The sequence below is a fragment of the Streptosporangium sp. NPDC049644 genome, assembly GCF_040675205.1.
Classification (GTDB): domain Bacteria; phylum Actinomycetota; class Actinomycetes; order Streptosporangiales; family Streptosporangiaceae; genus Streptosporangium; species Streptosporangium fukuiense.
The window spans coordinates 1-57671 of record NZ_JBFAOJ010000061.1; the positions used below are offsets into that span (position 1 = coordinate 1).

At 70.7% G+C, this 57671-nt stretch carries 47 protein-coding genes; 24 read left to right on the top strand and 23 right to left on the bottom strand.

Features of this window, described 5'->3' with window-relative positions; translation table 11 throughout:
- Nucleotides 1–162 precede the first annotated feature (162 nt).
- On the top strand, nt 163–816 hold the full coding sequence (locus AB0J58_RS28760; protein WP_343976509.1) for a TetR/AcrR family transcriptional regulator: 654 nt from the start codon (nt 163–165) through the stop codon (nt 814–816).
- 35 nt (nt 817–851) lie between these two features.
- Here the strand turns inward: AB0J58_RS28760 and AB0J58_RS28765 are convergent, their stop codons facing one another.
- The 11 genes from AB0J58_RS28765 to AB0J58_RS28815 all read right to left on the bottom strand — a co-directional run bounded on the left by AB0J58_RS28765 (nt 852) and on the right by AB0J58_RS28815 (nt 14475).
- Nucleotides 852–1121, bottom strand: a complete 270-nt coding sequence (locus tag AB0J58_RS28765) for a hypothetical protein (protein ID WP_343976512.1) — start codon at nt 1119–1121, stop codon at nt 852–854.
- A 67-nt stretch (nt 1122–1188) separates the two neighbouring features.
- On the bottom strand, nt 1189–2040 hold the full coding sequence (locus tag AB0J58_RS28770) for a helix-turn-helix transcriptional regulator (protein WP_364221281.1): 852 nt from the start codon (nt 2038–2040) through the stop codon (nt 1189–1191).
- A gap of 112 nt (nt 2041–2152) precedes the next feature.
- Entirely contained in the window at nt 2153–2377 is a 225-nt protein-coding gene (locus AB0J58_RS28775; protein WP_364221284.1) for a hypothetical protein, read from the bottom strand.
- A gap of 118 nt (nt 2378–2495) precedes the next feature.
- The gene (locus AB0J58_RS28780) at nt 2496–3521 is read right to left on the bottom strand and encodes a phosphotransferase family protein (RefSeq protein WP_364221287.1); all 1026 of its coding nucleotides are present in this window, start codon (nt 3519–3521) and stop codon (nt 2496–2498) included.
- 103 nt (nt 3522–3624) lie between these two features.
- Nucleotides 3625–5370 carry an acyclic terpene utilization AtuA family protein gene (locus AB0J58_RS28785; protein WP_364221290.1) on the bottom strand — a complete coding sequence of 582 codons (1746 nt, stop codon included), beginning with the start codon at nt 5368–5370 and terminating at the stop codon, nt 3625–3627.
- Between the two features lie 34 nt (nt 5371–5404).
- Nucleotides 5405–6217: an enoyl-CoA hydratase-related protein gene (locus AB0J58_RS28790; protein ID WP_364221293.1), complete on the bottom strand. Its 813-nt coding sequence runs from the start codon at nt 6215–6217 to the stop codon at nt 5405–5407.
- A gap of 58 nt (nt 6218–6275) precedes the next feature.
- Complete coding sequence (locus tag AB0J58_RS28795; RefSeq protein WP_364221296.1) at nt 6276–8297, bottom strand: biotin carboxylase N-terminal domain-containing protein; 2022 nt, start codon at nt 8295–8297, stop codon at nt 6276–6278.
- A gap of 8 nt (nt 8298–8305) precedes the next feature.
- Nucleotides 8306–9838, bottom strand: coding sequence for a carboxyl transferase domain-containing protein (locus AB0J58_RS28800; RefSeq protein ID WP_364221382.1), 1533 nt, complete (start codon nt 9836–9838; stop codon nt 8306–8308).
- A gap of 47 nt (nt 9839–9885) precedes the next feature.
- Nucleotides 9886–10545, bottom strand: a complete 660-nt coding sequence (locus AB0J58_RS28805) for a TetR/AcrR family transcriptional regulator (protein WP_364221299.1) — start codon at nt 10543–10545, stop codon at nt 9886–9888.
- Nucleotides 10546–11031: 486 nt separating this feature from the next.
- Nucleotides 11032–12927 carry a protein kinase gene (locus AB0J58_RS28810; RefSeq protein WP_364221302.1) on the bottom strand — a complete coding sequence of 632 codons (1896 nt, stop codon included), beginning with the start codon at nt 12925–12927 and terminating at the stop codon, nt 11032–11034.
- Between the two features lie 186 nt (nt 12928–13113).
- A complete protein-coding gene (locus AB0J58_RS28815) occupies nt 13114–14475 on the bottom strand; it encodes an FAD-linked oxidase C-terminal domain-containing protein (protein ID WP_364221305.1) in 1362 nt (453 codons plus the stop codon).
- A 291-nt stretch (nt 14476–14766) separates the two neighbouring features.
- Here AB0J58_RS28815 and AB0J58_RS28820 point away from each other — a divergent pair, with 291 nt between their 5' ends.
- Both AB0J58_RS28820 and AB0J58_RS28825 read left to right on the top strand, forming a co-directional pair.
- Nucleotides 14767–17547, top strand: a complete 2781-nt coding sequence (locus tag AB0J58_RS28820; protein ID WP_364221308.1) for an immune inhibitor A domain-containing protein — start codon at nt 14767–14769, stop codon at nt 17545–17547.
- Between the two features lie 86 nt (nt 17548–17633).
- Entirely contained in the window at nt 17634–18572 is a 939-nt protein-coding gene (locus tag AB0J58_RS28825; protein WP_343976547.1) for a diacylglycerol kinase family protein, read from the top strand.
- A 147-nt stretch (nt 18573–18719) separates the two neighbouring features.
- Here the strand turns inward: AB0J58_RS28825 and AB0J58_RS28830 are convergent, their stop codons facing one another.
- On the bottom strand, nt 18720–20309 hold the full coding sequence (locus tag AB0J58_RS28830) for an NERD domain-containing protein kinase family protein (RefSeq protein ID WP_364221311.1): 1590 nt from the start codon (nt 20307–20309) through the stop codon (nt 18720–18722).
- 366 nt (nt 20310–20675) lie between these two features.
- On the opposite strand from AB0J58_RS28830, the gene AB0J58_RS28835 reads away from it, so the two are divergent.
- The 13 genes from AB0J58_RS28835 to AB0J58_RS28895 all read left to right on the top strand — a co-directional run bounded on the left by AB0J58_RS28835 (nt 20676) and on the right by AB0J58_RS28895 (nt 32313).
- A complete protein-coding gene (locus tag AB0J58_RS28835) occupies nt 20676–21074 on the top strand; it encodes a phage holin family protein (protein WP_364147941.1) in 399 nt (132 codons plus the stop codon).
- Nucleotides 21071–21730, top strand: coding sequence for a DUF3618 domain-containing protein (locus AB0J58_RS28840; RefSeq protein WP_364221314.1), 660 nt, complete (start codon nt 21071–21073; stop codon nt 21728–21730). Before AB0J58_RS28835 ends, AB0J58_RS28840 begins: the two co-directional genes overlap by 4 nt.
- 403 nt (nt 21731–22133) lie before the next feature.
- A complete protein-coding gene (locus AB0J58_RS28845; RefSeq protein ID WP_364221317.1) occupies nt 22134–22703 on the top strand; it encodes a hypothetical protein in 570 nt (189 codons plus the stop codon).
- A 30-nt stretch (nt 22704–22733) separates the two neighbouring features.
- Nucleotides 22734–22961 carry a VOC family protein gene (locus AB0J58_RS28850; protein WP_364221320.1) on the top strand — a complete coding sequence of 76 codons (228 nt, stop codon included), beginning with the start codon at nt 22734–22736 and terminating at the stop codon, nt 22959–22961.
- Between the two features lie 208 nt (nt 22962–23169).
- Nucleotides 23170–24330: an acyl-CoA dehydrogenase family protein gene (locus AB0J58_RS28855; RefSeq protein ID WP_364221323.1), complete on the top strand. Its 1161-nt coding sequence runs from the start codon at nt 23170–23172 to the stop codon at nt 24328–24330.
- Nucleotides 24330–25157, top strand: coding sequence for a CoA ester lyase (locus tag AB0J58_RS28860; RefSeq protein WP_343976569.1), 828 nt, complete (start codon nt 24330–24332; stop codon nt 25155–25157). The genes AB0J58_RS28855 and AB0J58_RS28860 overlap by 1 nt, the downstream gene beginning before the upstream one ends.
- 4 nt (nt 25158–25161) lie before the next feature.
- Nucleotides 25162–25599, top strand: a complete 438-nt coding sequence (locus AB0J58_RS28865) for an HIT family protein (RefSeq protein ID WP_364221326.1) — start codon at nt 25162–25164, stop codon at nt 25597–25599.
- Between the two features lie 300 nt (nt 25600–25899).
- Nucleotides 25900–27099, top strand: a complete 1200-nt coding sequence (locus tag AB0J58_RS28870) for a histidine kinase (RefSeq protein ID WP_364221329.1) — start codon at nt 25900–25902, stop codon at nt 27097–27099.
- Between the two features lie 224 nt (nt 27100–27323).
- Nucleotides 27324–28085 carry a LytTR family DNA-binding domain-containing protein gene (locus AB0J58_RS28875; protein WP_343976578.1) on the top strand — a complete coding sequence of 254 codons (762 nt, stop codon included), beginning with the start codon at nt 27324–27326 and terminating at the stop codon, nt 28083–28085.
- The gene (locus tag AB0J58_RS28880; protein WP_364221332.1) at nt 28082–28567 is read left to right on the top strand and encodes a hypothetical protein; all 486 of its coding nucleotides are present in this window, start codon (nt 28082–28084) and stop codon (nt 28565–28567) included. The genes AB0J58_RS28875 and AB0J58_RS28880 overlap by 4 nt, the downstream gene beginning before the upstream one ends.
- 49 nt (nt 28568–28616) lie before the next feature.
- Nucleotides 28617–30116, top strand: a complete 1500-nt coding sequence (locus AB0J58_RS28885) for a cation acetate symporter (RefSeq protein WP_343976584.1) — start codon at nt 28617–28619, stop codon at nt 30114–30116.
- 197 nt (nt 30117–30313) lie between these two features.
- Nucleotides 30314–30643 carry a DUF485 domain-containing protein gene (locus AB0J58_RS28890; protein ID WP_030908181.1) on the top strand — a complete coding sequence of 110 codons (330 nt, stop codon included), beginning with the start codon at nt 30314–30316 and terminating at the stop codon, nt 30641–30643.
- On the top strand, nt 30640–32313 hold the full coding sequence (locus tag AB0J58_RS28895; RefSeq protein ID WP_364221335.1) for a cation acetate symporter: 1674 nt from the start codon (nt 30640–30642) through the stop codon (nt 32311–32313). The genes AB0J58_RS28890 and AB0J58_RS28895 overlap by 4 nt, the downstream gene beginning before the upstream one ends.
- Before the next feature lie 70 nt (nt 32314–32383).
- Here the strand turns inward: AB0J58_RS28895 and AB0J58_RS28900 are convergent, their stop codons facing one another.
- Entirely contained in the window at nt 32384–33307 is a 924-nt protein-coding gene (locus AB0J58_RS28900) for an aldo/keto reductase (protein WP_364221338.1), read from the bottom strand.
- Nucleotides 33308–33409: 102 nt separating this feature from the next.
- On the opposite strand from AB0J58_RS28900, the gene AB0J58_RS28905 reads away from it, so the two are divergent.
- Nucleotides 33410–34495 (top strand): alpha/beta hydrolase family protein, encoded by a 1086-nt coding sequence (locus AB0J58_RS28905; protein ID WP_364221341.1) that lies wholly within the window; start codon nt 33410–33412, stop codon nt 34493–34495.
- A gap of 148 nt (nt 34496–34643) precedes the next feature.
- Entirely contained in the window at nt 34644–36017 is a 1374-nt protein-coding gene (locus tag AB0J58_RS28910) for an aldehyde dehydrogenase family protein (protein ID WP_364221344.1), read from the top strand.
- 28 nt (nt 36018–36045) lie between these two features.
- Here the strand turns inward: AB0J58_RS28910 and AB0J58_RS28915 are convergent, their stop codons facing one another.
- The 8 genes from AB0J58_RS28915 to AB0J58_RS28950 all read right to left on the bottom strand — a co-directional run bounded on the left by AB0J58_RS28915 (nt 36046) and on the right by AB0J58_RS28950 (nt 45981).
- Nucleotides 36046–37545, bottom strand: a complete 1500-nt coding sequence (locus AB0J58_RS28915; protein WP_364221347.1) for a wax ester/triacylglycerol synthase family O-acyltransferase — start codon at nt 37543–37545, stop codon at nt 36046–36048.
- 268 nt (nt 37546–37813) lie between these two features.
- Nucleotides 37814–39082, bottom strand: a complete 1269-nt coding sequence (locus AB0J58_RS28920) for a sulfite oxidase (RefSeq protein WP_364221350.1) — start codon at nt 39080–39082, stop codon at nt 37814–37816.
- A 90-nt stretch (nt 39083–39172) separates the two neighbouring features.
- Entirely contained in the window at nt 39173–40858 is a 1686-nt protein-coding gene (polX, locus tag AB0J58_RS28925; RefSeq protein WP_364221353.1) for a DNA polymerase/3'-5' exonuclease PolX, read from the bottom strand.
- Between the two features lie 67 nt (nt 40859–40925).
- A complete protein-coding gene (locus AB0J58_RS28930) occupies nt 40926–41594 on the bottom strand; it encodes a cupin domain-containing protein (RefSeq protein ID WP_364221356.1) in 669 nt (222 codons plus the stop codon).
- An 18-nt stretch (nt 41595–41612) separates the two neighbouring features.
- On the bottom strand, nt 41613–42452 hold the full coding sequence (locus AB0J58_RS28935) for a PmoA family protein (protein WP_343976614.1): 840 nt from the start codon (nt 42450–42452) through the stop codon (nt 41613–41615).
- Nucleotides 42443–43474: a Gfo/Idh/MocA family oxidoreductase gene (locus AB0J58_RS28940; protein ID WP_364221359.1), complete on the bottom strand. Its 1032-nt coding sequence runs from the start codon at nt 43472–43474 to the stop codon at nt 42443–42445. The genes AB0J58_RS28935 and AB0J58_RS28940 overlap by 10 nt, the downstream gene beginning before the upstream one ends.
- Nucleotides 43475–43517: 43 nt before the next feature.
- The gene (locus tag AB0J58_RS28945; protein ID WP_364221362.1) at nt 43518–44885 is read right to left on the bottom strand and encodes a glycoside hydrolase; all 1368 of its coding nucleotides are present in this window, start codon (nt 44883–44885) and stop codon (nt 43518–43520) included.
- Nucleotides 44886–44967: 82 nt separating this feature from the next.
- On the bottom strand, nt 44968–45981 hold the full coding sequence (locus AB0J58_RS28950) for a LacI family DNA-binding transcriptional regulator (protein WP_343976623.1): 1014 nt from the start codon (nt 45979–45981) through the stop codon (nt 44968–44970).
- Between the two features lie 179 nt (nt 45982–46160).
- Here AB0J58_RS28950 and AB0J58_RS28955 point away from each other — a divergent pair, with 179 nt between their 5' ends.
- From AB0J58_RS28955 to AB0J58_RS28980, 6 genes are all read left to right on the top strand, one after another.
- On the top strand, nt 46161–47456 hold the full coding sequence (locus tag AB0J58_RS28955) for an extracellular solute-binding protein (protein WP_364221365.1): 1296 nt from the start codon (nt 46161–46163) through the stop codon (nt 47454–47456).
- A gap of 82 nt (nt 47457–47538) precedes the next feature.
- Complete coding sequence (locus tag AB0J58_RS28960) at nt 47539–48513, top strand: sugar ABC transporter permease (RefSeq protein ID WP_364221385.1); 975 nt, start codon at nt 47539–47541, stop codon at nt 48511–48513.
- On the top strand, nt 48510–49334 hold the full coding sequence (locus tag AB0J58_RS28965) for a carbohydrate ABC transporter permease (RefSeq protein ID WP_343976631.1): 825 nt from the start codon (nt 48510–48512) through the stop codon (nt 49332–49334). Before AB0J58_RS28960 ends, AB0J58_RS28965 begins: the two co-directional genes overlap by 4 nt.
- A 49-nt stretch (nt 49335–49383) precedes the next feature.
- Nucleotides 49384–50775: a cellulase family glycosylhydrolase gene (locus AB0J58_RS28970; protein ID WP_364221368.1), complete on the top strand. Its 1392-nt coding sequence runs from the start codon at nt 49384–49386 to the stop codon at nt 50773–50775.
- A gap of 60 nt (nt 50776–50835) precedes the next feature.
- The gene (locus AB0J58_RS28975) at nt 50836–53790 is read left to right on the top strand and encodes an endo-1,4-beta-xylanase (protein ID WP_364221371.1); all 2955 of its coding nucleotides are present in this window, start codon (nt 50836–50838) and stop codon (nt 53788–53790) included.
- 143 nt (nt 53791–53933) lie between these two features.
- Entirely contained in the window at nt 53934–55592 is a 1659-nt protein-coding gene (locus tag AB0J58_RS28980) for a glycoside hydrolase family 43 protein (protein WP_364221374.1), read from the top strand.
- Between the two features lie 85 nt (nt 55593–55677).
- On the opposite strand, the gene AB0J58_RS28985 is transcribed toward AB0J58_RS28980, so the two are convergent.
- Both AB0J58_RS28985 and AB0J58_RS28990 read right to left on the bottom strand, forming a co-directional pair.
- On the bottom strand, nt 55678–56277 hold the full coding sequence (locus tag AB0J58_RS28985; protein WP_364221377.1) for a DUF4142 domain-containing protein: 600 nt from the start codon (nt 56275–56277) through the stop codon (nt 55678–55680).
- A 303-nt stretch (nt 56278–56580) separates the two neighbouring features.
- A complete protein-coding gene (locus AB0J58_RS28990; RefSeq protein ID WP_364221388.1) occupies nt 56581–57555 on the bottom strand; it encodes an aldo/keto reductase in 975 nt (324 codons plus the stop codon).
- Between the last annotated feature and the right edge of the window lie 116 nt (nt 57556–57671).

A 57671-nucleotide genomic window follows, 5' to 3' on the forward strand; every position in this document is an offset into this window, starting at 1 on the left:
AGCTTCTCCGTTTAGGCGACCCGGAGACGTCCACGCGAAGAGGCCCGCCACCAGGCGTTTGGTAGCGGGCCTCTTCACGGTGCCGGATGCCTGAACATCATTGACTGATCGACCAATCAGTAGTATGGAGGCGGTGTGCCCGCGCTGCTGTAGTCTTGCGCCGTGCACAGCGGAGGAGGAGCGCGCAGCAGCCGCGCCGACCAGGCCGACCAGCGCCGAGCGGAGCTCCTTGAGGCCGCCAGGCGGGTCGTGCTCGAGCGCGGGCTGGCCAGCACCCGTGTCGCCGACATCGCCAAGGCGACGAACGTGAGCGGTGGCCTGATCCACTACCACTTCGCCACCAAGGACGATCTCATCACCGAGATGCTCCGCAGCACCAGCGACTCGGAGATCCAGCGGCTGAAGGAGATCGTCGCGGGCCCCGGCACCGCCGTCCAGCTCCTCGACCGTGTCCTGCGCTTCTACATCCCGGCCTCCCGCTCCGACCAGAGCTGGATCCTCTGGGTCGACGCCTGGGCCGTGGGAGTGCGCGAGGAGCACGTCCGCACCATCCTGCTGGAGCTCGAGGGCGCCTGGATCGAGATCCTCAGCCAGGTGATCTCCGCCGGCGTGGCCTCGGGCGAGTTCACCTGCGACGACCCCCTGGGCTCGGCCGAGCGGATCGACGGCATGCTCGACGGCCTCGTGGTCCGGTACACCCTGCACACCGGCAACATGTCGCGGAGCCGGATGCTCCATCACGCCAGGGTCGCCGCCGCCAGGGAGGTCGGCCTGCGCCTCTCGGACTTTCCCGACGAGCCGGCCGAGGCTCCGTAGCGGCGGGCGGACGGGGAGATCCCGGGGCCGCCGGGTCAGACCTGGGGGGTGGGCAGGGCCGCGAGGAGGAAGGCCAGTCGCGCCGCGGCACCGTCGATGTTCTCGCTGGTGCCGAGCCGGTAACCCCACGAGGTGATGAAACGGCCGTCCTGGGAGCAGGTCACGGTCTCGGCCAGGGTGCTGCTGAAACGGTTGCGGACGTACACGTACGCGGGATCACCGAACGAGATCCGCTGTACGGAGAGGTCGGCGTGCAGCCGTATCGCAGCAACGAACCTCTCCAGACAAGACAGCGTGTCCAGCATCGTGCGTCACCTCCGTCTCGACAGAGAATTGCACGATCTTGGGATGCTAATCAAGCAATTGCGGTGTTTAGTCCCTTGACTGCCCGGAGAAATCGTTGAGTACTCGGACGATCACCGATCTGGCGTCCTCCCCGAAGGCCGCGACCTCGCAGAGTTCCTCGAAGGTCCGCGCGTAGAAGGCGACGTCGTCCGGGTCGCGGAGAAGCAGGTCCCTCGTCCTGGTCGGCACCGTGACATGGGCGTCGTCGTACATCCAGAAACCGTTGAGCGGCGCCGAGGGCAGGGGGGCCTCGAAGGGGATCACGCCGAACTCCACGTTCGGCAGCGCGGTCACCGCCAGTAACCGGTCGAGCTGCCCGCGCATCACGTCCAGCGGGGCCAGCCGGTAGCGCAGCACCGCCTCGGGCAGGACGAACCTGAACCGCCTGCTCTGGTCGTAGAGGATGTCCTGACGCCGCATGCGGACCCGGATGGCCGCGTCGATCTCGTCGGGGGACCGGTAGAGGCGCTTGATCCGGGTGAAGATGCTCCGGGCGTACTCGGTGGTCTGCAGCAGGCCGATGACCACGCCGGGCTCGAACACCCGCAGCAGCGTGGTCCGTGCCTCCATGTCGAGGACGTCCTCCTGCAGGGCGGCCAGTCCGCCGCGGTGCCGCTGCCGCCAGGAGTCCTGGCGATCCGGGAGCCCCAGCACCTGCTCCACCAGCTCCTCGACCACCTCGGGGGAGGCGTCTGTGGCCCGCGCCCACTGGACGATGTCGTCCTCGGTGACGGTCTGGCGGGCGTTCTCGATCCGGGAGACCTTGGAGGCCTGCCACCTCAGCCGCTCGGCCAGTTCCTTGCCCGACAGGTGGGCGGTCTCCCGCAGGTGCCGTAACCGCGCGCCGAGTTCGGTTCTGGCCTGTTGGAACCCGCCCACACGATCTCCCTGGCCGCTCTCGCCCGCCTGCTCCTCCCGCGGGTTCACGTCACCCCCCGCGTGGTGCGCACGACGCTAGACCCGAGCATGTGGATCAAGCCAGAGAGCACTCCTAATCGTGACCAATATTTACAGAAAGTACTCGGCGCGCGATGTCCACGAGCAACTCGCGGGGCACCTCGACGACGGTCTCCCCCTCCAGGACGTGGCGCAGGTCGGCCAGCGCCTCCGCGTCGGTCACCCGAAGGCCCTGCACCACGACGGTCCCGCGATCGGTCTCGTAGAGGGAGGGGCAGGCGCCCGCTTCGGAGGTGGAACCAAGGAACCGGAGGCGCATGACTGAATCCTTCCCCGAGCAACACTCTTGGAGCAATTGCGAGCAATCCTAGAGTTTGGAAGGTTGCATGAAGGTTTCAAGCACTAGATAACGCACATTCCACTTATTTCGTCTTATGTCACATGAACGTGCGGGCGCGGGCGAACAGGTTCAGCGTGGTCGCGTGGAGCAGGTCCCCGAGTTCCCTGGGCGCCTTGCCCGCGCACGCGCGAGCGTGCGTACCCTCCAGCACGATGCCGAGCTTGAAGCAGGCCAGCACCGCGTACCAGTCGACGGCGGACAGGTCGCGGTCGGACAGGGCCGCGTAGCACTCGACGAGCTCGGCGGCCGGGGCCAGCCCGGTGACGCCGCCGGAGATCACGCCCACGCCGTCGGAGGTCGGCCAGGTCGCCAGCAGCCACCCCAGGTCCAGCAGCGGGTCGCCCACCGTGCACATCTCCCAGTCGACGATCGCGGCCACCCTGGGCCCGTCGCAGGCGAACATGAGGTTGGCCAGGTGGTAGTCGCCGTGCATGATCCCCGGAGTGAACTCCTTCGGCCGGTTGCGCTCCAGCCAGTCGGCCGTCTCCGCCAGTCCGGGGATGTCGGGTCCCGGATATCCGTCCAGGGCCCCGTAGCCGTCCAGTTCGCCCATCCAGCGCGGTACCTGCCGCTCCAGAAACCCCTCGGGGCGGCCGAACCCGTCGAGCACGCCGTGGTCCACCCGCCCGAGGTCGGCCAGTGCCGAGGCCGCCTCCAGGCCCATCCGATGCCGGATCGCGGGATCGCTCGCGTGCGGCTCGGGCAGCCCGACCGTGGGGTTGAAACCCTGGACCGGTTCCATCAGGTAGAAGACCGCGCCCATGACGCTCTCGTCGGTACAGGCCGCGACGAGGCGCGGCGCCGCCACCGGCGTGTCGCGCAGCACGGCCAGCACCCTCGCCTCCCGGCGGAGCACCTCGTTGCTCCTGGCGCGCGGGTGCAGCGGCGGCCTGCGCAGCACGTACCGAGATCCACCCCGCTCGAAGCGGACCATGACGTTCTGCGTTCCGCCCGCCACCGGCGCGACCCGCTCGAACGGCCCGCGGGGCAGCCCCTGCGCGTCCATCCACGCACCGAGCACGCCGAAGTCGATCACGTTGACGTCGATGTGCGTGGCCACCATGCACCCTCCTTGACCGAATTATATTCTAGTCAGGGTGAATCTATGATCCCCGCCCGCGACGGTCAATACCGTCCGCACCGCGACGGCCGTTACTATCGGGGGATCACAGCAGGCGCCGCGGGATGTCGGTGAGTACGGCGCGGAGTTCCTCGCCGAGGGCCTTGGCCTGGGCGTCGAGGCGAGGGCTGGCGGCCACGCCCCGGCCGAGGAGGCCGTGGACGACGAAGTTGAGGGCGAGCAGGTTGGGCAGCTCGAAGCGCTCGACGTTCAGTTCCGCGGTGCAGGGCAGGAGCTCGGCCAGGCGCTCGACCGTCAGGTGGTCCTCCAGCCAGCCGAACTGCTCGGGGGTGCGGACCCAGACCCCCAGGTTGGCGTTGCCGCCCTTGTCGCCGGACCGGGCACCCACGATCGAGCCCAGCGCGGCCCGCACCGTCCCGCCGTCGCCGTCCGCGCCCCACGAGCCGCCCGGGCCGCCCGGCGCGGCCTCCTCCGGCGCTCCGGGGCGCGTGACCGGGGGAGAGGGCGCCTGCCCGGACCGCTCCCGGCCGCCGTCCCCCGACGCGTCCGGTGCGGTGGGGAGCTCGTGGCCGTCGAGCCAGACGCGGGCCCGCACCGCCTTCGCCGGGACGAGGGTGGGCCAGTAGACCCCGTACGGCGAGGCGTCACCGGGAGGGGTCAGCCCGTAGAAGCCGGGGTAGCTCGCCAGGCCGGTCTCGACCACGGCCGAGGAGAAGGCGCGTCCGGCCCTGCGCCGGTCGGCGTCCATCACGGTGACGCGCAGCAGGGCGGTGCCCGCCAGCGGGGTGAGCTCGACGTGGACCTCGTCGAACGACTCCCTCGGCACCCGGGCCCAGATGGCCTCCTGGGCGAGCCTGGCCTTGGCCTCGACGTCCAGGCCGGTCAGCACGAGTGTCATGGTGTTGCGGTAGCCCGCCAGGTAGTTGACGGCGACCTTGAGCGTGCTGGGCGGGGCCTCGCCGCGCACCCCCCAGACGCGGACCCGGTCGGGGCCCTGCTGCTCCAGCCGGATCGTGTCGAAGCGCGCGACCACGTCGGGGCCGAGATAGCGGGGGGAGGCGATCTCGTACAGCAGCTGCGCGGTGACCGTGCCGACCGAGACCAGCCCCCCGGTCCCGGGGTGCTTGGTGACCACGCTGGAGCCGTCCGCCTCCAGCTCCACCAGCGGAAACCCGCAGTGCGCCAGGTCGGGCACCTCGTCGAAGAACGCGTAGTTACCGCCGGTCGCCTGGCAGCCGCACTCGATGACGTGCCCGGCGACCACGGAGCCGGCCAGCGCGTCGAGATCGCCGGGCCCCCATCCGTACCGCCAGATTCCCGGCCCCGTGACCAGGGCCGCGTCCGTGACGCGGCCGGTCACCACCACGTCCGCCCCGGCGGACAGGGCGGCGGCGATCGGGCGGCCCCCCAGGTAGGCGTTGGCGGTCAAAGCGGGCGCGGGCAGCGGCTCGCCGGTGTCGGCGTTCGGCGCTCCGCCCAGGTCGTGGCCGGTGAGGTCGTCACCGGTGACGTGGGCGACCCGCGCCGGCAGCCCGAGGCGCGCCGCCAGCTCGGTCACCGCCCCGGCGCACCCGGCGGGATCCAGCCCGCCCGCGTTGGAGACGATCCTGATGCCACGCTCCAGGCAGGTCCCGAGGACCTCCTCCAGCTGCTTGAGGAAGGTCGGCGCGTAGCCGGGGCGGCCCCTGAGCCGGTTCCCGGCCAGGATCAGCATGGTCAGCTCGGCGAGCCAGTCGCCGGTGAGCACGTCGATCGGGCCGCCCTCCACCATCTCCCTGGCGGCCGACAGCCGGTCGCCGTAGAAGCCGGAGCAGTTGGCGATACGCAACATCGGATCTCCTCGGGCGGGTGTCCGGCAGGCGGTGTCAGCCCACCTCGGGGGCGGGGATCCAGGACGCGGGCCGCTTCTCCATGAAGGCGGCGATCCCCTCCTGCCCCTCGGCGGAGGTGAAGCGCCGGGCGGACAGCTCGGCCATCTGGCGCATGCCCTCCTCGACACTCAGCTCGGGCACGGTCCGCACGAGCTGCTTGGTGAGAGCGAGCGACTCGGGGCCGCCGCGCAGCAGCATGCCGGTGTAGTGGGCGACGGTCGCGTCCAGCTCCTCCTCGGGCACGGCGCGGGTGAGCAGCCCGATCTCCCTGGCGCGGGCGGCGTCGAACGTCTCCCCGGTGAGCAGGTACTCGGCGGCGGCGCGCGGGTCGAGCCGCCGCAGCACGGTCACCGAGATCATCGCGGGCACCACGCCGAGCCGCACCTCGCTGAAGGCGAACGACGCCGAGTCGGGGGCGATCGCGAAGTCGCAGGCCGCCACCAGACCGAGCCCCCCGGCCCTCGCGGTGCCGTTCAGCCTGCACACGACCGGCTTCGGGCTCTCCCAGATCAGGCTCATGATCTCCGGAAACGACGCGGTCACCGGCGCCTCGTGCGCGCCGCGGGGGGTCACCCGCTGCTCCTTCAAGTCGGCGCCCGAGCAGAACACCGGCCCGGTCCCGGTGAGCACGATCACCCGGACGCTCTCCTCGGCCAGCGCCCAGTCGAGCCGGTCCTCCAGGTCGCCCAGCAACCGCACCGACAGGGCGTTGCGGTTGCGGGGGGAGTCGAGGGTGATCGTCGCCACCCCCCCGGACACCTCCCCGTGCACCAGGCGCTCCACCGGCCAACCCCCATCGGTTCTCATCTGAATCCTTCCAGCCGCAAGACCCCGTACTCCGGCTCCGGAGAGCCCGGGGAGGGGATCAAGTCTGCCCCTCGATCACGACCAGCACGAACCCGGCCTCGACCTGGCGGCCCGGCGTCACGTTCACCGCCGCCACCGTGCCCGGCGCGGGGGCGGTGATCCGGTGCTCCATCTTCATGGCTTCGAGCACCACGACCACCTGTCCTTGCCCGACGCTCTCGCCGGGTTTGACGTCGATCCGCAGCACGGTGCCGGGCATGGGGGCCAGCAGGGAGCCGGGCGGCACCTGCTCCACCGGTGCGGGCAGGCGCTCCAGCGGGGTGAGCCGCACGGAACCGAGCGGGGAGTCCACGTGCGTCACGCCGTCGTAGCGGGCCACCGCGAACCTGTGCCGCACGCCCGAGGTCTCCAGTACGACCAGCGAGGGCGTCGCGCCGACCAGGACGGTATCGGGGAACCCCTCGGCGCGCAGGCCGTCCCTGGTGATCCGATAGGAGATCTCCGCCTCCGCGAACGCGGTGCGCTGCGGCTGTGACACCACGTTGCGCCATCCGCTCGGCAGTCCCGCCTGCACCGTCGCCGCCGCGCGGTTGGCCGACGCCCGCGCGAGCGCGGCGGCGAGGGCGGACAGGCGCACGGCCCCCGGCTCGGCTCCGGGGGCCCGCCGTCCGGACGCCGGCCCGGTGAGGCCGTGCTCGGTCAGGAAACCCGTATGGGTCTCCCCGGCGAGGAACGCCGGATGGCGCAGGACCTCGACCAGCAGGTCCCGGTTGGTGACGGGGCCGTGGATCCGCGCGCCCGCCAGCGCGAAGGCCAGCCTCCGCACGGCGTCGGAGCGACTCGCGCCGTAGGAGATGACCTTGGCGAGCATCGGGTCATAGTGCACCCCGACCGCCGAGCCGTCCTCGACGCCGGAGTCCAGCCGCAGCCCGTGCCGCCCGCCGGGCGCGGGCGCGAAGCGGGAGTCCACGCCGGGGATCTCCAGGCGGTGCAGGGTGCCGCTCTGCGGGAGCCAGTCGCGGGCCGGGTCCTCGGCGTACAGGCGAGCCTCGACGGCGTGCCCGGACGGCTCGGGCGGCGCCGCGGGCAGCCGGGCGCCCTCGGCGATCCGCAGCTGCAACTCGACGAGGTCGACACCGTAGACGCACTCGGTCACCGGGTGCTCCACCTGCAGGCGGGTGTTCATCTCCAGGAAGGCGACCGTGTCGCCCCTGACGAGGAACTCGACGGTTCCGGCGCCGACGTAGTCGATGACCCGCGCGGCCGTGACCGCCGCGTCGCGCAGCCGCGCCCGCGCCGCCGGGGAGATCGCCGGGGAGGGGGTCTCCTCGATCACCTTCTGGTGCCGCCGCTGGATCGAGCACTCCCGCTCGCCCAGCGCCCACACCGTCCCGTGCCCGTCGGCCAGGATCTGCACCTCGATGTGCCGGGCGCCCTCCAGCAGGGGCTCGACGAACACGGTGCCGTCCCCGAACGCGGACGCGGCCTCGGCGCGCGCCGACTCGACCGCCTCCGGCAGGTCGCCGGTCAGCCGCACGACGCGCATCCCGCGCCCGCCGCCCCCGGCCGACGCCTTTACCAGCAGGGGAAGGGGACCGCCCATCGAGGTGAACACGGCCTCCAGGTCCCGTTCCAGGTCGTCCGCCGAGTGGCCGGGCCCCGTGGTGAATCCCGGCAGCACCGGGACCCCCGCGGCCGCCATCAGCTCCTTGGCCTCGATCTTGGAGCCCATCGCGGCGACGGCCTCGGCCGGCGGGCCGACCCAGGTCAGGCCCGCGTCCGGCACGGCCCGCGCGAAGGCGGCGTTCTCCGACAGGAAGCCGTAGCCGGGATGGACCGCGTCCGCCCCCGATCTGCGGGCCGCGTCGATGATCTTCTCCGTCGACAGGTAGGTGTCGGCGGGTCTGACACCGCCGAGCCGCACCGCGTGGTCCGCCTCGGCCACGTGCGGGGCGTCGGCGTCGGCGTCGGAGAAGACCGCGACGGTCTCGATGCCGAGGTCTCGGCAGGTACGGAAGACGCGGCGGGCGATCTCACCCCGGTTCGCGACGAGCAGGCGGCGGATCGGCGAGGCGGTCACGGGCATGATCACATCCGGAAGACGCCGAAGCCCGCGGGCTCCGGGGCGGGGGCGTTGTGTACGGCGGACAGGCACAGGCCCAGGACCGTCCGGGTGTCGCGGGGGTCGATCACCCCGTCGTCGTAGAGGCGGCCGGAGAGGAAGAAGGGCAGCGACTCGGCCTCGATCTGCGCCTCGACCATCCGGCGCATCGCCGCGTCGCCTTCCTCGTCGTAGATCTGCCCCCGGGCCTGGGCCGCGGCCCTGCCGACGATGGACAGCACCCCGGCGAGCTGGGCGGGCCCCATCACCGCGGACTTCGCGCTGGGCCAGGAGAACAGGAAACGAGGGTCGTAGGCCCGGCCGCACATGCCGTAGTTGCCCGCTCCGTACGAGGCGCCCATGACGATCGTGAGGTGCGGGACCGTCGAGTTGGACACCGCGTTGATCATCATGGCGCCGTGCTTGATGATGCCGCCCTGCTCGTAGTCCTTGCCGACCATGTAGCCGGTGGTGTTCTGCAGGAAGACCAGCGGTGTGCGGGCCTGGTCGGCGAGCTGGATGAACTGCGCGGCCTTCTGCGCCTCCTCGCTGAACAACACCCCCCGGGCATTGGCCAGTATCCCGATCGGATAGCCGTGCAGGCGGGCCCACCCGGTCACCAGGCTCCCGCCGTACAGGGGTTTGAACTCGTCGAACTCGCTGCCGTCCACGATCCGCGCGATCACCTCGCGCGGGTCGAACGGGATCTTCAGGTCCTCGGGCACGATGCCCAGCAGCTCGTCCTCGTCGTACAGCGGTTCACGCACGGTCCCGGCGGAGGCGCCGAGCCTTCGCCGGTTCAGGCCCCTGACGATCTGCCGCCCGATCCGCAGCGCGTCATGCTCGTCGGCGGCCAGATAGTCGGCCAGCCCGCTGATCCGGGCGTGCATCTCGGCGCCGCCCAGCGACTCGTCGTCGGACTCCTCCCCGGTGGCCATCCTGACCAGCGGGGGCCCGCCGAGGAAGACCTTCGCGCCCTTCTTGACCATGACCACGTGGTCGCTCATCCCCGGTACGTACGCCCCGCCGGCGGTGGAGTTGCCGAAGACCAGGGCGATCGTGGGGATCCCGGCCGCCGACAGGCGGGTCAGGTCGCGGAAGATTCGGCCGCCGGGGATGAAGATCTCCTTCTGGGTCGGCAGGTCGGCCCCGCCGGACTCCACCAGATTGATCAGCGGGAGCCGGTTCTCGAAGGCGATGTCGGCCGCCCTGAGCGTCTTGCGCAGCGTCCACGGGTTGGACGAGCCGCCCCGCACCGTCGGGTCGTTGGCGACGAGCACGCACTCGACGCCTTCGACCACTCCGATCCCGGTGACCACGCTCGCCCCCACGGGGAAGTCGCTGCCCCAGCCCGCCAGCGGTGAGAGCTCCAGGAACGCCGAGTCGGGATCGACGAGCAGCTCGATCCGCTCCCTGGCCAGCAGCCTGCCCCGCGCGCGGTGCCGGTCGACGTACTTCTCGCCGCCGCCGGCCACCGCTCTGGCCTGCTCGGCGTCGAGCTCGGCCAGCTTGGCGAGCATCGCCTCGCGCCGGGCCAGGTAGTCGTCACCGGAGGTGTCCAGCCGGCTCACGAATCCGCCTCCTTGATTGACGTCGGCGTCATGTTGCTGCCTTGGCTCGCGGGCGTCAGGCCGATGGCCCGGGCCCAGAGCGTGGAGAGCATGACGACGGCGGTCCGCTCGTCGGCGTGCTCGCCGAGGTCGAGCCAGACGTGGGCGAAGTGCTCGACCATCCCGCCCAGCATCACGGCGGTCAGCCGGGGGTCCAGCGACGGATCGGCCAGGCCCTGCTCCTGCAGGCGCCGCAGCCCCTCCGCGCCGCGCCGCACGAAGACCTCGCGCAACTCGAGCAGCAGGCCGCGGAACCCCTCGTCGGCGATCGCGACCTGCTCCAGCATCCTCACCAACCGGGAGTTGGCCGCCCAGGCGCGCAGGTAGAGCAGGTTGGCGGCCTCGATGCGGGCGTACGGGTCGTCGGGAGCGGCGGGCCCGACCACGCTGGCGGTGAACATCTCGCCCACCACGGTGGCCGCCACCTCGCGGAACAGCTCCTCGCGCGAGCCGAAGTAGGTGTAGAAGGTGCCGTGCGAGACGCCGGCGCGCGCACAGACGTCGTCGACGCGCACGGCGTCGTAGCCTCGCTCCTCGAACATCTCCCGTCCGGCCTGGACGAGCGCCGCCCGCGTGCGGCGGCCCCGGCTGCTGAGCGTCTCAGACTTGACGATCACGTCAGTTACGGTAGCCCACAACCGGTACTCCCGCCAGGGGCCGAGCCTGATCGGGGAAGGCGGCCGTTCGGCCCATGTCCCGGTGATCTCACGGAGTCGCGCCGAGGGAAAGCCGTGCCCGGATTCCGGGCGGCCGATACGGAATGGGGGCAGAGGCAGAAGGCACATCTTCCACCCGGTTCGGGGAGGCGGCAGCGTATGGAGGACACGTCAGGCGGCATGTCGAAGGCCGCGGACGGCCTCCCCCTCGGCATCGCCGCGCATCGCCGGCGGCGCCGGCCCGTGAGTCGCGCTCGACCCGGCCGCGGGCATCAGTGTGGGTATCGCCGCCGGTGCCGGCCCGGGAGCGGCCATCGAGGCCGCGGCCGGCCGGGAAAAGGGCTGGGCGAGCCCCCTGCTCCGCCCCGCGGGGACACCGTACGGGCCGGCTGGCCCGCGCGTCGAGCATGGTGGAACCGGTCGGCGCGGTGAGACCCGCTGTGCCCCTCAGCCGCAGTGGCTCCAGTCGCTCTTCCACGACAGCGACCCGTACGTGCCGCCCCAGATGACGCACTTCTTGGCCGCGGACAGGCGTACGGGACCCGCGTAGACGGTGAACTTGCCGGGGTTGCTACCGCTGGAGCCGCCCTTCACCTGGAGTATCGCGTTCATCGAGATCTTGGCGGGGATCACGTGTTTGGACATGGTGACGACGCAGTTCTTACCCGCGGCGGAGCTGTAGAGCAGGTAGATCGTCGCGACACTGCCCAGGGCCTTGGAGTTGACGACCTTGTAGCCGCTGCCGCAGACGCCGGTGGCCGTGTAGGGATTGGGTTTCTGGGGGGTGGGCTTCGGACTCGGCTTGGTCGTGGCGGTGGGCTTGGCCGTCGAGGTCGGTCGCGCGGTGGCGGTGGGCTTGGACGTCGGCTCGGGAGCCGATGAGGGGTTGACGACGCCGCTCGGCTCCGCCGAGCCCGGCAGCTCCGCCCGCGGGGTGGGCCTGGCGGTGGTGGCCGCCGGGCTGGAGGCCCGGGAGGGGGGCGTGCTCGGCTTCCCCGTCGGTGCTCCCGCGGCGCGGCTCGGATTCTCGGCCGGCCGGGATGACGGCCGCGCGATCCGCCGGGACGGGTGAGGCGTGCCGGTGAGGAGTTCCTTGTCCTCCGGAGGCAGGGAAGGCTCCTTCCCCGCCGTGGGCGGATCGCCGGGAACGGTCGTCGAGCCGGGACCCGGGGCCTCCGCCGCGATGGATGCCGCTCCGGCTCGCGCTATCGCGGCCTTCTCGTCGTTCCGCAGGGCCACCACGGTCCCGGTGGTCACGCCGAGCGCGGCCACGACCGCCACCCCGGTGAGCAGGAGCCCCACCGGTCCGCGCGGCTTCCTCCCACCCGGCTCCCCGGCCCGCCGGGGTTCGTCCTGTCCCGGCTCGCTGTGTCCTGGCCCGCTGTGTCCCGGCCCGCCGTGTCCCGGTGCGGCGCCTCCCGGCCCGTCCGGAGGCGGTCCGTCCTGACGTTGCCCGCTCTGCCGCGTGGCCGCCGCGGACATGTGGCCGGGGCCGGGCACAGGACCGGGGAGGGGCGCCGGACGCCGGACCGGGGTGGTGGAGGCGGTGCCCATCAGGCGGTTGACGAGTTGCTCGGCGGTGGGGCGCAGCGCCGGGTCCTTCGACAGGCAGGCCGCGACCAGCTCGCGCAGCTCTCCCTCCAGCGCGCTCAGTTCCGGCTCCGCGTTCAGAATCCGGTTGATCACGATGGGGATGGAGTCCTGGCCGAACGCGGGCCGGCCGGTCGCGGCGAAGACCATCGTGACGCCCCAGGCGAACACGTCGGCCGCGGGTGTCACCTCGCCCGCCCCGAGCTGCTCGGGCGCGAGATAGGAGGGGGTGCCCATCGCCACCCCGGTCGCGGTCATCCCCGGAGAGTCCAGAGCCCTGGCGATGCCGAAGTCGATCACCACCGGGCCCTCGGGGCCCATCAGCACGTTGGCGGGCTTGAAATCACGGTGCAGGATGCCCGCGCGGTGGATCGCCGACAGCGCGGTGGCGGTACTGACGGCGAGACGTTCCAGGGAGGCGCCGCGCCGTGGCCCCTGGCTGTCGACCAGCTGGCGCAGGGAGGGGCCGGGGACATACTCGCTCACGATGTACGGACGGCTGCCGGCGAGGTCGGTGTGGAGCACGGAGGCGGTGCAGAACCGGGCCACCCGTTGCGCGACCGACACCTCGCGCAGGAAGCGTGCCCTGGCCTCGGGGTCGCTGACCAGTCCGTGATGGAGGAGCTTGACGGCGACCTGCTCGCCCTCAGGCCCCCGCCCGAGGTAGACGATCCCCTGCCCGCCCTCTCCGATCCGCCCGATCAGCTCGAACGATCCCAGGCGTGGGGGATCCTCTGCTGTTAGTGGTCCCACCAGATTCCCCCCGACAAAACCCGAAAAAATGGTTTATGTGGAGCAGAACGCTACCAGCGTGAGAGGTGGGGCGAACGGCCATGAGGATTCGGGGAGCCGCGGAATCCCGTGCTCGGCCTGCCGGGAATCCGCGAAGATCCCACCTCTCTCCCTGGTAGGAGGGAATCCGGGAAGGCGGGAATCCGCTCAGATGGCCTTGCCGGGATTGAGGATGCCGAGCGGGTCGAAGACCTGTTTGATCCCGCGGTGGATCTCCTCGGTGATCGGCCCGGTCTCCATGGCCAGCCAGCGCTGTTTCAGCAACCCGACGCCGTGCTCGCCGGTGAGCGTGCCCCCCATCTTCAGGGTCTCCCTGAAGAGCTCGTCGGCCGCGGCCCACACCTCGGGCGGCGGTTCGCTCAGGGCCCTGTCGAAGACGAAGACGGGGTGCAGGTTGCCGTCGCCCGCGTGGGCGACCGTGGTGATCAGCACGCCGTGCTTGACCGCGATCGCCTCGATCTTCTCGATCATGTCCGGCAGCAGGGAACGCGGCACGCACACGTCCTCCACCAGGCACTTGCCCAGCCGCTCCTTGGCCTCGTACGCCATCCGCCGGACCTCGATCAGCTGCGCGGCCTCCTGCGCCGACGACGACACCGCCACGAAGGCCGCGCCGTTGGCGGTGCAGAGTTCGGCCATGCGTTCGGAGACGGCCGGGCCGTCCACCGCGTCCGACTGCGCGATCAGCATCGCCCGGGTCGACTCCTCCAGCCCGATGTTCCGCCAGTCGTCGATGGCCTTGAGCGTGTTCCGGTCGAGCAACTCCAGCAGGGACGGCTGGCATCCGGCCGCGATGATCGCGGAGACGGCGGCGGCGGCCTCCCTGAGGGAGGTGAACTCGGCCGCGATCGTCGCCGGGTAGACCGACGGCGCCCTGCGCAGCCGCACCGTCGCCGCGGTGATGACCCCGAGCGTCCCCTCGGAGCCGACGAACAGGCCGGTCAGGTCGTACCCCGTCACGCCCTTCACGGTGCGCCGGCCGGTGTTGATCACTCGCCCGTCCGCGAGCACGACCTCCAGGCCGAGCGCCGAGTCGCGGGTCACGCCGTACTTCACGCACCGCAGGCCGCCCGCGTTGGTCGCCAGGTTGCCACCGATGGTGGAGATCTCGTAGGAGGAGGGGTCGGGGGCGTACATCAGCCCGTGCTCGCGGGCGGCCCGGTCCAGGTCGGCGGTGATGACCCCCGGCTCGACCACGGCTATCTCGTCGTCGGGGGACAGCTCCCTGATGACCGCCATCCTGTGCAGCGCCAGCACGACGCACCCCTCGACGGCGGTCGCCCCGCCGGCCAGGCCGGTGCCGGCCCCCCGGGGCACCACGGGGACCCGGTGCCGGGTGGCCCATCTCATCACGGCGACCACGTCGTCCCTGGTGTGCGCGAGCACCACGGCCAGTGGTTTACCGGGCTCAAGAAAGGTTCGGTCCCGGGCGTAGGAGTCGGTCACGTCGGAGTCCGTCAGCACCTTCTCCGGTGCGAGCGCGGCGACGAGTTCGGAGATAGCGGTCACAAGTGGACTGTACGGCCTGGCCCCGGGCGGGCGTTCGGCGGTACGCCGAACCCCCGTACGCCAATTCCGCACCTCAGAGGGCCTTTGGAGGCGATTCCAGGCGGCATGGAGCCGGACTGTAGTGAAAATCACCACCATTCTCAGCAAAAGACACTTTATTTCATTTTTGCAACATCATTTGGTGCCTTGACTCTTGCTTTACCTTCTCGTCTAACGTCCCGGTTCGGCGCGCTCATCCGGCGCGCCGGAGATGTCCGCGCCCGGTAAACCCGGGCGCAGGGAGGGGACACGTTGTCGGGCAGACTCAGCAGAGGAGGCGCTCCCCGGCGCCTTCTCGCGATTGTTCCCGTGCTCGGCCTGGCCGTCACGGGACTGGCCGTGGGCGGTGCGTCGGCCGAGAGCGACTCCTCGGTCGCGCGGTACCAGCCGACCGCGGCCGACTACTACATCAACTACGCGCCGCCCAGGGACGAGCCGGAGGTCGGCGACCCGGCCGTGCCGTCGGCCAAGGCGCGCAAGACCGGTCCGTCCAGGAAGATCGACCGGAAGTACTCCGAGGGCAACCCCGTCGCCGCGCGGGTGCTGGCCGCCCGCGAGGCGGAGGCGATCCGGACGGGGCTCAACCCCGCTGACCTCCTTTTCAAGAAGGCGAAGACCCCCAAGACGGCCAAGCTCCTCACCCTGCTGGTGGAGTTCAACGACCAGGCGAACGACGACTTCTCCGGGTTCTCCCGTCCGGCGAGCGTGACCAGCGAGGACCCGGCCGAGTGCGTCACCGAGCCGCCGGGCACGCGGCTCAACGGCCCGCTGCACAACAAGATCCCCAATCCGGCCACACTGTCCCACAAGGACAACAACAGCTTCTGGGTGCCGGACTTCAGCCCCGACCACTTCAACAAGATGCTCTACAGCACCGAGGGCATCACCCAGCGTGTCCGCACCGACCTGACCGACCCGCGGGACGGTCGCAAGGGCATAGACATCTCCAAGCACACCATGAAGAACATGTACGAGGAGATGTCCAAGGGCGCCTACACGGTCACCGGGCAGGCGAGTCCGTGGATCAAGGTCCCGCACTCCGAGGCCTACTACGGCGCGCGCGCCTGCGGCCAGCCGGTACAGGACATGAGCGGCCACCCGGACAACCCGCGCGGAGCCGGCCAGCTCGCCATCGACGCGGTGAACTCCCTGGCCGCCGCCGACCCGAACTTCCCGTGGGCCGACTACGACCTCGAGGACGTCGGTGACGCCGACGGCGACGGGAACTTCGCCGAGCCCGACGGCGTGATCGACCACCTGGTCCTGGTCCACGCGGGCAAGGACAAGTCCTCCGACGGCGGCGCCGAGGGCACCTACGCGATCTGGGCGCACTCCAGCGCGGTGGCCGGCGGCTACCAGGTGCCCGGCAAGAACGTGAAGATCTCCAACTACATCGTGCAGCCCGAGGACTCCGGCGTCGGTGTCTTCGCCCACGAGTACGGCCACGACCTGGGCCTTCCGGACCTCTACGACACCAGTGGCCAGGCGTCCTCCGCGGTGGACTTCTGGGACCTGATGTCCAGCGGATCGCACAGCGGCCCGATCTTCCAGTCGATGCCCACCCACATGAGCATCTGGAGCAAGTGGATCCTCGGCTGGGCCAACCCCAAGGTCTTCAACCCCGGTGACCGCGCCCGCGCGGTGACGGTCGGCCAGGCCTCGCGTACGCCCAAGCTCACCGAGGACGGCGTCCGGGTGAACCTGACCAGCTCGCCGGTCACGATGATCGAGCCGCACAGCGGCACCAAGACGCTCTGGTCCAACCTCGACCAGGAGTGGGCCAACGTCAAGATCGCCCGCGACGTCCAGGTGCCCGCGGGGACCGACCTGAAGTTCTGGCTCTGGAACAACTACGAGATCGAGGAGGACTGGGACTTCGGCTTCGTCGAGACCTCCGTCGACGGCGGCGCCACCTGGACCCAGCAGAAGGTCTACACCGAAGGCGGCGCCCTGGTCTCCACCGACGACGACTACACCGACCCCAACGGGAACCTCGCCGCGTTCGGCGACAAGAAGTACGGCCTCACCGGCAACACCGACGGCTGGCGGCACGACTACGTCGACCTCACCCCCTTCGCGGGCACGACCGTCAAGCTGCGCCTGACCTACAACACCGACGCCGCCTACACCCCGCGCGGCTGGCACGCCGACGACTTCGCGCTCACCAACGGCGCCCAGACCGTCTGGAGCGACGACCTGGAGGGCGGCCTCAACGGCTGGACGGCCACCGGCGGCAGCTTCAACAACACCAACGGCCAGGGTTGGGCCCTCAACGACGGCAAGCGGGAGGTCTCCCGCTTCTACCTGGCCGAGTGGCGCAACCTCGACGGGTTCGACAAGGGCCTGCAGTACACCTACACCACCAACTACTCGCGTGACGGCGCGTGGAAGGTGGAGAAGGTCAAGTACAACGCCCCCGGCATGCTCGTCTGGTACCGCGACTCGAACTACACCAACAACTCGGTGGCCAACAACCTCGAACTGGCGCCGAGCATCGGCTCCAAGGGCAGCCTGATCCTGGTCGACTCCCACTTCGACCCGCTGCGGCGGACCGGCGTGGCGGCCACGAAGGATCCCACCACGCTCAAGAACATGTCGGGACGCGTGCAGAGCTCGAACGCCGCCTTCTCCTTCGCCAAGACCTACCCCTTCACCGATTGCATCGAGGGGCCGGACGAGCCCTTCAGCGCGTACTGCACCAAGGTGGACGGGCTGAAGGGAGTCTCGGAGTTCACCGACGCCAAGACCTGGTACCCCGGCTTCGAGGCGCGCGGCACCAGCCTGTACTACCGGGACTTCGACGCCTCGGTGGTCGTTCCCTCCAAGGGCGACCAGATGTACAGCACCCGGGTCGTCAACGCCGACGGCACCCCCGCCAACGACTGGTACGGGACCGACATGGGCGGCGGCCACGTCCTCGGCTCCGGAAACCCCGGTGACGAGGGCAAGGCGCTGGGCGTGAAGCTCAAGCTCGTCACCCCGCTGCCGGGTAACCTCGGCGCGATCGTTCAGGTCACCCCGCCCAAGGAGTAACCCCCCCGCAGGAGTATGGCCCCGCCGTCACCGACGGCGGGGCCATACCATTTGAACGGGCGAACACCCGATCGGATAGGGGCAGCGTGGGAGAGCTTCGAAGCAAGGCCGAGCACACCGAGGCCATCAGGACCGAGGGCAGGGTCTGCGTGGTCGTCAACACGCGCTCGCGCCGAGGCCGGCGTCACTACCCGGAGGTGGTCCGCGCGCTGCGGGCCGCGGGGTTCGGGGCGATCCGCTTCTTCCCGGTGGTCGATCCCAAGCGGCTGCGCGCCACCCTGGAGGAGGCCCTGGCCACGGGGCCCGACCTGCTCGTCGTGGGTGGCGGCGACGGCACGCTCAGCTCCGCCGTCAAGCACGTCGCCCACCGCGACGTCGCCCTCGGCGTGCTGCCCCTGGGCACCACCAACAACTTCGTCCGCAGCCTCGGCGTCCCCCTCGACCTCGCCGGAGCCGTCGAGGTGCTGCGCACCGGCAAGGTCGCGGACATCGACCTGGGCATCGCCGGAGACCGCGAGTTCGCCAACCTGGCCAGCTTCGGGGTGTCGGTGGAGGTGGCGGGCAAGGTCAGGCACGGGGTGAAACGCCTTCTCGGCCGCGCGGCCTACCCGCTCACGGCACTGACGATCCTCCCGGGCCACCGGCCCTTCCGGGCCTTCCTCACCGTGGACGGCCGCCGCCACGAGCTGCTCACCCACCAGCTCAACATCGCCAACGGCCGCTTCCACGGCGGCTGGCAGGTCGCCAAGGACATCAGCATCGACAACGGTCGCCTGGTCGCCTACCAGCTCGGCTCGGGCAAGCGTCTGCGCCTGCTGGTGGAGACCATGATCCGGGCCGGTAGCGGCCGCTGGCGCAGCCTCGCGGGTGGTCCATTCGTCGTGGGGCGCGAGATGCACCTGGAGACCGACCCGCCGCTGGCCGCCGACGTCGACGGCGAGGTCCGCCTGATGACCCCCATCACGATCCGCACCGTCCCCAACGGGCTGCGGGTGATGGTCCCCGAGGACTTCGTCGACTCCTGAGCCGCGTTGAGCGTCGCGAACAGGCCGGGACGGCGCCGCGACCGTGCCATCAGCCCAGCGTCGTCGATCCTCGCCGGCGCACCGGGGGAGGCGGCCATGTGCCGGGCTGTGGGTTGACCCCTGCCCCGCCGCGGGCCCGGTTCGCCTTCACGACTGTTTTCCGGTGATCCGCCGGAATCTCATCCTGAGCCTGTCGAGCAGCGGCTCCTGTCCCGGCCCGCTCCCGCCACGGGGGCTCTCCTGGCGCCCGCCCCCGTTCCACGCGGGCGCGTGGGCGTCTCGCGGCTCGCGCCGCTCCGGGCGCTCGGGGGCCGCCACGCCGGTGTTCGCCGCGTCGGGGGTCTGGGGACGGGGGGCCGGTGCGCCGGAATCCGGCGCGGTGAGGGCCGGCGGGCGGGGGCGCCGCGCCCGCCGCAGGTCGGACAGGGCCTCGGCGGCGTCCGGGCGCTTGTGCGTCGCGTGGTCGCGCATGCGCCGGAGCAGGTCCATGATCTCGGCGGACGCCTCACTGGGGGCGGGTTCGGCGTCGGGATTGGCCGGTGGGAGCTCCCCGGTCAGCAGTTGGAAGGCGATCACCCCGGCCGCGTACACGTCGGAGGCGGCGGTCATCCGCTCGGGCATGGCCTGGCACTCGGGGGCCGCGTAATGGGTGTCGAGCACGTTGGGCAGCTCGTTGGCGACGGTGTGCGCGCGGGGGCCGGGCTTGGCGTAGTCGAACCCGGTGAGCATCGCCCGGCCGTTCTCCGTCACCAGCACGCACGCGGGACTGAGCGCCCGGTGGATCACGTTGTTGGCGTGCACGTGGGCCAGGCCCAGCAGCATGTCCTCCACCACGTCCAGCCGGGCGGCGGTGGAGAGCGTGCGGGGGGAGGCGGTGAGGTGCAGGTGCAGCGCCTGACCGTGCACGTCGTCGAGGACCAGTACGAACCGGCTCTCGTCGTCGATGGCGAAGAAGTCACGGGCGCGCACCACGCACGGGTGCGCCGGGATCCTGGTGAGGGCCTGGTAGGCGTTGGTGATCAGCCGTCGTTCGGCCGCTCTCGGCTCCTCCTCCGCCAGGGGGTCGGCCCGGTAGACGCGCAGCAGGACCGTCTCGCTGCCGGGAACCGTCGCGTTGATCGCCCGGTACTCGGTGACCCGGTTGTCGCCGCCCAGCTGTTCCTCCACCTCCCAGCTGCCGAAACGCGGCGGCGCCGTGGAGCGTCGCACGCTCCCGTTGAGCGCCTCGATGATCGCGGTGCCGTACGGCGCGGTGTCCGTGGTGTGGCCGCGCCTGACGCGGGAGGCGTCACTGAGCGTGCCGACGAGCCCGGCCAGGTCGGTGACGTGGCGGGAGTCGCGGCCGGCCGGGTCGACCAGCTCCGCGTCGGCCCCGGTGAGCACCACCAGGCTGTCGACGTAGACCCGGTCCAGCTCGCGCCGCTCCTGGGTGAGCAGCCCCTTGAGCGCGCGCCCGTTGCCGCGCAGCTTGGCGACGGGGGAGCCGAACGCCTCCCGCCGCAGCGGGAACCAGCGGTTCCCCGCGACCTCGATCCTGCCCCGGGTGCCCTTGACGTCGATGACGCAGAGTGAGTGGCCGGTCAGGACGATCACGTCCACCTCGAAGGTGTCGTCGCCGCGGGGCACCTCGATGTTGTGCAGCAGCAGCCAGTCAGGTGGGGCGCTGTCTCGCAGGTGCGCGATGACCCGTCGCTCGGCGTCGTTGACCGGGCTTCCGCCGCCGACGATCTGTGCCATCTCTAGCGTGCCGCCTTCCTGATCGTGCTCATCGTGTCACGCAGTATCTCAAGAGGCTCATCTTCGCCCGTACCTTTACTTTTCCACCACTCGGACACGCGGGCCTCCCTATGATCATGGCCTAGTCCTGGCCGGGAGACGTGATCGGCGTGTTCGGCACGTCGGGCGTCCGTCGGATCTCGAGTGCCAGGCGGGGTATCGCGGCCGCTCGGGAGGCCGAACGTCCTCCTCGCCCGCCGCGGCTCCCGCGGGTCGTGGTGGTGGGGCGGTGTTACCCCTGTGGCTTCCGTGAGCATCGCCGCCGGGCCGATGTTTGCCGCGGTGGGACAGGGTAGGCGTCCTTTCCTGTAAGGGAGGAGGCAGTCCATGGTCAACACCAAGGAGTCACTGCCGACGTCCGAGCTGATTCGGCAGATGTCGGAGCAGGTCTCGCGTCTGGTCAGGGACGAACTCCGCCTGGCCAAGGCGGAACTCACCGAGAAGGGCAAACACGCGGGAATCGGCGCCGGGCTGTTCGGCGGGGCGGGAGTCGTGGCCCTGTTCGGGGCAGGCTCTCTGGTCGCCGCGGTGATCCTGCTTCTCGCGTACGTGATGCCCGCCTGGGTGGCCGCGGCGGTCGTGGGCGTGGTGCTGCTGGCCTTGGCCGGCGTGCTCGGGCTCTCCGGCAAGCGCCAGGTCGCCGAGGCGGCCCCGCCGACCCCCGCGCGGACCATCGAGAGCGTCAGGGACGACATCTACGCGGTGAAGGAGAGGGCCCACCGATGACCGAGACAGACCCGGGGGGACCCGACCGGCCCCGGGCCGAGGCTGGAATCACCGGATCCCGAAGGAAAAGGGTCGGTGCCCCGATAACGCCGGAGGAGAGGGAGTCGCTGAACATCCCGCCGAAGCAGCCGTACGGCACGCCCGGCGGGGATCTCGACGTCCCGGAGTCCGAGCGCGACGGCACGCCCCGGCCTCCGGAGAGCGTGGCCGCCGGCGCCACCCCTTACGCCGACACCGCCGACACCGGTGTCGGCGAGGCGAAGACCGGCAAGATCATCAAAAAAGACGAGAACGACGTGGAAACCGTGCGGCGGGATATCGAGGACGCCCGCCGCGAACTTGGCGACACTGTGGAGGCACTGGTGCACAAGACCGATGTGAAGGGCCGTTTTCAGGAGACCGCCGCCCAGGTGGGTGAGGACCTGCGCAGAGCGAGAGCGGCGACCGCCACCACCGCCACCGAGATGGTCGAACGGGTGAAGGAGGCGACTCCCGAGGTCGTCGGCCGGGTCAAGGAGGCGACCCCCGCCGAGATCAAGGAGGCGGCGGAGAAGGTCACGGCCGAGGCGGGCAAGCGCCCCGTTCTGACGATCGCGGCGGTGGCCGCGTTCGCCCTGGTCGTCTTCCGGGTGCTGCGGAGAGGAAGGAAGCGGTAGCCGGCCGGCGACACCGGCAGGGCCGTCCCCGACGACTCACGGAGGGCGGCCCGAAGCCCTCGGAACCACCCTGACGAGACCGCCGGGGCGACGCGAACCGCCGGATCTCCGGAGATCCGGCCAATAGCCATGCGCTCAGGCGAGCCAAACTCAGGTCTGCCGGGGTAATCTGACCGTTTCCGGGCGGGCGGCGGACCCCCTCCTCTCCGCCTGCCCGGACCTTCCCGCCGCCGATGTCCCGCGGAGCCGCCTTCGCTCCGCCCGGACCTTCACAGCGGCCTGCGCCGACCAGGCCGTATTTTCATAGTGAAAGGCGAAGTATCCGGACTCAGGCACATGCGCGGCCGAGCGCATGTAGCGTTCTCGGGCAGGACATGTTCTCGGGGGACACACGGGAGGTCTCATGCGCCACGCTCTCGGGATCGCCGCAGGCCTCGCGCTCATCGCGGCGGCGCTCTCCCCGCTACCCCAGGCTCAGGCCAGTTGTGTCAGCGCGGCCAGGAAATGCCAGGCCAAACCGCTGATCGGTATCGAGGTGGCGGCCAGGGCCACGTCTCCGGCGGCGCCGGGCGGGCAGGTCTCCTACACCCTTGACTACTCCATGACCCTGACCCCGTCCTTCGCCCCCTACTGGGGCACCTTCTGGGTGGGGGGCCGCTTTCCCGCGGGGCGGGGCCCCAGCAGGGCGGTGCTGCTCGACGCCACCGGCAAGCGGGTCGCCGTCCTGCGCTGCCGCGAGCACTCCGACGGTGTCTGGTGTGCCGCGGGCAGCCACATCCCGCACCGGGGGAGAGTGGTCCTCACCGCCCGTACCGGGGGCAAGGGCGTGACCAGACTCGGTTTCGACAGTTTCGAGGAGCTCGACCGCAAGGAGTCCGAGCGGCGCTTCAGCCGGCGGGAGGCGCGCGCGCGATTCTGCAACCACCGTTTCACCGCGACCGTCACCACCGTCACCACGACGCCGGACTCCTGAGGGGACGAGTCGGACGCCGCACTGACCGGTGTGCACCACCTCAAGATCTGGGTGAGCGGCCTGGCGCGGAGCCGTTCCTGGTACGAACGCGTCCTGGGGCTGGAGCACCACACCGGCTTCGAGGACGAGGAGGTCCACGCCACCCAGGTGGGCCCGGGGGGCGTCTACCGAAATGCGGGCCAGTGCTCCGGCCTTCAGGCCGGGGAGGAGTTCAACGATCAGGACCGGCCCCAGGCTTCGCCCCCGGGCGGGGCCTGAGACACCCGCCGCCGGAGCGGTGGCAAGCCCGGCGCGGCCGTGCCGGGCAGGGCCTTCCCGTGGTCGCCGGGGAGTTCCGACGGGGGTCCGTGGCCCCGGCCGGGGCGATGCGAGATCATGTCCCTGCGGCACCTGGTGAAGTACCTCCAGCGGGCCAGGACCGGCCCGCTCACCCCCGCGGGGCCGCTTTCCCCGAAAGGACCTCGTGATGGACTTCGAACTCAACGAGGAACAGCAGCTGTTCCGCCGGACCCTGCGGGAGTACGTCGACAAGGAGATCGTGCCGGTCGCCCCGGAATGGGAGCGGACCGGCCGCTACCCCACGGAGATCGTCGAGGGCTTCCAGCGGATGGGGCTGTTCGGGATCACGATCCCCGAGGAGTACGGCGGGCTGGCCCTGGACCGGGTGTCGTTCGCCCTGGTCTTCGAGGAGATCGCCCGCGGCTGGATGGGCGTGGCCGGGGTGCTCGGCTCGCACTCCCTGGCCGCCTGGATGATCGCCACCCATGGTACGGAGGAGCAGAGAAGCGCCTATCTGCCGGACCTGGCCACCGGTGCCCGCCGTACCGGCATCGCGCTGACCGAGCCGGCGGCCGGCACCGACCTGCAGGGCATCCAGACGCGGGCCGTCCGCGACGGCGACCACTACGTGATCAACGGCACCAAGACCTGGATCACCAACGCCCGGCACGCCGACCCGATGCCCGTGCTGGTCAAGACCTCCCTCACCGATCCCGCGCACCGGGGCATGTCCATCATCCTGGTCGAGGCGGGAACCCCCGGCTACACGGTCAGCCGCGACCTGCCCAAGCTCGGCTACAAGGGCACCGAGACCTGTGAGATCGTGCTGCAGGACGTGCGGGTCCCGGCCTCGGCGCTGCTCGGCGGGGTCGAGGGGCGGGGCATGCAGCAGGCGCTCTCCGCCCTGGAACTCGGCCGGGTCAACATAGCGGCCCGTGCCGTCGGCGTCTCCCAGTGCGCCTACGACGCCGCGCTGAGCTACTCGCGCGAGCGCCACGCCTTCGGCCGGCCGATCTCCGACTTCCAGGCCATTCAGCTCAAGCTCGCGGACATGGCGACCGACATCCAGGCGGCCCGGCTGCTGACCTACTGGGCGGCGGTCCGCTCCGAGAACGGCGCGGTGAACTCCGAGGCCGCGATGGCCAAGTACTTCGCGTCCGAGGTGGCGCTGCGCACCACCATGGAGGCGATGCGGATCCACGGCGGTTACGGCTACTCCCAGGAGTTCGTCCTCGAACGCCTCTACCGTGACGCGCCCCTGATGGCCATCGGTGAGGGCACCAACGACATCCAGCGGATGGTCATCGCGAAATCTCTCATCTCGGGTACCGCTAAGGTCGGATGGTGATGCGATCTGCCCTTTATGTCCCAGGTGACCAGCCCGAAAAACTCGCCAAGGCGCTCGGCAGGGGAGCCGACAGCCTGATCGTGGACCTTGAGGACGCGGTCCTGCCCGTGCACAAGGAGGCGGCCCGCGCGGCCGTCGCCGCGTGGCTGCGCGGGCTCGGCCCCGACACCCCCGAGATCTACGTACGGATCAATCCCGGCGCGGCCGGACACGACGACCTTCGGGCGGTCGCCCTGCCCGGGGTGCGCGGGGTCTGCGTGGCCAAGACCGAGTCGGCCGCCGAACTGGAGGCCGTCGACGCCGTGCTCGCCGCCGCCGAGGCGGCCCAGGGACTGCCGGGCGGCTCCATCGTGGTGTGCCCCCTGCTGGAGAGCGCCGCCGCGATCCTGGCGGCCCCGGAGATCGCCAGGGCGCCCCGTGTCTCGCGCCTGCAGATCGGCGAGGCCGATCTGCGCGCCGACCTCGCGGTCGAGACCGGCCCCGACGAGCGCGAGCTGCTGTGGGCTCGCTCCCAGGTCGTCCTGGCCTCGGCGGCCGCCCGGCTCGCCCCGCCCCTCGCCCCGGTCAGCACCGACTTCCGCGACCTCGACGCCCTGCGCGTCTCCACCCTCGCCCTGAAACGCCTCGGTTTCCGCGGCAGGGCCTGCATCCACCCCGCCCAGGTGGCCGTCGTCAACGAGGTCTTCACCCCTTCGGAGGAAGAGCTCGACCGGGCTCGTGACCTGATCGCCCGCTTCGAGGCGTCCGGATCAGGTGTCGTCACCGACGCCAGGGGCCAGATGGTCGACGAGGCGGTGGTGAGGGCCGCCCGCCGCCTCCTATCCTGACGTGATGCCAGATGAACGGTGTCTGTTCTGCGCCATCGCGGCGGGGGAGCGCCCGGCCCACGTCGTCGTCTCCGACGGCGTGGCCGTGGCCTTCCTGGACACGCGTCCGGTCTTCAAGGGCCATGTCCTGGTGGTCCCGCTGACCCACGTCGAGACGCTGGCGGACCTGCCGGTGCCGATGGTCGGCCCGTTCTTCGAACGCGTCCGTGCCGTCGCCGCCGCCGTCGAGTCGGGCCTGGCGGCGGCCGGCACGTTCGTCGCGGCGAACAACCGCGTCAGCCAGAGCGTCCCGCACCTGCACGTCCACGTGGTCCCCCGTAACCGCAAGGACGGCCTGCGCGGCTTCTTCTGGCCCCGTACGAGATACGACGACTCCGCCGAGGCCGAGACCTACGCCCGCCGGGTCCGCGAGGCCCTCGGCCCCGCCCCGCCGGTCTCCTGAACCGCCGGACCGCCTCCGGCCTCGGGGGCGGTGGCGAGGGGTTTCGCGGGTACCCGTCCGCGTCGCTCGCCGGAGCGGGCTCCCCGAGCGGGTTCGCCCGGGACGGGGGCTTGTCCGGAGAGCGGGGGCCGGTCGTCTTGATCTACATCGTAAAGGCGCCCGGGACGGTCGCCGGCCGCACACCACAGGAGGGCCGGATCGCCGCCAGGCGGAGCCCGCCCCGTTCTGACCGGATACGGAAGGTCGGTGTGATCCGCATGGGCCGGGCGCGGGTGGGGCCGGGCGTATAAGGTCCGGAGCGTGGAACCCGTCATCGCCGTGTTGCTGGTCGTCGCCCTGATCGGGGTACCCGCCCTGGTGCTGTGGCGGGTGTTGCGAGGGCGCAGGGAACTGGGCAGCAGCCCGGCCGAGCGGGCCACGTTCGAGACCCTGCACACCGCCTCCCTCGCCGCGCCGCCGCTGCGGGCCGGGCTGACCGAGGCGGGGGCGCAGAAGGCGTCCCGGCACCTGCGGGAACTGCTGGGCTCCCCGGCGCTGGCGGTCACCGACGAGGAGAGGCTGCTGGTCTACGACGGTGAGGGCGACGACCATCACGCCCGCGAGGCGTTCACCCACGCCGCCAAGACGCTCACCGGGGGCCGGACCCGGGTCCTCGGCCCCGAAGTCGTCTGGTGCGATCTTCCCGAGTGCCCGATCAGGTTCGCCGTGGTGGTGCCGCTGACCACCGACGGGCGGGTGGTCGGTTCCCTGGCCGCGTACGGCGGGCACGCCTCCGCGGGGCTGGTCAGGGCCGTCCACGAGGTCGCGAACTGGGTCGACTCGCAGCTGGAGCTGGCCGAACTCGACAGGTCCAGGACACGCCTGATGGAGGCCGAGGTCCGGGCGCTGCGTGCGCAGATCTCCCCGCACTTCATCTACAACTCGCTGACGACCATCGCCAGCTTCGTCCGTTCCGATCCCGACCGCTCCCGTGAGCTGTTGCTGGAGTTCGCCGACTTCACCCGCTACTCTTTCCGGCGGCACGGGGAGTTCACCACGCTGGCCGAGGAACTGCGTTCCATCGACCGCTACCTCACCCTGGAACGTGCCCGCTTCGGCGACCAGCTTCAGGTGACGCTGCGCATCGCCCCGGAGGTGCTCGCGGTCGCGGTTCCGTTCCTGTGCCTGCAGCCGCTGGTGGAGAACGCGGTCCAGCACGGGCTGGAGAGCAAGCCCGGGATAGGGCGCATCTCGATCGTCGCGGAGGACGCCGGGGCGGAATGCCGGATCAGTGTGGAGGACGACGGCGTCGGCATGGAACCGGACCGCCTGCGCCGCATCCTGGCCGGTGACGCCGACGAGCGCTCGGGGGCGGGAGGAGTGGGGCTGGTCAATGTGGACGAGCGGTTGCGCCAGGTCTACGGGGACGAGTACGGCCTGGTGGCGGAGACGGCCAAGGGGGCGGGTACGAAGGTCAGCGTCCGCCTGCCGAAGTACCACCCGGGTGTCTCCGTCCGTTGAACCGTGCCCGCTCGGCCGCCCGGTTCGCGGTCGGGTTCCCTCGGTGCTCTGCCCGTCGGCCCGCCGTGCCGTCCACCGGTCGCCCGCCCGGCCGCCGGGCTCTCCAGCGTGACCGGCCTTCCGAATCCGATTAGGTCCTCCCCCGGAATATGAAAAAGTTGACAGGCGATGTCTAATTCATCACCCTCTAGAAATTCCCGCGTGAACGACCTGGAGGAGTGACCGTGACCGGCCTGCGTGTCCTTGCGGTGGACGACGAGCTTCCCGCGCTGGAGGACCTGGCCTACCTGCTCCGGGACGACCCCCGCATCGGGGAGGTCTCCCTGGCCAGGGACGGGGCCGCCGCGCTGCGCGTGCTGGACCGGGCGATCGCCGACGGGCGGCCGATCGACGCGGTCTTCCTCGACATCCGGATGCGCGGTCTGGACGGGGTGGTGCTCGGCCGCCTGCTCTCGCAGTTCGCCAACCCGCCCCGGGTGGTCTTCGTGACGGCCTACGAGGAGCACGCGGTGGACGCCTTCGAGATCAAGGCGGAGGACTACCTGCTCAAGCCGGTACGGCCGGAGCGGCTGGCCGAGGCCATCCGGCGGGTGTTCGTCTCGGCGGAGCTGCCGGAGAGCGAGGGCGCGGGCCGTGCCGACCCCGACACCATCCCGGTCGAACTGGGCGGTGTCACCAGGTTCGTGGCCAGCACCGAGGTCCGCTACGTCGAGGCGCAGGGTGACTACGCCCGCCTGCACACCGCGGGCGGCAGTCACCTCGTGCGCATCTCGCTGGCCACGTTGGAGGAGCGCTGGTCGTTGGCGGGTTTCGTCCGGGTGCACCGCAGCCACCTGGTCGCGGTCAAGCACATCGACGAGTTGCACATCGACTCGGGCCGGTGTGTGGTCCGCATCGGTGAGACCGAGATCCCGGTCAGCCGCCGCCACACCCGTGAGCTGCGCGACCTCCTGGTCCGCCGGGCGCGCAAGGGCAGGCAGGAGTGAGCCGCGACCCGGGGGCCAGGGAGGAGTCCGAGCCGCGCCGGTGGATCACCGACCGGTCGCGCAAGGATTCCGAGCGGTCACGTAAGGAGCCCGATCGCTCACGCAGGGAGTCCGAGCGGCCGCGGCGCGAGGTGGTGACCAGCCCTCGCACCATGGCCCCCCGTCATCCCCGCTACCCGGTCACCCGGGAGATCGACGAGCAGACCCGGCTGGGTGAGATCTACATGCACTCGCTGGTCCGCACCCAGTTCCGGCTGGCCCTGTTCGTCTGCACGGTGCTGGGCTGTGTGGTGGTGGGGCTGCCGCTGCTGTTCCTGCTGGTGCCCGAGTTGCACGCGGTCCGCCTGCTGGGGATCCCGCTGCCCTGGGCGGTACTGGCCGGTCTGATCTACCCGGCGTTCGTGATCGGTGCCTGGCTCTACGTCCGGCAGGCGGAGCGGAACGAGCGCCACTTCGCCGAGCTGGTGGACAGGGCACGTTGACCCCCCTTCAGGGCCGGGAGCCCGAGGTCTCCACACCGGGAGGCGTCAGATGAGCACCGCGTACGGTGTGACGGCGGTCGTGCTGGTGGTGCTGGCCGCGGTGCTGATCGGCGCCTTCGGGATCCGGCTGTCGCGGACCACCTCCGACTTCTACGTCGCCTCCCGCACGGTCTCCCCGCTGTGGAACGCCTCGGCCATCGGCGGGGAGTATCTGTCGGCCGCGAGCTTCCTGGGCGTCGCCGGGCTGATCCTCACCTACGGTGCGGACATGCTCTGGCTGCCGGTCGGCTGGACGGGCGGTTATCTGGTGCTGCTCGTTCTGGTCTCGGCTCCGCTGCGCCGTTCGGGCGCCTACACGCTGCCGGACTTCGCCGAGGCGAGGCTGGAGTCGATGGCGGTGCGGCGGATGGCGGGGGTGCTGGTCGTGCTGATCGGCTGGCTGTACCTGATGCCGCAGTTCCAGAGCGCGGGCCTGGTCCTGCGGGCCATCACCGGCGCCCCGGAGTGGGCGGGGGGCCTGCTGGTGGCGGCCGTGGTCGCGGTGAACGTGATGTCTGGGGGCATGCGGTCGATCACGTTCGTGCAGGCCTTCCAGTACTGGCTGAAGCTCACGGCCCTGGCCGTGCCGCTGGCGTTCCTGTTGCTGGCGTGGCGGAGCGGGGGAGCCCCGGGGCTGAGCGAGCGGGATGTGGCGACCTGGGCGCTGCCGCTCTCCAGCGGCAGGGAGTACGGTCTCTACTCGACCTACTCGCTGATTTTGGCCACGTTCCTGGGCACCATGGGGCTGCCGCACGTGCTGGTCCGCTTCTACACCAATCCCGACGGCCGGGCCGCCCGCCGTACGACGCTGGTGGTCCTGTCGCTGCTCGGGGGTTTCTACCTGCTGCCGGCCGTCTACGGCGCGTTGGGCAGGATCTACGTCCCGGAGCTGGAGGGCAGTGACACGGTGGTGCTCACGCTGCCGGGGCGGCTGATCGGCGGTGTGGCCGGTGACCTGCTGACGGCGCTGGTGACGGCCGGGGCGTTCGCGGCGTTCCTGTCGACCTCCTCCGGGCTGACGGTCTCGGTCGCCGGGGTCATCGGGCAGGACATTCTCAAGGGCGGGGTGCGGTCGTTCCGGGCGGCGGCGGTGCTCGCCGTGATCGTTCCGCTGGGCCTGGCGGTCCTGGCCCGCTCGCTGCCGGTCGCCGACGTCGTTGGCCTGGCGTTCGCGGTGGCGGCCTCCTCCTTCTGCCCGTTGCTGGTGCTGGGCATCTGGTGGCGGCGGCTGACTCCCGCCGGGGCGATGGCGGGGTTGCTCGTCGGTGGCGGCCTGGCCTGCGGCGCGGTTCTGATGACGATCGGAGGGGGGCCCTATCCCGGTCTGGTGGGTGCCATGCTGGCCCAGCCCGCCGCGTGGACGGTGCCGATCGCCTTTCTCGTCATGGTGCTGGTCTCGCTGCTGACGCCGGGGCGCATCCCGCCGAACGTGGCCCGTACGATGGTGCGCCTGCACACCCCGGAGATCCTCAACCTGGATCGGGGTGACTGGCGGCCCCGCTCCTCCTGACGGGTCCGGCGAGCCGCCCGGCCGGGTCTCTTCGGCGGCGACCGTTCGTCGCGCGGGACAGACCTTTCACCGCAAGCCGCGTCCAGCTGAACGCGACGCGGCGGCGCCTCGGCGAAGAGTCCGCGAGCGGGTCTCCACGAGGGGTGGCGTCTCCTCCTACGTTGTCCGTGATCCAGATCACATTTGTGGGAGGTCTTGTGACCGCCAGGCAACATGACTCATCGGTCTACGAAGAGATTCAGGCCGGTGAACAGTTCCAGGAGTTGAAGAGGCGTTTTCGGGCCTGGGCGTTCCCGATGACCGCGGCGTTCCTCGGGTGGTACCTGCTCTACGTCGTCCTTTCCGGCTGGGCGCGTGACTTCATGGGCACGAAGGTCCTGGGCAACATCAACGTGGCGCTGATCTTCGGTCTGCTCCAGTTCGTGTCGACGTTCGGGATCGCCTGGGCCTACTCCCGTTTCGCCGAGAAGAAGCTCGACCCGCTGGCTGACGAGATCCGTCACCAGGCCGAGGGGAAGACCGAATGAGCCACCAGACCCTGTCCACGATCCTGTTCCTGCTCTTCGTCGCGGGAACGCTGGGGATCACCTTCTGGGCCAGCCGCAACACCAAGGACGCCACCGACTTCTACGCCGGTGGCCGGTCCTTCAGCGGTGTGCAGAACGGCCTCGCCATCGGTGGCGACTACATGTCGGCCGCGAGCTTCCTGGGCATCGCGGGGATCATCGCGCTGTCGGGCTACGACGGCTTCCTGTACTCGATCGGCTTCCTGGTCGCCTGGCTGGTGGCGCTGCTGCTGGTCGCCGAGCTGATGCGCAACTCCGGCAAGTTCACCATGGCCGACGTGCTGGCCTTTAGGATGAGCCCCCGTCCGGTCCGTACCGCGGCGGGTGTCTCCACCATCACGGTGTCGATCTTCTATCTGCTGGCCCAGATGGTCGGCGCGGGCGCGCTGGTCGGTCTGCTGCTCGGTGTCACCTCGCCGACGGGCAAGGCGCTCACGATCGTCGGTGTCGGCGTCCTGATGATCGTCTATGTGGTCGTCGGCGGGATGAAGGGCACCACCTGGGTGCAGATCGTCAAGGCGGTGCTGCTCATGGGCGGTGCCACCCTGGTCACCCTGCTGGTGCTCGGCCACTACGGTTTCAACCTGTCCGGCCTGCTCGGCGACGCCGCCGCGCAGAGTGACAAGGGTCAGGCGTTCCTTGAGCCCGGTCTGAAGTACGGCACCGAGGCGCAGGGCATCGCGGGCAAGATCGACCTGATCAGCCTGGGCCTGGCACTGGTGCTCGGCACCGCGGGCCTGCCGCACATCCTGATCCGCTTCTACACGGTTCCCACCGCGCGGGAGGCGCGTAAGTCGGTGCTGTGGGGCATCGGCATCATCGGCGTCTTCTACCTGCTGACCCTGGTGCTCGGCTTCGGCGCGGCGGCGCTGGTCGGTGGCCAGGCGATCACGGCGCAGGACAAGGCGGGCAACACGGCGGCGCCGATGCTCGCCGAAGCGATCGGCAAGGCCATCTTCGGCGACGTCGGAGGCACGATCCTGCTGGCCGTCATCGCGGCGGTCGCCTTCGCCACGATCCTGGCGGTCGTCGCCGGGCTGACGCTGGCGTCGAGTTCCTCCTTCGCCCACGACCTGTACGCGCACGTTTTCAAGCGCGGCAACGTCACCGACCGGGAGGAGGTGCTGGTCGCCCGGATCTCGGCCTTCGTCATCGGCGCGGTCGCCATCGGGCTCGGCATCCTCGCCCAGGGGCAGAATGTGGCCTTCCTGGTGGCGCTCGCCTTCGCCGTGGCGGCCTCGGGCAACCTGCCCGCGATCCTCTACAGCCTGTTCTGGAAGCGGTTCAACACCGCCGGCGCGGTCTCGGCCATCTACGGTGGCCTGGTCTCCGCGCTGGTCCTGGTGGTCTTCTCGCCGGTCGTCTCGGGCAGTGCCACCGCGCTGTTCCCCGACGCGAACTTCGCCTGGTTCCCGCTGAGCAACCCCGGTATCGTGTCGATCCCGCTCGGCTTCCTGGCCGGGTTCGTCGGCGCGCGCCTCAGCAAGGAGTACAGCGCGGGCAAGTACGCGGAGATCGAGGTCCGCTCGCTCACCGGCATCGGCGCCGAGCAGGCCACCTCGCACCAGCCTGTCGGCGGGGTCCAGCGGCTGCCCGGTACCGACCCTGAGCTGGAGCCCAGTGCCGACTAGGTTCCGATGTGGCACAGCCTGAAACCGACCGGGGTCCGGCCGCACCGCGGCCGGGCCCCGTCGTGTCCTTCTAGCGGGACGCCTCGTCCAGCAGGGCCAGCTCGTCCTCGGACAGCGTCAGGTCGGCGACCGCGAGCAGCGGCCGAAGCTGTTCGACGTTGCGGGCGCTGGCGATCGGCGCGGCCACCGTGGGCTGGGCGGCCAGCCAGGCGAGGGCGACGGTGGCCGGGGCGGCTCCGTGGGAGGCGGCGACCTTGTCCAGGGCGTCGAGCACCCTCGGCCCGCGCTCGGAGTGGAGGTACTGCGACGCCTGGCCCGCGCGGGGGCTGTCCACCGTGATCCCCGGCCGGTACTTGCCGGTCAGGAAGCCGCGGGCCAGGCCGAAGTACGGTGTGCTGGTCAGCCCGGCCTCGGCCACCACGTCTCGCAGTGCCCCCTCGTAGTCGCGTTCGAGAAGGTTGTAGTGCTGCTGCAGCACCCCGTACCGCGCCAGGCCGTCCCGTTCGGAGATCTCCAGTGCCTCCGCGAGCCGCTCGGCGCTGTAGTTCGAGGCGCCGATGTTCCGCACCTTGCCCTCGGTGACCAGGTCGTCGAACGCGCCCAGGGTCTCCTCCAGAGGTGTGGCCGCGTCGTCGATGTGGGCCCAGTACAGATCGATGTAGTCGGTACGCAGCCGCCGGAGCGAGTCCTCGGCCGCCGCTCGGATGTTGGCCGCCGACAGCCCGGTGCGGCCGTTCAGTGAACCCACCTTGGTCGCCACCACGATCCGGTCACGGTTGCGGCGGGAGGCCGTCCATTCGCCGATGACGGTCTCGGACTCACCGCCGACGTGTCCGGGCGCCCACGCGGAGTAGACGTCCGCGGTGTCGATGAAATTGCCGCCCGCCTCGGCGTAGGCGTCCAGGACCGCGAAGGAGTCGTTCCGGTCCGCGGTCCAGCCGAATACGTTGCCGCCGAGACAGAGAGGAAACAGGTTCAGCTCAGAAAAGCTCATGGGCTAACTCTATTTCTCGAGTAATCGCGCGGGTACGGGGCATCGGTGACAGCCGTCGGAGCACTATTATGTGCGGCGTCAATAAGACTGTCGGAGGCTCCCATGGCACCCGGTTCACGGTTACGCGGACTCCTCGTCGGTGCTGTGATCGCGGGCGGTCTTTTCGTCCTGGCGGTGGCCGCCGCGATCGCCCTGATCTCCAACCAGCGCGGGACAGTCGCGGACCCGCCGGTCCCTTCCACCTCGGAGCGGCCCCGCACGCCGGACGCGTCCAGGAGACCGGGAGGGGGGCCCGACGGTGTTCCCGACGGTGTTCCCGACGGTGTTCCCGACGGTGTCGAGGTGGTCGGGGAGAAGCGGTCCGGTGGCCGCCGGATGGACCTGACCCTGCGCTCGGCGGCCCTCGACGACGTCACCCGGGTGCGACTGCTGCTGCCCAAGGGCTGGTCCAGGGACGCGGGCAGGACCTGGCCGACGCTCTGGCTGCTGCACGGGGGGCTCGACGACTACGCGGGATGGTCGAGGTCCGACGTCGAGAGGTTCACGGAGAACGATCAGGTCATCGTGGTCATGCCCGACGGCGGCAAGTGCGGAAGCTACTCCGACTGGTACAACGGCGGCGAGGGCGGGCCGCCCAGGTGGGCGACCTACCACCTCAAGGAGCTGCTTCCGCTGCTGGAGAGCAGGTACGCCGCGGGCAAGGAGCGGGCCATCGCCGGATACTCCATGGGCGGCCAGGGCGCGATGCTGTACGCGGCGGCCGGTGGTTTCAAGGCCGCGGCCTCCTTCAGCGGCGCGGTGCACATTCTCATGCCCGGGGTCGACCTGGCGGTCATGCTCGGCACCACGGCGGGCTGTTTCGGCACCGACTGGAAGCGGATCTGGGGCGATCCGCGGGAGAACCGCGAGGTGTGGGAGCGGCACGACCCGTACCATCTGGCGGACAGGTTGCGCGGGGTCCGTCTTTACCTGGCCTCGGGCGACGGCGGCAGGGGGGACGGTGAGCTCTTCGGGGACATCACCGAGGAACTCGCCAACAAGGCGACACTGGCCTTCGCCGGTCGCCTGCAGTCGCTGGACATTCCCTTCCAGCCCCACTTCTACTCGGGGCGCCACAACATGACCTACTGGAACCGGGAACTCCGCCGGGCGCTGCCCATGCTCCTGGAGGCTGTCGGAGCCCGATGATCCCTTTGCGGCTGCTCCCGCCGACCGCGAGGACGAATATTGGACATAAGGGGGCATAAAGGAAGAGGGGAAGGTCGCCCGAACGCTTCGCCGTCCGGCGGCGATGTTTCTCCGGGAGGCACCGACGGCGATTCTCCGGGAGGCACCGATGGCGATCGCGACGATCAACCCGGCCACGGGCGAGACCCTCAGGACGTTCGACCCGATCGGCGAGGAGGAGGTGGAACGGCGGCTGGCACTCGCCGCCTCCGCGTTCCAGGAGTACCGGGCGGTCGACTTCAAGCAGCGGGCGGTCTGGATGCACGCCGCCGCCGGCCTGCTCCGGGCCGAGCAGGACCGGCTGGCACGGCTGGTGACCACCGAGATGGGCAAGACGCTGGCCGCCGCCCACTGCGAGGTGGACATGTGCGTGCGGGAGATGCGCTTCTTCGCCGACCACGCCGAGGAGTTCCTCGCGGACGAGTCGGCGGACGGGGCCGCCGTGGGCGCGCGGCAGGCGTACGTGCGCTACCAGCCGCTGGGCGCCCTCCTCGGGATCACCTCGTGGGACTTCCCCCTCTGGCAGGTGGTCAGGTCTGCCGCGCCCGCCCTGATGGCGGGCAACGTCTGCCTGTTCAAGCACGCGCCGAACGTGCCGCAGACGGCGCTGCACCTGGGTGGGCTGTTCGCCAGGGCCGGTTTTCCCGAGGGATGCGCGCAGGTCCTGCCGATCGAGCCCGAGCAGGTCGAGCCGTTGCTGCGCGATCGGCGCGTGGCGGCCGTCACCCTCACCGGGGCCGATCGGGAGGGCCGCCCGGTCGCCGCGATCGCGGGCTGGGAGATCAAGAAGACGGTCCTGGAACTGGGCGGCTCCGACCCCTACGTCGTCATGCCCTCCGCCGACCTGGGCGAGGCCACCGCCGTCGGGGTCACCTCGCGGGTGCGCAACAACGGCCAGTCCTCCGTCGCGGCCAAGCGGTTCATCGTGCACGAGGAGGTCTACGACGACTTCGCCGGGCTGTTCGTGGCGCTGATGGAGTCGCTGAGGCTCGGCGACCCCGCGGACGAGGCGACGGACGTGGGACCGCTCGCCACCCGGCAGGGCCGCGACCACGTCGAGTCACAGGTCGCCAACGCCGCGGGGCTCGGTGCCCGGGTGCTCTGCGGGGGAGTGAGCCCGGATCGGCCCGGCTGGTTCTACGAACCGACCGTGATCACCGGCATCACCTCCGAGATGCGGGTGTTCCACGAGGAGGTCCGCGGCCCGGTGGCCGCGCTGTACCGGGTCGCGGACATCGACGAGGCGATCGCCCTGGCCAACGCGACCCCCTTCGGGCTCGCCGCCGCCGCCTGGAGCGGCGACGTGGCGGAGCAGGAACGCCTCGTCTCCGAGATCGAGGCCGGCATGGTGTACGTCAACGGGATGGTCTCCGCCTACCCTCAACTACCGTTCGGTGGTGTCAAGGGCTCCGGGTACGGGCGCGGGCTGTCGGCGTACGGCATCCGGGAGTTCTGCGACGCCAAGACGGTCTGGATCGGCTGATCGCCCGCCGCGTCTCGGCGCGGGGCCCTCAGGCGGGCACCATCTGCCTGGCCGGGAGGCTGTCCACCGGGTTGAGCCGCCCGGCGGGCTCGATCTGCTGCATCAGCTCGTCCATGGCCTCCTGCAGGTGGCCCATGAGCCGCCACACGTCGGCCACCCGGTCCGGGCAGGACAGGATGCCGAAGTCGAGCGAGCCGTCGTAGGAGAAGCAGGTGATGTTGACCCCGCCGCTCACGTCGGTCAGCACCGACATGGGGTGGTAGGCGAGCACCCTGGCCCCGCACAGGTACAGCGGGAGCTGCGGTCCCGGCACGTTCGAGACGATCAGATTGATCGGCGGCAGCATGATCGAGGCCAGCCGGAACACCGTGGAGGTCGCCAGCGCGGTGACGGCCGCGGGCAGCATCGACGACAGCTCGCCCAGCCAGCCGGCGGGGGAGCCGGCGAACCGCCGCTTGGCGGTGTGCATCGTCCGCGCCATGACGCGCAGGCGCTCGCGGGGACAGGCCAGGTCGGTCGGGATGGGGGTGACCATGACGGAGATCTGGTTGCCGACCACGTCCCGGGCGCTCGCGGTGCGGACCGCGACCGGGACCGCGGCGATCAGCGGCCGATCGGGCAGCGCGTCGCGCTCGCGCAGCCAGGCGCGCAGCGCCGAGGCGCACAGCGTCATGACCACGTCGTTGACACTGGCCCCCGAGCTCCTGGCCACCCGTTTGACGTCCGCCAGCGGGATCGACCCGTAGGAGAAGCGCCGCTCGGGGCCGATCGGGCCGTTGAACGGTGTGCGCGGCGCCGTCAGCACGGGCAGTTCCGGCAACTCCCGCCCTCTTCCGGTGATCATCCGGGTGGCGGCGGCCACCTGCCGGGCACCCGGCAGCGCCGAGGCCAGGGGCATCGTGTCGAGTTCGGTCGCCATGCGACCCAGCGAGTACAGCGTTCTGGCGGGCTGCATCACCGACCTGGCCACGGCTCCGGCGAGCATGCCCGCCAGACCGGGGGCGGTGGTCCGCGGCGTGGGCGCGGGCCGCTCGACGACGCGAGGCTCGGGCGTCAGATCCAGCAGCGCGGCGAGCGTCTCCGCTCCCGAGACCCCGTCGATGGCGCAGTGGTGGACCTTGGCGTACAGGGCGACCCGGCCACCGGTCAGTCCCTGGATGAGATGCATCTCCCAGAGCGGGCGGCCCCGGTCGAGGCGCCGCTCGTGGATCCGGGCCACCTCCTCGGCGAGCTGGGCGTCGTCGCCCGGCGCGGTCAGGGTCACCTCGTGGACGTGGCCGGCGACGTCGAGATCGGGGTCCTCCGTCCAGTACGGCCGGTCGAGGTCGAACGGCACGGTGGCCAGGCGGAGCCTCAGCGCCGGGGCCAGGTGCACCCGCTCGCGGAGCAGCCCGATCAGGCACTCGCGGGTGACGGCCCCCGCCCGGGAACAGGCCGGGTCGAGGATGGCGAGCCCCGCGACATGGGCCGCCGTGGTCGCCGACTCTGCGTGAAGGAACTGCGCGTCGAGCGCGGTCAGCTGGCGCATCGGTCGAGCCTCCTGGCGGAAGATGGGAGAACACGTATTGCCATCATCAGGTCGGCACGTTTCCCTCTCGTTTCCTCCGTGGGACCGCGGATGTCTTTCCGACGAGGTCCGGAGGCCCAGCCGATCATCGCGCTAGGTGACATTCCCATTCCGCTCGGTAGTCACGCCTGTCGGATGGAGGTGTCCCGGCAATTCTTTCCGAAGGCGATACCCGGGTACGGGCATCCGGAGCCGCGGACCGGGCCGTTCGGCCCGATCGGGCTCCCGGTCAACCGCTCACGACGGTCACGGGGTGGCGGACGACGGCGTCGAAGAGGTAGCCGAAGTCGTTGTGCGTGGTGTGCGACGGCTGGACCGCGCCGGTCTCGTCGGTGGCGCGGGCGAGCAGGAAGTGCCGGCCGGTCTCCGCGGGTTTCCAGGTGACCTGCCAGCGGGTCCAGGTGGATGCCACGTGCGGTCCGCGCAGCGGAGCGCGCTGCCAGGTGGTGCCGCCGTCCAGGCTCACCTCCACGTCGGCGATCCGGCCGTTGCCCGACCACGACCGCCCGCGCAGCAGGTAGGGACGCCCGGCGACCAGGGTGGCGTTCCAGGGCAGCTCGAAGGCGCTCCTGATCCCCCGCGTGGTCAGCGGGGCGCCGCCCTGCGGCGGGTAGGCGTCGCCGAACATCCGGTAGAACTCGGTGTTCCAGGGCGAGGACAGCGGCGAGGTGGACACCTCGATGTCGCCGACCCACTTGACCGAGGCCAGGCCGATCCAGCCGGGGACGACCAGCCGCACGGGGTGGCCGTGGTCGGGCGGGAGCGGCTCGTCGTTCATCTCGTAGGCGAGGATGACGTCCCGCAGCGCCTTGGCCGCCGGGATCGGGCGGCGTACCCGGCCGTGGTCGACCCCGTCGGCCACGTAGGCGGGGTCGAGTCCGCGGGCCATGACGTCGACGGCGTCCGGGGTGATCCCGGCCCGTTCCAGCACCGTGGCCAGCGGCACCCCGCGCCAGCGGGCCACCCCGATGCCGCCGAGCCGCCACGGGGTGCCGGCGACCTCCTGGTGCTGCTGGGTGGTGAAGAGGCTCCGCCCGTTGCCCGCGCACTCGATCGCCACGTCGCGTGTCACCGAGGGCATCGCGAGTAGTTCCTCGTAGCCGAAACTCCGGGAGGCGCTCAGGCCCGTGCCGTGCAGCCGCAGCCGCCAGGTGGCCGCGTCGACGATCGGGGTGGAGGTGTGGTTGCGGACGAAGAACCGGTCGTTGGGCACGTGGAACCCGACGTCGCCCATGGCGTCCCAGCGCATCTCGGCATTGGTCTCGTGCTCGACGAACAGCTCCGGCGGCAGCGGCTTGACGATCCCCGAGGCGGACGGGTCGTCGCCGGCCCTGTCATCAAGGTCCCTGTCGTCGAGGGTCCTGTCGTCGAGGGTCCTGTCGTCGAGGGTCCTGCCGTCGACGGTGGCCAGTCGGAGCCGGTCGGGGGCCTCCTGTGGAGTCCGCCCGGCTCGGGCGCGCCGGCGGACGGCCTCGTCGTCGAGGTTCTCGTACGGCATCCGGCACCACTCCTCTCTACACCTATTTCCTACCAGTAAACTATGTAATATGCGACGGGTGTCACGCCCTCGCCGCTCTCAATCATCCCCTCAACGACCGAGGAAAGCCAGCAACCGCTCCAGGGGCCAGGTGTTGATCACGTCGTCGCCGGTGAGCCAGCCGCGCTGGGCGACACCGATGCCGAACCGCTGGTTGTCGAGATGGGGGATCGCGTGGGCGTCGCTGTCGATGGAGAATCTCACGCCGTGGTGCTGTGCCAGCCGCACCAGGTCCGAGGGGAGGTCGGAGCGGTCCGGAAAGGAGTCGATCTCCATCGCGGTGCCGGTGCGGGCCGCGGCGCGGAACACCTCGTCCCAGTCGGCGTCCACCGGTCCTCGGGCGCCGATCCTGCGGGTGGTCGGGTGGCCGATGATGTGCACGTGGGGGTTCTCGCACGCGGTGACGAGGCGCCGGGTCATCTCCTCGCGGGACTGGGTGAAGTGCGAGTGGATGCTGGCCACGCACACGTCGAAGCCCGCCAGCACCTCGGCCGGCCAGTCGACCGAGCCGTCGGGGGCGATGTTCAGCTCGCTGCCGTGCAGCAGCCGCATCCCCGGGTATCTCTCCTGCAGCCGGCGCAACCGCTCGCGCTGCTCCAGGGCCTTGTCCAGCGTCATCCGCTGCATCGCCAGGTCGGGGGCGTGGTCGGTCACCGCGTAGTAGGAGTAGCCGCGAGCGTGGGCGGCGGCGACCATGTCCTCCAGCGAGGCGATCCCGTCGGTCAGGTCGGTGTGGGTGTGCAGGTCGCCCCGCAGATCCTCCAGGGTGACCAGCTCGGGCAGCTCACCGGCGAGCGCGGCGGCGATCTCACCGGTGTCCTCGCGCAGGGTCGGCGGGATCCACGCCATGCCGAACGCCTCGAAGACCTCCTCCTCGGTCGCGGCCGCGATCACCCGCTCCCCCTCGAAGAGGCCGTACTCCGACAGCTTCCAGCCCTTCTTCACCGTGATCTCCCGCAGGTGCACCGTGTGCTCCTTGGAACCGGTGAAGTACATCAGCGCGGCGCCCCACGACTCGGCGGGGACCAGGCGCAGGTCGACCTGGACACCCTGGGCGGTGCGGATCGAGGTCTTCTTGTCGCCCGAGGCGATGACCTCCGCGACGTAGGGCTGGGCCTTGAAGTCGTCCATCAGCGACTCGGGGCCGACCGCGAGGATGTCGACGTCGCCGACGGTGTCCTTCATCCGGCGCAGCGACCCGGCGTAGGCGATCCGCTCGGCACCCGGCAGCGAGGCGATGACCCGCTCCGCCAGGTCCATGGCGACTCCGGTGTGCATCCTGGCGCTGTTCTCCGCCAGGTGCTCGACCCCCTTGAGCAGGTTTTCCACGGTCTTGGCGCCGAAGCCCCTGACGCCCTCGAGACGCCCCTCCCCGATGGCCTTCGCCAGGGCCTCGGGGGAGTCGATGCCCAGTTCCTGGTAGAGGAAGACCGCCTTCTTCGGCCCGAGCGAGGCCACCCGGGTCAGCCGCCGCACTCCCTGGGGAACCTTCCCCCGCAGATCGTCGAGCTGGCGGAAGCTGCCCCGCTCCAGGTACTCCTCGACCTTCTTGGCGATCGCCTCGCCCACCCCCGGCACGCCTCGCACGGGCACGGTCGTGATGTCCTCGGGAAAGCCCGCGATCGCCTTGGCCGCCTTCTGGTAACTGCGGACCCGGAACGCGTCGCCGCCGGTCATCGCGAACAGCTCGGCGTACTCCTCCAGAGCGGCCGCGACGTCGTCGTTAGCTCGTGCCATGGGGCCAGCCTAGAAGATCGCACCGACAGTTCCCGCTCCCGGCGGTCCGCCGCGCCCCCGGCCGGCCTCAGGCCCCGTCCCGGCCGGGAGGGTCCGCCGGGTAGGTCAGCAGGTGGCCGCACATGCCGTCGCGGGGCACGGAGGGCATCGGGGTGACCGCCGCCTCGCGCAGGTGGGCCAGGTCGCCGGCGCGGAGCGCGGCCAGCCGGGCGCCCGTCGTCTCCGCAGCGCGCAGCGGACCCTGGCGCCAGCGGGACTCGAAGGCGTCCAGGTGGGGGCCGACGAGGCGGGCGGCGGCCTCGAGGAAGGCGGCGAAACCGGGGCGGCCCGCGGCACGGAGCCGCAGGAACCCCTCGACGGCCAGGTCGCGGCGCTCGCGCGGGGCCGAACGCGCGGCCCCGGCGTACCCGGCCGGATCGGCGAGGACCTCGGGGGGAAAGGTCAGGACGGCGTCGCCGGCCTCGGGCAGGCCGCTGTTCTGCATGAGGACCACGATGCGCAGCTCACCGTCGTTGACCAGGCGATGGACGGTGCCGGGGGTGAACCAGACGACGGAGCCGGAGGCCAGCGCTGTCTCCCGGTAACCGTCCCAGGTCAGGGTCTGCACGCTGCCGGAACCGGCCACCACGGCGTACGCCTCGGCGCACAGGGTGTGCAGGTGCGGCGAGCCGCCGCGCAGGCCGTCGGTGGCGGGCCAGTCGTAGACGGTCAGATCGCTCACGCCGGTGCCGAACACGGGTGCTCCCTGGGTCTCTCACGCCGGTGCCGGACACGGGTGCCTCCGGACGTACGCCTCCAGCCGGGGGCGGTCCCACGCGCCGGTGGCCACGACCATCCGGTAGCGCAGCCGCAGCGTCGCGCCGGGCGGCAGGATCAGTTCGCGATGGAACGCGATGGACGGGTTGACCGCCGCGAACGGCGTCGTGCGGACGAACCAGACGGTGGGCTGGGCGCTCTGGAACAGCAGGGTGGAGGAGCGGTCGACCTCGTCGTGGGTGCCGCTGTAGGCCAGCCACGCCGACTCCCGGCCCATCATCTCCGGCCCCTCGCCGCCTTCGGCGATCACCTGGCCGTGCTCGAAGGAGCGAGGCCCGCGCCAGAACAGGCCGCAGTACCCGGCCATCGGGCGGCCGGAGGTGGTGGGGCTGCCGAAGACCAGATCCCTTCCGCGTACGTTGGTGATCGCGGTGGACAGCTCCAGCGCCCACGAGTCGTCGCCGACGTCGCCGACCTCGAAGGTCCGTACCTCGTCCACCCAGTGCTCGCCGCCCTGAGTGTGCCAGGTCAGCCGCTCCACGCCGGGGGCGGGGAACTCCTCGTGCCGCATGGTCCCGTTGTTCGGCAGGTCCACGTATCCGGCGGCCTCGCGGACGTAGCTGCCGCCGCCCCAGAAGTTCTCCCCCGACAGGTCCGAGACGGTCAGCTGCAGGCCCCGGTGCCAGCGGTGGTCGTGCGGGCGGTAGGCGCTGACCACGTCGCCCGCCAGGGTCCTGATCGGGTGGAAGTAGGGCTTGGGAGATTCGAACACCGGCGTTTCCGGCCGGTGGACGTAGCGCAGGATCTCGACGCCGCGCTCGGTGAAGGTCAGCTCCATGCGCGTCCGTCCAGGCGGCGGTAGAAGGGGTGATCGGGGGTGAGGTCGGTGCGGAGCACGGGCCGGCCGGTGAACGCCGAGGCGTACAGGCCGGTGATCAGTTCGAGCGACCGGCGCCCCTCGGGGCCGCTCATGGGCGGGCGCTCGCCGCGCTCGTAGGCGTCCAGCAACTCCGCCAGCTGCGCCTCGTGCGAACTCGGCAGGTCCACCGGCGGGTTCCAGCGGGCCGAGGTGGACCTCCAGTCGGCGTTGCGGTAGCCGTACAGGTGGCGCAGCTCCACCGTCGCCTCGGCGTAGTCGAAGCGCAGGTAGCTCTCCTCGCGCCGGGACAGCACGCTGTTGACCACCGAGGCCATGGCTCCGGAGGCGAAGCGGACGGCGGCCATCGAGACGTCCTCGGTCTCGATCCGGCGGTCCAGCGTGCCGGCCATCGCGCGGATCTCCGACCACTCGCCCAGGATCGACAGCATGAGGTCCATCTGGTGGATGCCGTGCCCCATGGTGGGGCCGCCGCCCTCGGTCTCCCAGCGGCCGCGCCAGGGCGCCTCGAAGTAGGCGTGGTCGCGGTACCAGGCGGTCACGCAGAGCGCGACGAGCGGGCGGCCCAACTCGGGGGCGAGGGCGCGCAGGTGGCGCGCGCCTGAGCCGAACCGGTGCTGGGAGACCACCGAGGCGTAACCGGGCCCCTCGGCCGAGGTGATCAGGTCGTACTCGGCCAGCGACCGGCAGGCGGGTTTCTCGATCCACACCCAGGCGCCGGCCTTAAGGCAGGCCCTCGCCTGGACGGCGTGCAGGTGCGGCGGGGTGCACAGGTGGACGAGGTCGGGCCGCTCGGCGTCGAGCATCGCCTCCAGGGAGGGGTACGCCCGCGGGATCGCGTGCTCGGCGCAGAACGCCCTGACCCGGGCCTCGTCGGTGTCGGCGGCGGCCACCACCCGCGCCCGGTGCGCCTGGGTGCGCAGCGCGGGCAGATGGCAGATCCCCGCGATGCCACCGGTGCCCACGACCGCCACCCGGATCATCCGCGTCCTTTCCACGTGGCGGCCGCCTCCGGTACGGGGCGCGTCAACGTACGACGACCGTGGTCAGGGAACGCGGGGGAAGGGTGAGAGTGCGGTCCGGCCGCAGACCCGCGAGCGGCGTGGCCGCGAGTGAGTGATCGCCGTCGGTCAGGTAGGAGGTGGCCCGGCCCGCCCGGGTCGTGATCCTGGTGGAGACGGGCACGGTGGCGGTGTTGAGGATCTCCACGACCTCCGAGCCCCCGGCGTTGCGGAAGGCGGTGACCTTCAGCGCCGGGTCGGCGGCCGTGACGGCGAGCCGGACCGCGCCCGGCCGGATGAAGCGGCTGTAGGCGGCCAGCGCCCACAGGCGCTTGGAGACGCGGTAGGTCGAGGTGGCCTCGTCGATCTGGATCAGGCCCCGGGTGGCGCCGCGTGAGGCGCCGAACCAGAAGACGTAGCCGTTCGCCCTGCCCAGGGTGAGCGAGTCGTGGATCTGCTGGGCGACCGCGAGGCCGTCGTAGCCGCTGCCGTCGTCCCACGCCTCGTTCCAGGTGCTTCCGTTGGGCGACCACTCCGACATCCAGACCGGCCGGCCGGTGGGCAGCGGGCCGTCCACCGGGCTGACGTAGGGGTGGCCGGCGTGCGTGGCGACCCACCGCCGCGCGGCGGGGTCGGCCTCGATGGCGCGGGTGTACTCGCGCTGCTCGGACCAGCCGGCGGCGTCGCAGCAGATCACCCTGAGGCCGGCGCGGGCCGCCGTGGGGCCGAGGACCTTGACGAACTCGGCGGCCTGGTCCGGGGTGAAGCGCATCGAGGCGTACGAGACGGTGAGGTCGGGCTCGTTGGTGAACCCGAGGTCGGTGATCTTGATGCCCTCACGGGCGTAGAACCTCGCGTACTGCACCAGGTAGTCGGCGTATGCCTGTCGCCACGCCGGGAGCAGGGTGCCGCCGTCGCTGTCGGAGCCGTTGTCCTTCATGTAGCCGGGGGCGCTCCAGGCGTCGGCGTAGAAACGGTTCACGCCGTAGCGTTTGGCCTCCTTGGCCAGCCAGACCTGGCCGCCGTCCTCGCCGTCCCAGACGTACTTCGGTGGCGCGTCCGGGCCGCCGGGATCCTCGGGCTGGATGGAGGTCATCAGGTCGTACGGGCTGCCGGCCGGGGAGGAGCCGATTCCCAGGCGCAGGATGCTGAGCCCGGCGCCCTTCTCCGGGCTCAGCCAGAGGTCGAGGATCTCCCGTTGCTTGGTGGCGGGCAGCGCGCGGACCAGTTCGTTGCGGCGGAACGCCTGGGAGAAGCCGAAACCGTCGATCCGCTGGAGAACGCCGTGCTGCTCCACCCGGATCGGGGAAGCGCTTTCCTTGACGGCAGGGCCAAGCCCAAGAAGGGGGAGCAGGAGGATCGGTGTCAGTAGTGCCCTGTGACGTCGTGACATGCGGGAACCCGCTTTCCGAAAGTTTCACAAGATTACCGAGACTTTTCGTGTCGATCACCGTAAATCTTTCGGAGGGCGGCAGTCAACAGCCGTCAGGGCGCGCGGTGCTGTCGCGGACCACGAGGTCGGTGGCCAGCTCCACCCGCCGGGGCTCGTGCCCGCCGCGGTCGAGGCCGAGCACCATCCGGGTGGCCAGCGCGGCCATCTCCTGGAGCGGCTGGCGCACGGTGGTCAGCGGCGGCCAGGCGGAACGTGCCAACGGCAGGTCGTCGAAGCCCACCACCGACAGGTCCTGCGGCACCCGCAGGCCGCGCTGCCTGGCCGCCTCGAAGACGCCGAACGCCTGCATGTCGCTGCCGGCGAAGATCGCGGTGGGCGGGTCCGCCGCCGACAGCAGCGCGTGGCCCAGGTCGCGGCCCGAGCCGACCAGGAAGTCGCCGTACCCGATGAGCGAGGGGTCCACCGCGATCCCCGCGGTCTCCAGCGCGGCGCGGTAGCCGTCGATGCGGGCCCGGCTGCACAGCATGCCGGCCGGGCCGCCGATCATCCCGATCCGGCGGTGGCCAAGTTCCAGCAGGTGGCGGGTGGCGGCCAGGCCGCCGCTCCAGTTGGTGGCGCCGACCGAGGCGACTCCCGGCGGCGGCTCGCCCTCCGGATCCACCACCACGAAGGGGATGGACCTGGCGGCCAGCTGGCCGTGCTGGGCGGCGCTGATCCGCGAGCCGATCAGGATGGCCCCGTCGGTGCGCCGGGTGGCGATCCGCTCCACCCAGTCCCGGCCCGGGCCCGCGTGGCTGTGCAGTACCGAGACGACCACGCCGGCGTCGACCTCGCGGGCCGCGGTCTCCACGCCGCGCACCAGCTCCATCGCCCACGGGCTCTCGATCTCGGTGAAGACCAGGTCCACCAGGCCGACAGGCTCGTCGCCCTGGCCGGTCCTGCGTATGTAGCCGTGCTTGTGCAGCAGGCGCTCGATCCGCTGCCTGGTCTCGGAGGCGACCTCGGGCCGCCCGTTGATGACTTTCGAGACCGTGGGCGCGGAGACCCCGGCCTCCTCGGCGATCAGGGCGATCGTCACCCGCCTGTTGGATGGCATGCGGCGAATAATAACCGAAAACTTTCGGAGACCCGCAGGGGGCCCGTCTTCGTTGCTGTTCGAGCTCACCACCACGACGGCTATTGACGCGTAACCGGCAATTTACCTATCCTCCGGGTCACGAAATGTTCGGGGAACATGTGAAACTTTTCATACCCACTCCCGAAAGGGGAACCCCCATGCTGAGTCGGCGAGGCGTGGTGGCGCTGGCGGCATCGGTGCTGCTGCTTGGAGCCTGCGGTACGAGCGCGGACGATAACGGAGCGCAACCGGGCGTGAGCGCCGGCTCGGAGAAGGTCACCTTCGAGTTCTGGAACCTGGCGACGGCCGAACCGCTCAAGTCCTTCTGGGCGGATCGCGTCAAGGAGTACCAGGCGGCCAACCCGAATGTGACGATCAAGAACATCGGTATCGAGAACGACTCCTACAAGCCGAAGCTCGCCACCCTCACCCAGTCGGGGAAGGCGCCCGACCTCTACTCAACCTGGGGTGGCGGTGTGCTGAAGCAGCACATCGAGGCGGGCCTGGTGAAGGACCTGTCGTCGGAGGTCGGTGACATCCTCGGCGACTTCACCCCGGCCTCCCTGGCCGCCTACCAGTTCGACGGGAAGACCTACGGGCTGCCCACCGACATCGGCATGGTCGGCTTCTGGTACAACAAGGCGAACTTCGCCAAGGCCGGCATCTCCGCCCCGCCCGCCACCTGGACCGAGTTCCTGGACGCGGTGAAGAAGCTGAAGGCGGCAGGGATCACCCCGATAGCCCTGGCCGGCAAGGCCAAGTGGCCGGGCCACTACTACTGGGCCTACCTGGCCATGCGGGTGGCGGGCCTGGACGCGCTCAGCCAGGCCGGCACCACCAACGACTTCACCGGCCCCGACTTCGTCGCCGCCGGGCAGCGGCTCAAGGAACTCGTCGACCTGCAGCCTTTCCAGAAGGGCTTCCTCAACGCCGACTACTCCACCCCCGACGGGCAGGCCGCGACCGTGAGCAACGGCAAGGCCGCCATGGAACTGATGGGCCAGTGGGCGCCGTCCGTGCAGAAGGACTCCGGCAAGGGCCTCGGAGACGACCTCGGGTTCTTCACCTTCCCGTCCGTGGACGGGGGCAAGGGCTCCGCGGGCGACGCGTTCGGCGGCGGCGGCGGCCTGGCCGTGGGCGTCAACGCCCCGCCCGCCGCGCTGGACTTCCTGAAGTTCGCGCTCAAGCAGGAGAACCACTCCAAGGCGGTCGCCGCGGGAGGCGTGCTCCCGGTGCTCAAGGGTGAGGAGTCGGCCGTCACCGACCCCAACATCAAGGTGGTCTCCGACGCGCTGTCGGCCGCGACCGGCTTCCAGCTCTACCTCGACCAGGCGTACCCGCCGGCCGTCGGCCAGGAGGTCAACGACGCCGTGGCCGAACTGATCGCGGGCAAGAAGACGCCGGAGGAGGTCGTCAAGGTCATCACCGAGACGGCGAAGTCGGAGTCGGAGTAGCCGTCCGCATGAAGGTGACAGAGCCGATCGAGGCCAGGGAACCGACGGTGAGCACGGTGAAGGGGCGAGGTCGGTGACGACGATGACCGGGCCGGACGCACGTCCGGCCCCTCCCGGAGGAAGACCCGCCGAGCGGCGAGGACGGCGCGAGGGGCGGCGCCGGGGAAGCGGCTGGATCACCGCGATCCTGTTCGTGCTCCCCGCCCTGGTCCTGTTCACCCTGCTGGTACTGACGCCGATCCTGGTCGCCGGCTACACCAGCCTCCACAAGTGGAACGGGATCGGGCCGCCGAGCGACTTCATCGGCCTGGACAACTTCACCCGGTTGCTGAACAGCGACATCTTCATCGGCGACCTGCGAAACGGCGGCATCCTGGTCGTGCTCTCCCTGGTGGTGCAGCTGCCGCTCTCGCTGGGCCTGGCGGTGATGCTGAACCAGCGGATCCGGGGGCGCGCCCTCTACCGGCTGCTGTTCTTCGCGCCGTACATGCTCTCCGAGGCGATCACCGGCGTGCTGTTCTCGCTGATCCTCTCGCCCGAGGCGGGGCTGGCCAACCGGCTGCTGACCTCCTGGGGGCTGGAGCCGTGGAGCTGGCTGTCGGAGCCGGACACCGTGTTGTTCTCGCTGTTTCTGGTGATCACCTGGAAGTACTTCGGATTCCACATGATCATCTATCTGGCCGGGCTGCAGGGCATCCCCAAGGAGTTGCACGAGGCGGCCAGGATCGACGGCGCCGGCGGCTGGAAGGTGTTCCGGTACGTCACCCTGCCGCTGCTCGGCCCCACCGTCAGGGTCAGCGTGTTCCTGTCCGTCATCGGCACGATCCAGCTCTTCGACCTGGTCTGGATCCTCACCGGCGGCGGCCCCTCGCACGCCTCGGAGACCATGGCCGTGAGCATGTTCGAATACGGTTTCAAACGGACCCAGATCGGTTACTCCAGCGCGATCAGCGTCGCCATGTTCCTGATCAGCCTCGTCTTCGCCCTCGGCTACCAGCGGTTCGTGCTGCGCCGGGACCTGGAGGGGGCCAGTACCACGATGGGAGACCACCGATGATCGCCCGGTTCCGGACGGTCCCGATCCACGTGATCGTCTGGGTGGCGGCGGTCTTCATCGTCGTCCCCTTCGTGTACGGCCTGTTCGGTGGTTTCAAGACAACCGCCCAGCTGTCGGAGAACCCGCTCGGCCTGCCCTCCCCATGGGTCACCGAGAACTACACCGACGTGATCGCCACCGGCGCGTTCTGGCGCCAGCTCCTCAACAGCCTGTTCATCGCGGTGGCGACCACCGTGCTGGTGGTGTTCCTGTCGGCGATGGCGGCCTTCGCCTTCGCCCGGTTCGCCTTCCGCGGCCGCGAGTTCCTGTTCACGCTGTTCGCCATCGGGCTGATGTTCCCGTTCGCGGTGGCGATCCTGCCGCTGTTCATCCTGCTGCGCACCTTCGGCCTGCTGGACAACCCGCTCGGGGTGATCCTGCCGCAGGCCGCGTTCGGGCTGCCGCTGACGATCATCATCCTGCGCACCTTCTTCCGGTCCATCCCCAACGAGGTCGAGGAGGCCGCCACCCTCGACGGCTGCACCCCCTTCGGGTTCTTCTGGCGGGTGCTGCTGCCGATGGCCAGGCCCGCCCTGGCCACCGTCTCGGTGCTGGCGATCGTGGCGAGCTGGAACAACTTCTTCCTCCCGCTGGTGGTCTTCAACGACCCGAACCTGTGGACGCTGCCACTGGGCGTCCAGCAGTTCCAGGGGGAGTACGCGGCGGACACGGCCAAGATCCTGGCCTACGTCATCGTCTCCATGGTCCCGGCCCTGGCCTTCTACGCGGTCGCCGAGCGCCAGCTGATCAGCGGCCTCACCGCGGGCGCCACCAAGGGCTGAGCCGGGACCTCATCGCTGTGTCGAACGACCGTTGTGGAGAGTGAGAAACATGACCCTGAGTGTCGCCGGATCCCGTCTCGTCGATTCGGCCGGCACCCCGGTACGGCTGCGCGGAGTAGGCCTCGGGGGCTGGCTGAACATGGAGAACTTCATCACCGGATATCCGGCCAACGAGGCCACGATGCGCGCCGCGGTCCGGGAGGTGCTCGGCGACGACCGGGCCGAGCTGTTCTTCGACCGCCTGCTCACCTCGTTCTTCGGCGCCGACGACGCCTCGCTCCTCGCCGACCTCGGCACCAACTGCGTCCGGATCCCGATCAACTACCGCCACCTGGAGTCCGACGACCGCCCCTTCGAGATCATCGAGCAGGGCTTCCGCCACCTCGACCGGGTGATCGGCCTGCTCGCCGAGCGCGGCATCTACAGCGTCATCGACCTGCACGCCCTGCCCGGCGCGCAGAACCAGCACTGGCACTCCGACAACCCCACGCACATGGCCGCCTTCTGGCAGCACCGGCACTTCCAGGACCGCGTCGTCCACCTGTGGGAGGCAGTGGCCGACCGCTACCGGGACAACCCGTGGGTGGCCGGCTACAACCCGGTCAACGAGCCCGGCGACTCCGGCGGGCAGGTCGTCGGCCCCTTCTACGACCGCCTGGTCAAGGCGGTCCGTGCCGTCGACCCCGGACACGTGCTGTTCCTGGACGGCAACACCTACTCCACCGACTTCTCGATTTTCCGCGAGGTGTACGAGAACACGGTCTTCGTCTGCCACGACTACGCCCTGGCCGGCTTCGCACACGGCGGCCCCTACCCCGGCCACACCCGAGGCGAGTGGGTGGACCGGGCCCAGCTGGAGAAATCCTTCGAGCGGCGGACCGTCTTCCAGCGCGAGACGGGCACCCCCCTGTGGGTCGGCGAGTTCGGTCCCGTCTACACCGGCGACGCGGAGGTCGACCGGCAGCGCTACCAGATCCTCCGCGACCAGCTGGAGATCTTCGACTCCCACCAGGCCGGCTGGTCGCTGTGGACCTACAAGGACGTCGGGCTGCAGGGCCTGGTCAGCGCGGGTGAACCGTACATGAGCCGGTTCGGCGACTTCATCGCCAAGAAGGAACGGCTGGGCGCGGACCGGTGGGGCTCGACGATGGAGGAGTCGGCGAGTGAGCTGGCGCCGCTGCACCGGCTGGTGGAGACCGAGTTCCCCTCCTGGAACCCCTACCCGTGGGGTGCCCGCTACCAGACCGACGACCTGATCCGGCACATCCTCATCGCGCAGGCGCTGGTTCCCGAGTACGCCGAGCTGCTGCGAGGCTGCTCCGACGAGGAACTGACCGCCCTCGCCGACTCCTTCGCGCTCGCCCGGTGCGCCCGGCGGCAGCCGCTGCTCGACCTGCTCGCCGAGAACCTGCTCGCCGGGAACCCGGGCGGTGACGCTTGACGAAGCCGTACGGCGGCGACGTCCGAGCACCCACTCCTACCTGACCGAGGAGCCCAGGAGATGCGCACCCCCCGGCCGCGAACAGCGGTCCTGGCCCTGTTGTCCCTCGCACTGTCGTTCCTGGCAGGCGCGCAGACCGTCCCCGCCGCGCACGCGGCCGCCACCGTCGTCGGCTACGACTTCGAGTCCGGCACGCAGGGCTGGGAGCCCCGGGGCTCCGGGGTCTCGGTCACCGTGACCACGGACTCCGCGCACGGCGGAACCCGATCCCTGCTCACCGGCGGCCGCAGCGCGACCTGGCACGGAGCGGCCGTGACCCCGCCCTTCGAGAAGGGTGTCGGCTACCAGGTGACCGCGTGGGCGCGGGCCGCCGCCGGTCAGCCGTCCTCGACGATCGCGCTCACCATGCAGCGGACCCCGGCGGGCGGCACGACGGTCTACGAGCGGATCGCGGCGGCCACCGTCACCGACTCCGAATGGGTCCGGCTGTCCGGCACCTACACCTACGCGACCGACTCGGCCCTGTCGCTGTACGCGGAGAGCTCGGACGAGACCGTCGCCTTCCAGCTCGACGACATCGTGGTCACCGCCGACACCGACCCCACCCGGTCCGGCCTGACCAGTGACTTCGAGACCGGCACCGCGCAGGAGTGGACCGCGCGCGGCGGCGCCACCCTGACCCCGGGAGACGGCTTCGCGCACACCGGGGCCTACGGCCTGGGCGTGACGAACCGGCAGGCCTCCTGGGACGGTCCCGCACGGACCGTCCTCGGCAAGCTGGCCAAGGGATCGAAGTACGAGCTGTCGGTGTGGGTGCGCACCGACAGCGCCCAGAGTCTGGGCCTGTCCGTCGAACGGAGGCTGGACGGCACCCCCGCCTACGAGCGGGTGGCCGCGCCCAGGGCACCGGCCACCGGCGAGTGGACCAGGCTCGCGGGCACCTACACCCTGGCCCACGACGTGGACTTCCTGAGCGTCTACGTCGAGTCGGCCGCTGGGACGGAGCCGTTCGCCATCGACGACTTCCAGCTGTCCTATGTCGAGCCCAAGCCCGTCCAGACCGACATCCCCTCGCTGAAGGACAGAGTGCCCTTCACCGTCGGCGCGGCCTTCTACCGGGGCGCCACCCTGGGCGAACACGCCAAGCTGATCACCAAGCACTACGGGAGCGTCACCCCCGGCAACAGCCTCAAGTGGGACGCCACCGAGCCGGCCGAGGGTACCTTCACCTTCGCCGACGGCGACTACCTGGTCGACTGGGCGACCGCAGGAGGCCTGGAGTTCCGCGGCCACACCCTGGTGTGGCACAGCCAGACCCCCGACTGGGTGTTCGAGGGCGCCACCAAGGAGATCCTGCTCCAGCGGATGGAGAACCACATCCGCACCGTGATGGGCCGCTACAAGGGCAGGATCGGCACCTGGGACGTGGTCAACGAGGTCATCGACGAGAACCGGCCGGACGGTCTGCGCCGCTCCCCATGGTTCGAGATCGCCGGTCTCGACTACATCAGGACCGCCTTCCGGGTGGCCCGCGAGGTGGACCCGGACGCGACGCTCGTCATCAACGACTACAACACCGAGTTCCCGCGCAAGCGGCAGGCGCTCTACGACCTGGTCGAGAAGCTGCGCGCCGAGGGTGTCCCGATCGACGCGGTCGGCCACCAGCTGCATGTCAACGTCGAACAGCCGCCCGCCTCGTTCATCGAGGACACGATCGAGAAGTTCGCCGGGCTAGGTGTCGAGCAGCAGGTCACCGAGCTGGACGTGAGCGTCTACACCGACTTCGTGACCTCCTACGACACGGTGCCCGCCGAGATCCTGGCCCTGCAGGGCCACCGGTACCGGGAGATCTTCGACGTCTTCCGGCGGCAGGCGGACCACCTGTCGTCGGTGACGATCTGGGGCGTCGCCGACGACGCGACCTGGCTGTCGTCCTTCCCGATCACCCGGACCAACCCGCCGCTGCCGTTCGACGACGAGCTCCAGGCCAAGCCCGCCTACTGGGGCATCGCCGATCCCGGCAGGCTGCCCCCGCTGACCCGGAGCCTGAACGCGCCCGCCGGCACGGTCACGGTGGACGGCAAGCGGGACGACGAGTGGAACCTGCTGCCCGACGCGCCCATCGCCAGGATCGGCGACCTGTCCGCCGGCTGGCAGGCGCGCACCACATCCGCCGGCCTGTACGTGCTGGCCGAGGTCAACGACCCGACCGACAACAGGAACGACACGGTCACCCTCACCGTGGGCGGCACGCCGTACCGGGTCCAGCGAGGTGGCACGCACACCCACGGTTTCAGGGCGCACACCAGGAAGACCGCCACCGGCTACCGGGTGGAGGCGCTGCTCCCCTCGGGGACGGCCACCGGCGTCAAGGTCGTCGTGGCCGACGCGGGGGGCCAGGAGATCTCCTGGGCGGGTGAGCTGGCTCCCATCCCGGCGATCCGGACGACCCGCGCGCCGAAGAGGACCCCGGTGGTGGACGGCGTCATGGACGCCGCGTGGCACCAGGCGCCGGAGATCACCACCGGCACCCGGATCCAGGGCACCTCGGGGGCGAGTGCCAAGGTGCGGGCGATGTGGAACTCCGGCACCCTCTACGTGCTGGCCCGTGTCACCGACCCCGAGCTCAGCGAGGAGTCGCCCAACGCCTGGGAGCAGGACTCCGTCGAGATCTTCGTGGACCCGCAGAACAACAAGACCAAGGGCTACGACGATGACGACGGCCAGTACCGGATCAGCTTCACCGGCAGGCGGACCGTCGGCGGCACCTTCGACGCCTTCGCGGTCAGGGATAACCTGACCGGCGCGGTCACCCGCACCCCGGACGGCTATCTGGTGGAGGCGGCGATCAGGCTGCCCACGGTCACCCTGGCCAAGGACGCCCTGCTCGGCTTCGACATCCAGGTCAACGACGCCGTCGGCGCCACCCGTGCGGCCGCCGCGACCTGGAACGACCCGACCGGGCGCGGCTACGTCGACACGTCGAGGTGGGGGGTGCTCCGGCTCGTCAGGTAGCGCCCCGGGCCGCCGGCCCGCACGCCGCACGGCGTGCGGGCCCGGCGCTCCCTCTTTCGGGAACGCGGACCTCCGGAAGAGGCCGCCTGCCCCGGCCTGGAAGTCACGCGGACGAAGGATCCGCACACGCCAACGGAGGACCCGTGTACGCCAACCCCGTCATCCCCGGTTTCCACCCCGATCCCTCGGTATGCCGGGTGGGCGCGGACCACTACCTCGTCACCTCGTCCTTCGAGTGGTTTCCCGGGGTCCCGATCTTCCACAGCCGGGACCTCGTGCACTGGCGGCAGCTCGGTCACGTGCTGGACCGGCCCTCCCAGCTCGACCTGGACGGCGTACGGCCGTCCGGCGGCATCTACGCGCCCACCCTCCGGCACCACGACGGCGTCTTCTACATGATCACCACGCTGATGGACGAACCGGGCAACTTCCTGGTCACCGCCACCGACCCGGCCGGGCCGTGGAGCGACCCGGTCTGGTTCCCCGACACCCGGGGCTTCGACCCCTCGCTGTTCTTCGACGACGACGGCCGCGCCTGGATGACCGGCACCCGGGAGAAGGCGGCCAGGCGCTACGACGGCGACACCGAGATCTGGCTGCGCGAACTCGACCTCGCCACGCTCAAGCCGGTCGGCGAGGAGCACGTGATCTGGGAACCGGTGCAGCGCGGCGGCATCTGGTCCGAGGGCCCGCACATCTACCGGATCGGCGCCCACTACTACCTGCTGACCTCCGAGGGGGGAACCGCCGAGGACCACGCGGTCATGGTCGCCCGCTCCGAGCGGATCACCGGCCCCTACCGGGGCAACCCGCGCAACCCCGTGCTCACCCACCGCCACCTCGGGCTGCGCCACCCCATCACCAGCGTCGGCCACCCCGACCTGGTCCGGAACGCGGAGGGCGAGTGGTGGTCGGTGCTGCTCGCCACCCGCCCCTACGGCAGCCCCCGTGACGGCCACCCGTCCGGCGGCGGTTCCGCCGACAGTCGTCCGCGCGACGGCTCCTTCGACGATCACCTCGTCGGCGGTTCCCCGGACGACCGGCTCACGACGGCCGCCGTCCGGGTCTCCAGCGGCTACAACCTGGGCCGCGAGACCTTCCTGACCCGGGTGCGCTGGGAGGACGACTGGCCGGTGTTCGACCAGGTCGAACCGCGTATGCCGGCCCCCTCGACGCCGGCTCACCGCTGGCCCGCGGCTCCCGCCTGTGACCACTTCGACGCCGGACGCCTCGCGCCGGTCTGGAACCACCTGCGCACGCCCCGGGAGCCGTACTGGAGTCTGGCCGACAGCCGCCTCACCCTCCGGGCGCTCCCGCAGACCGTGTGCGAGCGGGCCGCGCCCAGCCTGGTCGCCCGGCGGCAGCAGCACATCGCCTTCGCGGCCCACACGGTGATGGAGTTCCGGCCGGAGGGGGAGGAACGCGCCGGGCTCGTCCTGCTCCAGAACGACGACTTCCACCTCGCGCTCACCCGCACCGCGCGCGGCCTGGAACTCACCCGAAGGGCCGGGGGCGCGGACACCCTCCTGGCCGGCGCCGACATCCCGCCAGGGCCGCCCGGGCCGCCAGGACCGCTCTGGCTCGGCGTGGAGGCGCACGGCCAGGACTACCAGGCCCGGTACGCGCTACGGCCCGGCGAGTGGACCGACCTCGGAGATCCGGTGGACGGCCGGGTCCTGAGCTCCACCGTGGCCGGAGGCTTCACCGGTGCCATGATCGGCCTGTACGCCACCTCGAACGGCCACCCGAGCACCAACACGGCCGCCTTCGACTGGTTCGAGTACCTGCCGCTGCCGTGGTGACCGTCGTGCGGCGGCCACCCGGATAAGGTCGCGCTCGGCCTCGCGGAATTCGCCGAGTGGGGAGCCGCCCGGAGCGCCGCCCGCCTCAGCTCTCCGAGGGGCTGGGGCTTTCCGTGGGGCTGGGAGTAGAGGCCCTCTCGGCCTTGAGCAGCAGGTCTATGTGCTCCTGCACGACGGGCTTGGCAACGGTGGCGAGCTTCTTCACCTCGGGGGAGGAGCCGTTCTCGATCTCCTGCTCTATGGCGGCGAGGGTCTCGTGGTGGCTGTGGAGCTCCGCGCTGATCCAGGCCCTGTCGAACTCCGCGCCACTGAGGGCCGACAGCTCGTCGAGCTGCTTGCGCTGCTCGGTGTTGGGCGTGTCGGGAAGTTTGACGCCGAGCTGATCGGAAACCCGGCGGACGGCCTTGTCGAGTTTCTTGTGATCCTTGATGAAACGCTTCGCCAGTTTCCGGACGATCTTGGTGGCCTTCTGGTCCTGCTGGCCGGCGGTCTTCTCAAGGGCGGCCTTGCTCGACTCGATCTCGGTCAGGTTGGACTGGTGCGCCTGAACGAGGAAGTCCCTGTCCTGCTGGCTGACGGCCTGGGGGGAGGGGGATGGAGCGGGGGTGGGGGAGACGACGGCGCCGGCCGTGCCGCCCATCGCGGCCACGGCGACGGCCACCAGGACGATCATTTTTCGAATCATCGGATCCTCCGTCGATCAATCCACGGTCGGAACTGCTATCTCCTCCTCATATGCGCGTATCTATGGAGATATAGCGCCACAGGCGGTAAATCATGACAAAAGGTCATGTGTAGCCCTGTTGAGCACGACGGCCGATCGGACACCCGCCGCACCTCGCCCGCCCCGCCCGGTACGGATGCGAACGCCCCGCCAGAACGTCCGGCGGTGGGGCGTCATGGCGATGCCGGCCGGGGGCAGGTGAGCACTGTGCCGCCCGCGTGGGCCACCCGGACCTCGGGGGCCCATGCGGGTGTGCCGGAAAGGTCAGTTCCTGAAGGGCCGGGGGCGGTACGGCTCGGCGAGGAAGGCGAGTTCCTTCTCGCTCAGGGCCAGGTCCACCGCGGCGACCGCGTCGTCCACGTGCCTGTCCTTGGTCGCGCCCACGATCGGCGCCGACAGACCGGGCTGGTGGAGCAACCAGGAGAGCGCCACCTGGGCGGGAGGAACCTCGCGCTCCCCGGCCAGCTGGGCGACCCGCTCCAGGATCAGCCGGTTGTTGTCGGCGTCGTCATAGAGGGCGTCGATGCGCGGGTCGCTGCCCGCGCGGGTGGTGGTCTCCTCGGCTCCGGCGCGGGCGAGCAGTCCCCGGGCCAGCGGGCTCCACGGGATCAGGCCCACTCCCTGGTCGAGGCAGAGCGGGTTCATCTCCCGCTCCTCCTCGCGGTAGAGCAGGTTGTAGTGGTTCTGCATCGAGACGAACCTCGTCCAGCCGTGGGTCTCGGCGACGTGCTGGGCCTTGGCGAACTGCCAGGCGTACATGCTGGAGGCGCCGATGTAGCGGGCCTTGCCCGCGCGGACCACGTCGTGCAGGGCCTCCATGGTCTCCTCGATCGGGGTCTCCGGATCCCAGCGGTGGATCTGGTACAGGTCCACGTGGTCGGTACCCAGCCGGCGCAGCGAGGCGTCGATCGAGGACAGGATGTGCTTGCGCGACAGACCGCGATCGTTGGCGCCCTTGCCCATCGGCATGCACACCTTGGTGGCCAGCACGTAGTCGTCCCGGTCGGCGAAGATCCTGCTCAGCAGGCGGCCGGTGACCTCCTCGCTGTCGCCGAGCGAGTAGACGTCGGCGGTGTCGAAGAACGTCACCCCCGCCTCGACGGCCCGGCGCACGATCGGCTCGGCGGCGGCCTCGTCGAGCACCCACTCGCCCCACTTGGCGGGATCACCGTAACTCATCATGCCGAGGCAGACCCTCGACACCTTCATGCCGGTGGACCCAAGGCGCACGTACTCCATGTCGAACCTCCAGATCTTCACAACCCTGGGCCCCACGATACGACCGCCGACTCCGCCCGGTTCGCGCCCCCGCCCGTCCCGCGGTGCGTTCCCTGCCCCGGTCCACGTACAGTGCG

What these genes read in the sequence shown, in the direction of transcription:
- AB0J58_RS28765 (WP_343976512.1), bottom strand. Translation starts at nt 1,121, where the DNA reads ATGCTGGACACGCTGTCTTGTCTGGAGAGGTTCGTTGCTGCGATACGG.
- AB0J58_RS28775 (WP_364221284.1), bottom strand. Translation starts at nt 2,377, where the DNA reads ATGCGCCTCCGGTTCCTTGGTTCCACCTCCGAAGCGGGCGCCTGCCCC.
- AB0J58_RS28780 (WP_364221287.1), bottom strand. Translation starts at nt 3,521, where the DNA reads ATGGTGGCCACGCACATCGACGTCAACGTGATCGACTTCGGCGTGCTC.
- AB0J58_RS28785 (WP_364221290.1), bottom strand. Translation starts at nt 5,370, where the DNA reads ATGTTGCGTATCGCCAACTGCTCCGGCTTCTACGGCGACCGGCTGTCG.
- AB0J58_RS28790 (WP_364221293.1), bottom strand. Translation starts at nt 6,217, where the DNA reads ATGAGAACCGATGGGGGTTGGCCGGTGGAGCGCCTGGTGCACGGGGAG.
- AB0J58_RS28800 (WP_364221382.1), bottom strand. Translation starts at nt 9,838, where the DNA reads ATGCTCGCCAAGCTGGCCGAGCTCGACGCCGAGCAGGCCAGAGCGGTG.
- AB0J58_RS28830 (WP_364221311.1), bottom strand. Translation starts at nt 20,309, where the DNA reads ATGGCACAGATCGTCGGCGGCGGAAGCCCGGTCAACGACGCCGAGCGA.
- AB0J58_RS28835 (WP_364147941.1), top strand. Translation starts at nt 20,676, where the DNA reads ATGGTCAACACCAAGGAGTCACTGCCGACGTCCGAGCTGATTCGGCAG.
- AB0J58_RS28840 (WP_364221314.1), top strand. Translation starts at nt 21,071, where the DNA reads ATGACCGAGACAGACCCGGGGGGACCCGACCGGCCCCGGGCCGAGGCT.
- AB0J58_RS28845 (WP_364221317.1), top strand. Translation starts at nt 22,134, where the DNA reads ATGCGCCACGCTCTCGGGATCGCCGCAGGCCTCGCGCTCATCGCGGCG.
- AB0J58_RS28855 (WP_364221323.1), top strand. Translation starts at nt 23,170, where the DNA reads ATGGACTTCGAACTCAACGAGGAACAGCAGCTGTTCCGCCGGACCCTG.
- AB0J58_RS28860 (WP_343976569.1), top strand. Translation starts at nt 24,330, where the DNA reads ATGCGATCTGCCCTTTATGTCCCAGGTGACCAGCCCGAAAAACTCGCC.
- AB0J58_RS28865 (WP_364221326.1), top strand. Translation starts at nt 25,162, where the DNA reads ATGCCAGATGAACGGTGTCTGTTCTGCGCCATCGCGGCGGGGGAGCGC.
- AB0J58_RS28885 (WP_343976584.1), top strand. Translation starts at nt 28,617, where the DNA reads ATGAGCACCGCGTACGGTGTGACGGCGGTCGTGCTGGTGGTGCTGGCC.
- AB0J58_RS28895 (WP_364221335.1), top strand. Translation starts at nt 30,640, where the DNA reads ATGAGCCACCAGACCCTGTCCACGATCCTGTTCCTGCTCTTCGTCGCG.
- AB0J58_RS28900 (WP_364221338.1), bottom strand. Translation starts at nt 33,307, where the DNA reads ATGAGCTTTTCTGAGCTGAACCTGTTTCCTCTCTGTCTCGGCGGCAAC.
- AB0J58_RS28905 (WP_364221341.1), top strand. Translation starts at nt 33,410, where the DNA reads ATGGCACCCGGTTCACGGTTACGCGGACTCCTCGTCGGTGCTGTGATC.
- AB0J58_RS28910 (WP_364221344.1), top strand. Translation starts at nt 34,644, where the DNA reads ATGGCGATCGCGACGATCAACCCGGCCACGGGCGAGACCCTCAGGACG.
- AB0J58_RS28915 (WP_364221347.1), bottom strand. Translation starts at nt 37,545, where the DNA reads ATGCGCCAGCTGACCGCGCTCGACGCGCAGTTCCTTCACGCAGAGTCG.
- AB0J58_RS28920 (WP_364221350.1), bottom strand. Translation starts at nt 39,082, where the DNA reads ATGCCGTACGAGAACCTCGACGACGAGGCCGTCCGCCGGCGCGCCCGA.
- polX (WP_364221353.1), bottom strand. Translation starts at nt 40,858, where the DNA reads ATGGCACGAGCTAACGACGACGTCGCGGCCGCTCTGGAGGAGTACGCC.
- AB0J58_RS28935 (WP_343976614.1), bottom strand. Translation starts at nt 42,452, where the DNA reads ATGGAGCTGACCTTCACCGAGCGCGGCGTCGAGATCCTGCGCTACGTC.
- AB0J58_RS28940 (WP_364221359.1), bottom strand. Translation starts at nt 43,474, where the DNA reads ATGATCCGGGTGGCGGTCGTGGGCACCGGTGGCATCGCGGGGATCTGC.
- AB0J58_RS28945 (WP_364221362.1), bottom strand. Translation starts at nt 44,885, where the DNA reads ATGTCACGACGTCACAGGGCACTACTGACACCGATCCTCCTGCTCCCC.
- AB0J58_RS28950 (WP_343976623.1), bottom strand. Translation starts at nt 45,981, where the DNA reads ATGCCATCCAACAGGCGGGTGACGATCGCCCTGATCGCCGAGGAGGCC.
- AB0J58_RS28955 (WP_364221365.1), top strand. Translation starts at nt 46,161, where the DNA reads ATGCTGAGTCGGCGAGGCGTGGTGGCGCTGGCGGCATCGGTGCTGCTG.
- AB0J58_RS28960 (WP_364221385.1), top strand. Translation starts at nt 47,539, where the DNA reads ATGACCGGGCCGGACGCACGTCCGGCCCCTCCCGGAGGAAGACCCGCC.
- AB0J58_RS28965 (WP_343976631.1), top strand. Translation starts at nt 48,510, where the DNA reads ATGATCGCCCGGTTCCGGACGGTCCCGATCCACGTGATCGTCTGGGTG.
- AB0J58_RS28970 (WP_364221368.1), top strand. Translation starts at nt 49,384, where the DNA reads ATGACCCTGAGTGTCGCCGGATCCCGTCTCGTCGATTCGGCCGGCACC.
- AB0J58_RS28975 (WP_364221371.1), top strand. Translation starts at nt 50,836, where the DNA reads ATGCGCACCCCCCGGCCGCGAACAGCGGTCCTGGCCCTGTTGTCCCTC.
- AB0J58_RS28985 (WP_364221377.1), bottom strand. Translation starts at nt 56,277, where the DNA reads ATGATTCGAAAAATGATCGTCCTGGTGGCCGTCGCCGTGGCCGCGATG.
- AB0J58_RS28990 (WP_364221388.1), bottom strand. Translation starts at nt 57,555, where the DNA reads ATGGAGTACGTGCGCCTTGGGTCCACCGGCATGAAGGTGTCGAGGGTC.